At 71.9% G+C, this 57,089-nt stretch carries 48 protein-coding genes, 3 tRNA genes, 1 other RNA gene and 1 pseudogene (1 of these 53 running past the window's edge); 29 read left to right on the forward strand and 24 right to left on the reverse strand.

Annotated elements, in window-relative coordinates; genetic code table 11:
* The coding region (locus tag GSY69_RS03030) for a hypothetical protein (RefSeq protein WP_202410769.1) at positions 1-795 on the reverse strand (795 nt) is incomplete at its 3' end.
* Positions 796-1,056: 261 nt separating this feature from the next.
* Here GSY69_RS03030 and lipB point away from each other — a divergent pair.
* From lipB to GSY69_RS03045, 3 genes are read left to right on the forward strand one after another with little or no spacing between them, the layout of a single operon-like run.
* Positions 1,057-1,695 carry a lipoyl(octanoyl) transferase LipB gene (gene lipB / locus GSY69_RS03035; protein WP_160952422.1) on the forward strand — a complete coding sequence of 213 codons (639 nt, stop codon included), beginning with the start codon at positions 1,057-1,059 and terminating at the stop codon, positions 1,693-1,695.
* 16 nt (positions 1,696-1,711) lie between these two features.
* Positions 1,712-2,752 carry a lipoyl synthase gene (gene lipA / locus GSY69_RS03040; RefSeq protein ID WP_160952423.1) on the forward strand — a complete coding sequence of 347 codons (1,041 nt, stop codon included), beginning with the start codon at positions 1,712-1,714 and terminating at the stop codon, positions 2,750-2,752.
* Positions 2,753-2,754: 2 nt separating this feature from the next.
* A complete protein-coding gene (locus GSY69_RS03045) occupies positions 2,755-3,489 on the forward strand; it encodes a DUF4191 domain-containing protein (RefSeq protein WP_160952424.1) in 735 nt (244 codons plus the stop codon).
* A 274-nt stretch (positions 3,490-3,763) separates the two neighbouring features.
* On the opposite strand, the gene GSY69_RS03050 is transcribed toward GSY69_RS03045, so the two are convergent.
* Positions 3,764-4,207, reverse strand: a complete 444-nt coding sequence (locus tag GSY69_RS03050; protein ID WP_160952425.1) for an RDD family protein — start codon at positions 4,205-4,207, stop codon at positions 3,764-3,766.
* A 194-nt stretch (positions 4,208-4,401) separates the two neighbouring features.
* Between GSY69_RS03050 and glnA (GSY69_RS03055) the strand changes: the two genes are divergently transcribed.
* Positions 4,402-5,826: a type I glutamate--ammonia ligase gene (gene glnA / locus GSY69_RS03055; RefSeq protein ID WP_160952426.1), complete on the forward strand. Its 1,425-nt coding sequence runs from the start codon at positions 4,402-4,404 to the stop codon at positions 5,824-5,826.
* Positions 5,827-5,946: 120 nt separating this feature from the next.
* The gene (locus GSY69_RS03060) at positions 5,947-7,413 is read left to right on the forward strand and encodes a mycothione reductase (protein ID WP_160952427.1); all 1,467 of its coding nucleotides are present in this window, start codon (positions 5,947-5,949) and stop codon (positions 7,411-7,413) included.
* A 64-nt stretch (positions 7,414-7,477) separates the two neighbouring features.
* On the opposite strand, the gene glgA is transcribed toward GSY69_RS03060, so the two are convergent.
* Positions 7,478-8,662, reverse strand: coding sequence for a glycogen synthase (glgA, locus tag GSY69_RS03065; protein ID WP_160952428.1), 1,185 nt, complete (start codon positions 8,660-8,662; stop codon positions 7,478-7,480).
* 93 nt (positions 8,663-8,755) lie between these two features.
* Here glgA and glgC point away from each other — a divergent pair, with 93 nt between their 5' ends.
* Positions 8,756-10,024, forward strand: coding sequence for a glucose-1-phosphate adenylyltransferase (gene glgC / locus GSY69_RS03070; RefSeq protein WP_160952429.1), 1,269 nt, complete (start codon positions 8,756-8,758; stop codon positions 10,022-10,024).
* On the opposite strand, the gene GSY69_RS03075 is transcribed toward glgC, so the two are convergent.
* Genes GSY69_RS03075 through GSY69_RS03085 form a run of 3 tightly spaced genes read right to left on the reverse strand, consistent with a single transcriptional unit; the run spans position 9,987 to position 14,767 of the window.
* Positions 9,987-13,211 (reverse strand): bifunctional [glutamine synthetase] adenylyltransferase/[glutamine synthetase]-adenylyl-L-tyrosine phosphorylase, encoded by a 3,225-nt coding sequence (locus GSY69_RS03075; protein WP_160952430.1) that lies wholly within the window; start codon positions 13,209-13,211, stop codon positions 9,987-9,989. The two genes, glgC and GSY69_RS03075, sit on opposite strands and share 38 nt — an antisense overlap.
* Before the next feature lie 9 nt (positions 13,212-13,220).
* Positions 13,221-14,558: a type I glutamate--ammonia ligase gene (gene glnA / locus GSY69_RS03080; protein ID WP_160952431.1), complete on the reverse strand. Its 1,338-nt coding sequence runs from the start codon at positions 14,556-14,558 to the stop codon at positions 13,221-13,223.
* A gap of 8 nt (positions 14,559-14,566) precedes the next feature.
* The gene (locus GSY69_RS03085; RefSeq protein ID WP_160952432.1) at positions 14,567-14,767 is read right to left on the reverse strand and encodes a hypothetical protein; all 201 of its coding nucleotides are present in this window, start codon (positions 14,765-14,767) and stop codon (positions 14,567-14,569) included.
* A gap of 300 nt (positions 14,768-15,067) precedes the next feature.
* Between GSY69_RS03085 and ald the strand changes: the two genes are divergently transcribed.
* The gene (gene ald / locus GSY69_RS03090; RefSeq protein WP_160952433.1) at positions 15,068-16,183 is read left to right on the forward strand and encodes an alanine dehydrogenase; all 1,116 of its coding nucleotides are present in this window, start codon (positions 15,068-15,070) and stop codon (positions 16,181-16,183) included.
* A 95-nt stretch (positions 16,184-16,278) separates the two neighbouring features.
* On the opposite strand, the gene GSY69_RS03095 is transcribed toward ald, so the two are convergent.
* On the reverse strand, positions 16,279-17,004 hold the full coding sequence (locus GSY69_RS03095) for a FadR/GntR family transcriptional regulator (protein WP_328698743.1): 726 nt from the start codon (positions 17,002-17,004) through the stop codon (positions 16,279-16,281).
* Between the two features lie 85 nt (positions 17,005-17,089).
* Between GSY69_RS03095 and map the strand changes: the two genes are divergently transcribed.
* Positions 17,090-17,989 carry a type I methionyl aminopeptidase gene (gene map, locus GSY69_RS03100; protein ID WP_160952435.1) on the forward strand — a complete coding sequence of 300 codons (900 nt, stop codon included), beginning with the start codon at positions 17,090-17,092 and terminating at the stop codon, positions 17,987-17,989.
* Between the two features lie 167 nt (positions 17,990-18,156).
* Positions 18,157-18,984 (forward strand): polyphosphate--glucose phosphotransferase, encoded by an 828-nt coding sequence (ppgK, locus tag GSY69_RS03105; protein ID WP_160952436.1) that lies wholly within the window; start codon positions 18,157-18,159, stop codon positions 18,982-18,984.
* On the opposite strand, the gene rnpB is transcribed toward ppgK, so the two are convergent.
* An RNA gene (gene rnpB, locus GSY69_RS03110) (RNase P RNA component class A) lies at positions 18,985-19,363 on the reverse strand. It abuts the gene before it with no gap.
* 82 nt (positions 19,364-19,445) lie between these two features.
* Between rnpB and GSY69_RS03115 the strand changes: the two genes are divergently transcribed.
* Positions 19,446-20,207 (forward strand): YaaA family protein, encoded by a 762-nt coding sequence (locus GSY69_RS03115; protein ID WP_160952437.1) that lies wholly within the window; start codon positions 19,446-19,448, stop codon positions 20,205-20,207.
* A gap of 12 nt (positions 20,208-20,219) precedes the next feature.
* On the opposite strand, the gene GSY69_RS03120 is transcribed toward GSY69_RS03115, so the two are convergent.
* Together GSY69_RS03120 and GSY69_RS03125 are read right to left on the reverse strand one after the other, a co-directional pair.
* On the reverse strand, positions 20,220-20,945 hold the full coding sequence (locus GSY69_RS03120) for a zinc ribbon domain-containing protein (protein WP_160952438.1): 726 nt from the start codon (positions 20,943-20,945) through the stop codon (positions 20,220-20,222).
* Between the two features lie 218 nt (positions 20,946-21,163).
* Complete coding sequence (locus GSY69_RS03125; RefSeq protein WP_160952439.1) at positions 21,164-22,018, reverse strand: Nif3-like dinuclear metal center hexameric protein; 855 nt, start codon at positions 22,016-22,018, stop codon at positions 21,164-21,166.
* A 48-nt stretch (positions 22,019-22,066) separates the two neighbouring features.
* On the opposite strand from GSY69_RS03125, the gene GSY69_RS03130 reads away from it, so the two are divergent.
* The gene (locus GSY69_RS03130; RefSeq protein ID WP_202410771.1) at positions 22,067-23,578 is read left to right on the forward strand and encodes a fatty acyl-CoA synthetase; all 1,512 of its coding nucleotides are present in this window, start codon (positions 22,067-22,069) and stop codon (positions 23,576-23,578) included.
* A 232-nt stretch (positions 23,579-23,810) separates the two neighbouring features.
* Here GSY69_RS03130 and GSY69_RS03135 read toward each other — a convergent pair whose 3' ends face one another.
* Both GSY69_RS03135 and GSY69_RS03140 read right to left on the reverse strand, forming a co-directional pair.
* Positions 23,811-24,230 (reverse strand): OsmC family protein, encoded by a 420-nt coding sequence (locus GSY69_RS03135; RefSeq protein WP_160952440.1) that lies wholly within the window; start codon positions 24,228-24,230, stop codon positions 23,811-23,813.
* Between the two features lie 19 nt (positions 24,231-24,249).
* On the reverse strand, positions 24,250-25,524 hold the full coding sequence (locus tag GSY69_RS03140) for an alpha-hydroxy acid oxidase (protein WP_160952441.1): 1,275 nt from the start codon (positions 25,522-25,524) through the stop codon (positions 24,250-24,252).
* Between the two features lie 345 nt (positions 25,525-25,869).
* Here GSY69_RS03140 and GSY69_RS03145 point away from each other — a divergent pair, with 345 nt between their 5' ends.
* From GSY69_RS03145 to GSY69_RS03155, 3 genes are all read left to right on the forward strand, one after another.
* Complete coding sequence (locus tag GSY69_RS03145) at positions 25,870-26,223, forward strand: hypothetical protein (protein ID WP_160952442.1); 354 nt, start codon at positions 25,870-25,872, stop codon at positions 26,221-26,223.
* Positions 26,224-26,359: 136 nt separating this feature from the next.
* Positions 26,360-26,433, forward strand: a tRNA-Val gene (locus GSY69_RS03150).
* A 95-nt stretch (positions 26,434-26,528) separates the two neighbouring features.
* The gene (locus tag GSY69_RS03155; protein WP_160952443.1) at positions 26,529-29,279 is read left to right on the forward strand and encodes an excinuclease ABC subunit UvrA; all 2,751 of its coding nucleotides are present in this window, start codon (positions 26,529-26,531) and stop codon (positions 29,277-29,279) included.
* 72 nt (positions 29,280-29,351) lie between these two features.
* Here the strand turns inward: GSY69_RS03155 and GSY69_RS03160 are convergent, their stop codons facing one another.
* The 4 genes from GSY69_RS03160 to GSY69_RS03175 form a co-directional block, all read right to left on the reverse strand.
* Positions 29,352-29,756 (reverse strand): DUF4186 domain-containing protein, encoded by a 405-nt coding sequence (locus tag GSY69_RS03160; RefSeq protein ID WP_160952444.1) that lies wholly within the window; start codon positions 29,754-29,756, stop codon positions 29,352-29,354.
* 117 nt (positions 29,757-29,873) lie between these two features.
* A complete protein-coding gene (locus tag GSY69_RS03165) occupies positions 29,874-30,311 on the reverse strand; it encodes a VOC family protein (protein WP_160952445.1) in 438 nt (145 codons plus the stop codon).
* 137 nt (positions 30,312-30,448) lie between these two features.
* On the reverse strand, positions 30,449-30,946 hold the full coding sequence (locus GSY69_RS03170; protein WP_160952446.1) for a TetR family transcriptional regulator: 498 nt from the start codon (positions 30,944-30,946) through the stop codon (positions 30,449-30,451).
* A gap of 193 nt (positions 30,947-31,139) precedes the next feature.
* The gene (locus GSY69_RS03175; RefSeq protein WP_160952447.1) at positions 31,140-32,657 is read right to left on the reverse strand and encodes an APC family permease; all 1,518 of its coding nucleotides are present in this window, start codon (positions 32,655-32,657) and stop codon (positions 31,140-31,142) included.
* 234 nt (positions 32,658-32,891) lie between these two features.
* Here GSY69_RS03175 and GSY69_RS03180 point away from each other — a divergent pair.
* A tRNA-Pro gene (locus tag GSY69_RS03180) sits at positions 32,892-32,968 on the forward strand.
* Between the two features lie 106 nt (positions 32,969-33,074).
* Here GSY69_RS03180 and GSY69_RS03185 read toward each other — a convergent pair.
* The 4 genes from GSY69_RS03185 to GSY69_RS03200 form a co-directional block, all read right to left on the reverse strand.
* A complete protein-coding gene (locus tag GSY69_RS03185; protein ID WP_328698744.1) occupies positions 33,075-34,202 on the reverse strand; it encodes an Fpg/Nei family DNA glycosylase in 1,128 nt (375 codons plus the stop codon).
* A 3-nt stretch (positions 34,203-34,205) separates the two neighbouring features.
* Positions 34,206-34,649: an HIT family protein gene (locus GSY69_RS03190; RefSeq protein ID WP_160952448.1), complete on the reverse strand. Its 444-nt coding sequence runs from the start codon at positions 34,647-34,649 to the stop codon at positions 34,206-34,208.
* 281 nt (positions 34,650-34,930) lie between these two features.
* Positions 34,931-35,476 (reverse strand): redoxin domain-containing protein, encoded by a 546-nt coding sequence (locus GSY69_RS14875; RefSeq protein ID WP_328698745.1) that lies wholly within the window; start codon positions 35,474-35,476, stop codon positions 34,931-34,933.
* 106 nt (positions 35,477-35,582) lie between these two features.
* The gene (locus GSY69_RS03200) at positions 35,583-36,023 is read right to left on the reverse strand and encodes a DUF3052 domain-containing protein (protein WP_160952449.1); all 441 of its coding nucleotides are present in this window, start codon (positions 36,021-36,023) and stop codon (positions 35,583-35,585) included.
* Positions 36,024-36,339: 316 nt separating this feature from the next.
* On the opposite strand from GSY69_RS03200, the gene aceE reads away from it, so the two are divergent.
* The 8 genes from aceE (at position 36,340) to GSY69_RS03240 (ending at position 47,522) form a co-directional block, all read left to right on the forward strand.
* Positions 36,340-39,102: a pyruvate dehydrogenase (acetyl-transferring), homodimeric type gene (aceE, locus tag GSY69_RS03205; protein WP_160952450.1), complete on the forward strand. Its 2,763-nt coding sequence runs from the start codon at positions 36,340-36,342 to the stop codon at positions 39,100-39,102.
* 111 nt (positions 39,103-39,213) lie between these two features.
* Positions 39,214-40,428, forward strand: coding sequence for a PucR family transcriptional regulator (locus tag GSY69_RS03210; protein ID WP_160952451.1), 1,215 nt, complete (start codon positions 39,214-39,216; stop codon positions 40,426-40,428).
* Between the two features lie 63 nt (positions 40,429-40,491).
* Positions 40,492-41,403 carry an ACP S-malonyltransferase gene (locus tag GSY69_RS03215; protein WP_160952452.1) on the forward strand — a complete coding sequence of 304 codons (912 nt, stop codon included), beginning with the start codon at positions 40,492-40,494 and terminating at the stop codon, positions 41,401-41,403.
* A 23-nt stretch (positions 41,404-41,426) separates the two neighbouring features.
* Positions 41,427-42,431, forward strand: a complete 1,005-nt coding sequence (locus tag GSY69_RS03220; protein WP_160952453.1) for a beta-ketoacyl-ACP synthase III — start codon at positions 41,427-41,429, stop codon at positions 42,429-42,431.
* Between the two features lie 104 nt (positions 42,432-42,535).
* Complete coding sequence (locus GSY69_RS03225; RefSeq protein ID WP_160952454.1) at positions 42,536-42,787, forward strand: acyl carrier protein; 252 nt, start codon at positions 42,536-42,538, stop codon at positions 42,785-42,787.
* 78 nt (positions 42,788-42,865) lie between these two features.
* Positions 42,866-44,107, forward strand: a complete 1,242-nt coding sequence (locus tag GSY69_RS03230) for a beta-ketoacyl-[acyl-carrier-protein] synthase family protein (protein ID WP_160952455.1) — start codon at positions 42,866-42,868, stop codon at positions 44,105-44,107.
* Between the two features lie 224 nt (positions 44,108-44,331).
* Positions 44,332-46,347: a hypothetical protein gene (locus GSY69_RS03235; protein WP_160952456.1), complete on the forward strand. Its 2,016-nt coding sequence runs from the start codon at positions 44,332-44,334 to the stop codon at positions 46,345-46,347.
* The gene (locus GSY69_RS03240) at positions 46,344-47,522 is read left to right on the forward strand and encodes a hypothetical protein (RefSeq protein ID WP_160952457.1); all 1,179 of its coding nucleotides are present in this window, start codon (positions 46,344-46,346) and stop codon (positions 47,520-47,522) included. Before GSY69_RS03235 ends, GSY69_RS03240 begins: the two co-directional genes overlap by 4 nt.
* A gap of 17 nt (positions 47,523-47,539) precedes the next feature.
* Here the strand turns inward: GSY69_RS03240 and GSY69_RS03245 are convergent, their stop codons facing one another.
* Positions 47,540-48,346, reverse strand: coding sequence for an acyl-CoA thioesterase (locus GSY69_RS03245; protein WP_160952458.1), 807 nt, complete (start codon positions 48,344-48,346; stop codon positions 47,540-47,542).
* 204 nt (positions 48,347-48,550) lie between these two features.
* A complete protein-coding gene (locus tag GSY69_RS03250) occupies positions 48,551-49,294 on the reverse strand; it encodes a VIT1/CCC1 transporter family protein (protein WP_160952459.1) in 744 nt (247 codons plus the stop codon).
* 230 nt (positions 49,295-49,524) lie between these two features.
* On the opposite strand from GSY69_RS03250, the gene GSY69_RS03255 reads away from it, so the two are divergent.
* The 4 genes and pseudogenes from GSY69_RS03255 (at position 49,525) to GSY69_RS03270 (ending at position 53,978) form a co-directional block, all read left to right on the forward strand.
* Positions 49,525-49,683, forward strand: coding sequence for a hypothetical protein (locus GSY69_RS03255; protein ID WP_160952460.1), 159 nt, complete (start codon positions 49,525-49,527; stop codon positions 49,681-49,683).
* Positions 49,684-49,758: 75 nt separating this feature from the next.
* On the forward strand, positions 49,759-51,435 hold the full coding sequence (locus tag GSY69_RS03260) for an NAD-dependent epimerase/dehydratase family protein (protein WP_160952461.1): 1,677 nt from the start codon (positions 49,759-49,761) through the stop codon (positions 51,433-51,435).
* A gap of 54 nt (positions 51,436-51,489) precedes the next feature.
* Positions 51,490-51,563, forward strand: a tRNA-Ile gene (locus GSY69_RS03265).
* Between the two features lie 206 nt (positions 51,564-51,769).
* A pseudogene (locus GSY69_RS03270) lies at positions 51,770-53,978 on the forward strand (catalase).
* A gap of 98 nt (positions 53,979-54,076) precedes the next feature.
* On the opposite strand, the gene GSY69_RS03275 reads toward GSY69_RS03270, so the two are convergent.
* Entirely contained in the window at positions 54,077-54,511 is a 435-nt protein-coding gene (locus GSY69_RS03275) for a hypothetical protein (RefSeq protein ID WP_160952462.1), read from the reverse strand.
* A gap of 68 nt (positions 54,512-54,579) precedes the next feature.
* Complete coding sequence (locus GSY69_RS03280; protein ID WP_160952463.1) at positions 54,580-55,443, reverse strand: oxidoreductase; 864 nt, start codon at positions 55,441-55,443, stop codon at positions 54,580-54,582.
* 250 nt (positions 55,444-55,693) lie between these two features.
* Between GSY69_RS03280 and GSY69_RS03285 the strand changes: the two genes are divergently transcribed.
* Together GSY69_RS03285 and GSY69_RS03290 are read left to right on the forward strand one after the other, a co-directional pair.
* Positions 55,694-56,542, forward strand: coding sequence for a tryptophan 2,3-dioxygenase (locus GSY69_RS03285; RefSeq protein WP_160952464.1), 849 nt, complete (start codon positions 55,694-55,696; stop codon positions 56,540-56,542).
* Positions 56,543-56,606: 64 nt separating this feature from the next.
* Positions 56,607-57,089: the start of a kynureninase gene (locus GSY69_RS03290; protein WP_160952465.1), read on the forward strand. It continues 777 nt past the right edge of the window; the window shows 483 of its 1,260 coding nt (coding positions 1-483); it begins with the start codon at positions 56,607-56,609; its stop codon lies off the right edge, out of view.

A 57,089-nucleotide genomic window follows, 5' to 3' on the forward strand; every position in this document is an offset into this window, starting at 1 on the left:
AGCGCTGGCGTCCCCGGCCGCGTGCGCCGCGCGCAGCGCGCCCACCGCGCCACCGGCCGGCGCATCGGCCTCCGGGGCCAACCGGTCCACGAGCCCGGGGGCGAGGCGCAGTCCGGCCGTCACGGCGGCCCCGACGTCGATGCCGGGTTCCGCGGCGATGAAGGGCAGGGGGCCGGGCTCGGGGCACGCGAGCAGGGCCGCGGAGACCTCGGCGAGGTCGAGTCGGCCCGCCGCATCGCTGCAGCCGCCCACGAGCAGCTCGTCGATGAGCGCGGCCAGCGCGGCGGGCAGGCCACCCGGCAGGCCCGCGGCGGACACCCCGGCCTCCGCCCACGACATGCCCGCAGCGGCCCGGAAGGCCAGCTCGCCCACCGCCTGCGCCTCGGCACCGGCTTCCGCGTCCGCGAGCAGCCCGGGGACCAGCCGAACCCGCGCGGCCGAGTCGAGGGCGAACGCGCCCAGCCGGCCCCGCTCCTTGCCGACCGGGGGTTCGGGCGCGGCCTCGAGGGCGGCCGCGCAGCCGGCGACCACCGCGGCTGTCTGAGCGGCGCTGAGCGCCCCGAGGGCCGTGAGCGCGGCCTCGAGCAGGCCGCCCTCGCAGCGGGGCACGACGAGGCCCTCGACCTGCACGCCTTCGGCGCCCACCGCGCGCGCCTCGCGCACGGCCCCGCCCACCCACGCACGAGCCTCGGCGGGCGGACCCGCGCAGACGAACCAGCGGGTCGACTCCCCCGCGAACACCCGCCAGAGCCCCGGGGCAAGCTCGGCCTCCATATTCCACACATCGACCGCCATGGCCATCCCCCTCGTCCGTTCCTGCCCGAGCCCGTTCCCGCCCGAGGCCGTTCCTGCCGGGCCCGTTCCTGCCCGAGCCCGTTCCTGCCCGAGCCCGTTCCTGTGCCGGCCCGTCTCGGAGGGCCCGTTCGTCTCCGTACCCGTGACTACATGCGGTTTGCAGCAGTTTGGCACCTTCTGCGTCGCGGCGTCGGGGGTTATCCACAGCGACACGGCGCACCCGCGGTGGCAGCGGGGTGACCGGGGTTCTAGGCTTGCGCCATGACGTTTGCCGTTCGCACGCTGGGGCTCGCCCCGGACTTCGTCGACTACCGCGCCGCGTGGGACCTCCAACGACAGCTGCACGAGCAGGTGCGCTCCGGCAGCGCCCCGTCGACCCTGCTGCTGTTGGAGCACAGCCCCGTCTACACGGCCGGCAAGCGCACCGAAGACTTCGAACGGCCAGCGGACGGCACGGAGGTCATCGACATCGACCGCGGCGGGCGCATCACCTGGCACGGACCCGGGCAGCTCGTCGCCTACTTCATCTACCGCCTGCGCGATCCCAAGGACGTGCGGCTCTTCGTCGACCAGGTCGAGGAGGCCGTCCTCGGGCTGCTGCCCGAGTACGGAATCGAGGGGCAGCGGGTGGAGGGCCGCTCCGGCGTCTGGCTGCCGGCCGGCGCGGGCCGCCCCGAGCGCAAGATCGCCGCCGTGGGCATCCGCATCCACGAGGGCGTCACCATGCACGGGCTGTCGCTGAACTGCTCGAACGACAGCGCGGGCTTCGATGCCATCGTGCCCTGCGGCATCCCGGACGCCGGGGTCACCACGATGTCCGAGGAGGCCGGCCGCACCATCGCCCCTGCCGACGTCGCCGACGAGCTCGCGAGCGCACTCAACCGCACCATCACCGCCTGAGAGCGAGAGGATCCCCATGACGATCGCCCCCGAGGGCCGCCGCCTGCTGCGCGTCGAGGCGCGCAACTCCGAGACCCCCATCGAGGCCAAGCCCGCCTGGCTCAAGGCCAAGGCCAACATCGGCCCCGAATACGCCGAGCTCAAGTCGCTCGTGCGGGGGGCCGGCCTGCACACCGTGTGCGAGGAGGCCGGCTGCCCGAACATCTTCGAGTGCTGGGAGGACCGCGAGGCCACCTTCCTCATCGGCGGCGAGCAGTGCACGCGCCGGTGCGACTTCTGCCAGATCGACACGGGCCGCCCGGCGGAGTTCGACCGCGACGAGCCGCGCCGCGTGGCCGAGTCGGTGGCGCAGATGGGCCTGCGCTACTCGACGGTGACCGGCGTGGCCCGCGACGACCTGCCCGACGGGGGCGCGTGGCTCTATGCGGAGACCGTCCGCCAGATCCACGACCTGCCCCACGCCGATGGCCAGGGCACGGGCGTCGAGCTGCTCATCCCGGACTTCAACTCCGATGACGAGCAGCTGGCCGAGGTCTTCTCCTCCCGCCCGGAGGTGCTGGCGCACAACGTCGAGACGGTGCCGCGGATCTTCAAGCGGATCCGGCCGGGCTTCCGCTACGAGCGGTCGCTGTCGGTCATCACGAAGGCCCGCGCGGCCGGCCTCGTCACGAAGTCCAACCTGATCCTGGGCATGGGCGAGACGAACGAGGAGGTCATCGCGGCGATGCGCGACCTGCACGCCGCCGGCACGGACCTGCTCACGATCACGCAGTACCTGCGCCCCTCCCCCCGCCACCATCCGATCGACCGCTGGGTCCGCCCGCAGGACTTCGTCGAGCTGCGCGATGCGGGCGAGGAGATCGGCTTCGCGGGCGTCATGTCCGGGCCCCTCGTCCGCTCGTCCTACCGCGCTGGGCGCCTGTGGGCGCAGGCGATGCGCCACCGCGGCACCCCCATCCCCCCGCACCTGGCGCACCTCGACCGCGAGACCCCGGCCAAGCAGGAGGCGCAGTCCGTCGTGGACGCGTTCGGCGCCGGCGAAGAGGTAAGCTTCTGAGAATGGCTGATACCGACACTCCCAAGCGCGGATTCTTCCGCCGCAGGCCGAAGGACCCCTCGAAGCCGGGCCGCATCGCCCAGATGGTCCAGGTCTACAAGATGGCCCGCAAGCACTATCCTGCGGTGCCGTGGCTGCTGGCCGCCGCGATCCTTGGCGGAGCAGCGATCGGCGTCGTCGTGGGACTGCTGCTGCCGCCCATCTGGCTGTGGATCGTCTTCGGCGTCATGGTGGGCCTGCTGGGCGCGGTCTTCATGCTGGGGCGCTTCGCGGAGAGCGCCGCCTTCGAGGAGATGCGCGGCCAGCCCGGTGCGTTCGGCGCGGTGCTCAATACCGTGCGCCGCAGCTGGCTGGCCGAGGAGCAGCCGGTCGCGATCGATCCGCGCACGAAGGACCTCGTCTACCGGGCCACGGGCCTGGGCGGTGTCGTGCTGCTCAGCGAGGGCCCCAAGGGCCGCACCGCGAAGATGCTCGAGAAGGAGCGCAAGCGCCACGAGCGGGTCCTGCCCAACGTGCCGATCACCTGCATCCAGGGCGGCGAGGAGGACGGCCAGGTGCCGATGAGCCGCGTCTCGTCCACCGTGCGCAAGATCCCCAAGAAGCTCAACAAGGCCGAGGTCCTCGTCATCCGCAAGCGCCTGGCGGCGCTCGGCACGATGTCGACGAGGCCGCCGGTGCCCAAGGGCATCGACCCCAACAAGGTGCGCCCCGACCGGCGCGCGATGCGCGGCCGCTGAGCCGCCCGCCGGCCAGAAACCAGCACAGCTGAGCCCGACACAGCCGGGCCCAACACGGCACAGTCGAGACCAGCGCACTGCGGCCCCCATCCCACGGGAGGGGGCCGCTGTGCGCTGCCGCGCCGGGCCCGAGGTGCGCTCCGCGCCCGCGCCGCCGCGCGCCTCGGGAGCGGATCAGGCGCAGCGCGCCTCGGGCCGGGCTCGGCTCGAAACCGCCTGGGCAGGGCCGAGCACGCCCAGCCCGCGGGCTCCCGGGCTGCCGGCGCTCCTCCTCCTACCGCGTGCGCACGACGGCCGTGTTGGCGGCGAGGTCGTGGAGTCCTCGGTGATCGCGGTTGAAGATGACGGCGGGGACCACGAGGCACAGGAGCACGGCGCGCACGAGCAGCGGCAGGACGCGCGCCCGCCCGCCCCGGGAGTCGATCGTGGTGATCCCCATGAGCCGCTGGCCCACCGTGGCGCCCAGACTGGCCTGGAGCAGCCAGTTCTCGAGCGCGAAGATCGCAATGGTCCACAGTCCGCTGTCGTGGAAGAAGGCGAGGCTGATGAGCCGGCACAGCGTGTAGTCGATGCACAGCGACACGAGCCGGCGCCAGATGGCCGCGGTGGATCCGCGCCCCGTCTGCGGCAGGCCCAGCCGCTCCCCGGGCCACGAGCCCTCCGGCAGGGGCGAGCGGGGGCCTTCGAGCCAGGAGCCGATGTCTTCGCGATTCACCACGTCCCCAGGCTAGCGCGCCAGCCTGAGCGGGCGCCGGAGTGCACACGGGGGCCATTGGACGGGAAACATGTCCGAAACACGGGCGTGACGCGCACTTCACAGCCCCTGGCTACACTGAGACCGACACTGGGATCGACCGAGCGGGCCGGCGCAAGCGGCCCGGGTCCCAGGCATCGAAGACACCAGGAGTGAGCTTGTTCTCGACACCCTCTGAACTCGTCGCCTATATCAAGGACAACGATGTCGACTTCGTCGACGTCCGGTTCTGCGATCTGCCCGGCGTGGTCCAGCACTTCAACCTGCCCGCCGCATCCTACGGCGAGGAGGAGATCAGCGAGGGCCTGCTGTTCGACGGCTCGTCCATCCGCGGGTTCCAGGGCATCCACGAGTCCGACATGAAGCTCCTGGCCGACGTGGAGACGGCGTTCATCGACCCGTTCCGCGAGGCGAAGACGCTCGTCGTCACCCACTCGATCGTCGACCCGTTCACCGACGAGCCCTACGCCCGCGACCCCCGCCAGGTGGCGGAGAAGGCCGAGGCGTACCTCAAGTCCACCGGGATCGCCGACACCGCGCTGTTCGGCGCGGAGGCTGAGTTCTACCTGTTCGACAGCGTGCAGTTCCAGAACAGCCCCTCCAACAGCTTCTACAAGATCGACGCCGAAGAGGCCGAGTGGAACAGCGGCCGCGAGGAGGAGGGCGGCAACCTGGGCTACAAGACCCCCACGAAGGGCGGCTACTTCCCGGTTCCCCCGCAGGACCACTCCGCCGATGTGCGCGACGCGATCTCGCTCACCCTCGCGGAGATCGGCTTCGAGGTCGAGCGCGCCCACCACGAGGTGGGCAACGCCGGCCAGCAGGAGATCAACTACAAGTTCAACGAGCTCAAGCACGCCGCGGACGAGCTGCTGAAGTTCAAGTACGTCGTGAAGAACGTCGCGCTCGACTACGGCAAGTCCGCGACGTTCATGCCCAAGCCCCTCTACGGCGACAACGGCTCCGGCATGCACTGCCACCAGTCGCTGTGGAAGGACGGCAAGCCGCTGTTCTTCGACGAGAACGGCTATGCGGGCCTGTCCGACGTGGCGCGCTGGTACATCGGCGGGCTCATCGAGCACGCCGGCGCCGTGCTCGCGTTCACGAACCCGACGATCAACTCCTACCGCCGTCTGGTCAAGGGCTACGAGGCGCCGGTCAACCTCGTGTACTCGGCGCGCAACCGCTCGGCGGCCATCCGCATCCCGATCACGGGCTCCTCCCCCAAGGCCAAGCGCCTGGAGTTCCGCGTCCCGGACCCGTCGTCGAACCCCTACCTGGCGTTCTCCGCCCAGCTCATGGCGGGCCTCGACGGCATCAAGAACCGCATCGAGCCGCCGGAGCCGGTGGACAAGGACCTCTACGAGCTGCCGCCCGAGGAGCTCAAGGACATCAAGCTCGTCCCGCAGTCGCTCGAGGAGGCGCTCGCCGACCTCGAGGCCGATCACGACTTCCTCACCGCGGGCGACGTGTTCACCGAGGACATGATCAGCACGTGGGTCGCCTACAAGCGCGAGGAGGAGATCGAGGTCGCGAAGCTGCGCCCGACCCCCACCGAGTTCGAGCTCTACTACAGCATCTGAGCACAGCAGCTGAGCACGGCCAGGGCGGCTAAGCGCCGCCCTGCCCGCCCGTCCGCGGCGCCGCATCCCTTCGGGGGTGCGGCGCCGCGGCCGTCCCGGGCGCCCTCGTAGGATGGGGCCATGGCAGACTTCGACGTCCTCATCATCGGCACCGGCTCCGGCAACTCGATCGTCAACCACCGCTTCGACGGGCTGCGCGTCGCGATCGCCGAGGAGTGGCACTTCGGGGGCACGTGCCTCAACGTCGGGTGCATCCCCACGAAGATGTTCGTCCGGGCCGCCGACGTCGCCGAGGACGCGAAGACCGCGCAGGCCGTCGACGTGGAGGCCCGCTACGAGGGCGTCGAGTGGGATCGCCTGCGCGAGCGGATCTTCGGCCGCATCGATGCGATCGAGGCCGACGGCCGCGACTACCGCACCCACCGGCAGGACAACGTCACGGTATTCGCAGAGCACGTCGCCTTCACGGGCCCGGGCAGCTTCGCCACCGCCTCGGGCGAGCGGTTCACGGCCGAGCGGGTCGTCATCGCGGCGGGCTCCACGCCGCGGGATCCGCAGATCGCCGGCATCGACGGCGCACGGATCGACTCCGATGGCTACCCCGTGCACACCTCGGATTCGATCATGCGGCTGCCGAGCCCCCCGCGCTCCCTCATCATCCTGGGCTCCGGCTACATCGCCATGGAGTTCGCCCACATCTTCGCCGGGCTCGGCACCGAGGTGACCGTCGTCGTCCGCGGTCCGCGCCTGCTGGGCGATCTCGACGAGGACGTCTCGGCCGCCTTCACGAAGATCTTCGCCGACTCCCACAGCGTGCGCTTCGGCCTCGAGGCCGAGCGGGTCGAGGTGGGCGGGCCGGGCGGCGTGAGCGTGGCGCTCTCCCCCACCGGCCGGGTCGCCGACGCCACGGCGCAGTCGCTGCAGGCCGACGCGCTCCTCATCGCCACCGGCCGCGTGCCCAACACCGCGGCCCTGGACGCGCAGGCGGCCGGGATCGATGTCCGGGAGGACGGGCGGATCGCGGTCGACGCCTACCAGCGGGTGCTCGCCGGGGGCGAGCCGCTGCCCGGCGCCTTCGCGCTCGGCGACGTGAGCTCGCCGTTCCAGCTCAAGCACGTGGCCAACCACGAGGCGCGGGTCGTCAAGCACAACCTGCTCGCCGATATCGCCGCCGGCGCCCCGGGCAGCGCGCCCGTGGGCGACCTCGAGGAGGTCAACCACCACGCCGTGCCCGCGGCGGTCTTCACCCGGCCCCAGGTGGCGTCCGTGGGCGAGACGGAGGCGGCGCTGCGCGAGCGCGGGGCGCGGTGCGTCGCCCACACCCAGCCGTACTCCTCCACCGCCTACGGCTGGGCGCTCAACGACGAGACGAGCTTCGTCAAGGTGCTGGCCGATCCCGCCACGCGCCTCATCCTGGGCGCGCAGATCGTGGGCCCGGAGGCCTCGATCATCATCCAGCCGCTCATCCAGGCGATGGCGTTCGGCCAGCGCGCGGACGACGTGGCCCAGCACCAGTACTGGATCCACCCGGCGCTCACCGAGGTCATCGAGAACGCCCTGCTGGGCCTCGACTTCGACGCCGACTGAGCCGAGCCGCGCGGCCGCGGCTGAGCCGAGTCCGGAGCGAACCGCGCCGCGGCCGGGCTCGGGCTCAGGCGAGCAGGTCCTCGTACACCGCCACGGTGTCGCGGCCGATGCGGTCCCAGGAGAACTCCTCGCGGGCCCGCCGGCGGCCGGCCTCGCCCATCGCGGCCGCCCGCTGGGGGTCGGAGACCATCTCGGTGAGCGCGGCGGCCAGGTCGCGCACGAAGCCCTCGGGATCGAGTGGCGTGCCGGTGCCGTCCTCGGCCTGCGCGAGCGGCACGATGATCCCCGTCCGGCCGTCGGCGACGACCTCGGGGATGCCGCCCGTCCCGGTGCCGACGACGGGCGCCCCGCAGGCCATGGCCTCGAGGTTGACGATGCCCAGGGGCTCGTAGATGCTCGGGCACACGAACGTCGTGGCGTGGGTGAGGATCTGCGTGAGCTCGTTGCGCGGCAGGACGCGGTCGATGAGGACGACGCCGCTGCGCGTCTCCTGCAGCCCGGCGACCAGGCCCGCGACCTCGTCGGCGATCTCCTGGGTGTCCGGGGCGCCCGCGCACAGGATGAGCTGGACCTCCGGGGGCAGCAGCGCGGCGGCCCGCAGCAGGTACGGCAGTCCCTTCTGGCGGGTCACGCGCCCCACGAAGACGACCGAGGGGCGGTCGGGGTCGATGCCGTTGGCGTCGAGCGCGGCGGTGTCCTCGTTCGGCGCCCACTGCGCGGTGTCGATGCCGTTGTAGACCACGCGCACCTTCGCCGGATCGATCGTCGGGTAGGCGCGCAGGATGTCCCGGCGCATGCCCTCGGACACGGCGATGATGCCCGCGGCAGACTCGTAGGCGGTGCGCTCGGCCCAGGACGAGATCGCGTAGCCGCCGCCCAGCTGCTCGGCCTTCCACGGGCGCAGCGGCTCCAGCGAGTGGGCGGAGAGCACGTGCGGGATGTCGTACATGAGCGAGGCGAGGTGGCCGGCGGTGTTCGCGTACCAGGTGTGGGAGTGGACGAGGTCCGCGCCCTCGATGTCGGCGAGCATCGACAGGTCGACGCCCAGCGTGCGGATCGCGGCGTTCTGGCCGGTCAGCGCCTCGAGCTCGGGGTAGCCGCGCGCATAGGGGATGTCACGCGGGGCGCCGAACGCGCGCACGCGCACGTCGATGAGCTCGGAGAGGACGCGGCTGAGCTCGGCGACGTGGACGCCGGCCCCCCCGTAGACCTCGGGCGGGAATTCCTTCGTGATGATGTCGGTGCGCACGCCCCCATCCAACCACAGGAGCGCTGGGCACAGGGCGCCTTCCATGCAATAGGCTGAAGGCCCACAGCCGATCACAGCGTTAGGCGGTCTCCGATGGCGGATCCCAAGGTCCTGGCAATCGTCCTTGCCGGCGGCGAGGGCAAGCGGCTGCAGCCGCTCACCGCCGACCGCGCCAAGCCCGCCGTGCCCTTCGGCGGGTCGTACCGCCTCATCGACTTCGTGCTGTCGAACCTCGTGAATTCGGGTCAGCGCGAGATCGTCGTGCTCACCCAGTACAAGTCCCACTCGCTGGACCGCCACATCTCCGAGACGTGGCGGTTCTCCAATCTGCTCGGCAGCTACGTCGCCTCCGTGCCCGCCCAGCAGCGCGTGGGCAAGCGGTGGTTCCAGGGCAGCGCCGACGCGATCTACCAGAGCCTCAACCTCATCTTCGATGCGAAGCCCGACATCGTCGCGGTGCTCGGCGCCGACCACGTCTACCGGATGGACTTCCGGCAGATGATCGACGCCCACATCGAATCGGGCCTGCAGGCCACGGTGGCAGGCGTCCGGCAGCCGCTCGACCAGTCCGACCAGTTCGGCGTCATCGAGACCGATCCGGACAATCCCGCGAAGATCCGCGAGTTCGTCGAGAAGCCGGCGACGACTCCGGGCCTGGCCGACAGCCCCGGCGAGTTCCTCGCCTCGATGGGCAACTACGTCTTCGACGCCAAGGCGCTCGTCGAGGCCGTGGTGGCCGACTCGAAGGACGATGCGAGCCGCCATGACATGGGCGGGGACATCATCCCGGCCTTCACCTCGGCGGGCGAGGCGGGCGTGTACGACTTCGCGTACAACGTCATCCCCGGTGCCAATGACGAGGACCGCGCCTACTGGCGCGATGTGGGCACGCTCGACGCGTTCTACGACGCCCACCAGGACCTCATCGCCCCGGTCCCCGCGTTCGACCTCTACAACCAGCGCTGGCCCATCTACACGCGCCAGACGGTGCTGCCCCCGGCGAAGTTCGTCCACGACGTCGACCACCACCCGGGCCGGGCGGTCGACTCGATCGTCTCCCCCGGTGTCGTCGTCTCCGGCGGCTACGTGGAGGGCTCCGTCGTCTCGCACGGCACGCAGGTGGACTCGCTGGCCGCCGTGTCCTCCTCCGTGCTCATGGACGGGGTGCGCATCCAGCGCGGTGCGCGGGTCCACCGGGCGATCCTCGACAAGAACGTCGTCGTGCCCGCCGGTGAGACCGTGGGCATCTTCCCCGAACTCGATGCGCGCCGCGGCTTCACCGTCACGGAATCCGGCCTGACCGTCGTGCCGAAGAACGTCGTCGTCAACGACGACCCGCGCGACGATCTTCCGCGCTGGTGAACCCCTCCTCCTCGTCGAAGTCGAAGAACAGCCGCTCGACCACGCGGCGCGCGCGCCGCGTGGCCGCCAGATAGGCCTCGGACAGCGCCTGCGCGCCGCCCGTGCCGTAGCCCATGAGGCGGGCGGTGGCCTCGAGCTCGGAGCGGTCGGCCGGCAGGCTGTCCGCGGTCCGGCCGCGGAAGAGCATGACGGCCGAGCGGACCTCCGCGGCCATCGTCCACGCCGCCTCGAGGACGCGCGCGTCGGCCGGGTCCACGAGCTCGGCCTCGACGGCGGCGTGCAGGGCGCCCAGCGTCGACGTCGTCCGCAGGGCGGGGTGGTCGTGGGCGTGGCGAAGCTGGAGCAGCTGCACCGTCCACTCGACGTCGCTGAGCCCGCCCACGCCCAGCTTGAGGTGCAGGCGGGGATCCGCTCCGCGCGGCAGCCGCTCGCCCTCCATGCGCGCCTTGAGCCGGCGCATCTGCATGAGCGAGGACTCCGGTACCCGCTGGGGATAGCGCAGCCCGTCGATGAGGTCCACGTAGTCCTCGCACAGCGCGGCGTCGCCGCCCACGGGCCGGGCCCGCAGCAGCGCCTGGGCCTCCCACGGCTCGGACCACTTCGCGTAGTACGCGCGATAGGACTCGAGGCTGCGCACGAGCGGGCCCGAGCGGCCCTCCGGGCGCAGGTCCGCGTCGAGCTCGATGATGGGCGCCGACAGCGTCCTGCCCAGCCGGGAGGTCAGCGCGAGAGCCACCTTCTTCACGTGGGCGGCAAGGCCCTCCGGCGCGCCGTCGCCCGCCCGGTAGGCGAACATGACGTCGGCATCGGAGAAGTAGCCGATCTCCGCCCCGCCCAGGCGGCCCATGGCGATGACCGCGAACTCGTAGTCGCCGATCCCCGCCTGCGGGTCGAGCTCCGCGCGCACGGCCTGGACCGCGGCGTGGATGCAGGCGTCCATCGCCGCGGACAGGCGGGCGGCGACCTCGGCGGGGCCATCGGCATCGAGGATGTCGGCCAGCGCGGTGCGCAGCAGCTCGCGGCCCCACACCCCGCGGATGCCCGCGATCGCATCGCCCCGTCCCCGCCCGGCGAGCTCGGCGAGTTCGCCGGCCAGTTCCTCACCGGAGCGCGCGGCCAGCTGCGCGGGGTCGTCGAGCCAGGCCGCGGCGGCGGGATTGACGAGCAGCAGCTCGGTGGCGAAGCGCGAGAGCGAGAGCACATGGGCCAGGGACTTCGCGGCGCTGCCGGAGTCGCGCAGCAGGCGCAGGAACCAGGCGCTGCCGGCCAGGTCCTCGCTCAGCCGCCGGAAGGCCAGCAGCGCGGCGTCCGGGTCCACCCCGGAGGAGAACCAGTCGAGCAGGGCCGGCAGCGCCTGCCGGATGACGTTCGAGGGCCGGGAGACGCCCGAGGTCAGCGCACGGATGTGCTTCATCGCCGATTTCGTGTCCCGGTAGCCGAACGCCGAGAGGCGCTCGCGGGCCGCGGCGTCGCTGAGACCCGCGAGGTGGGGCTCGCCCGCGGCCGCTTCGAGGATGGGGCGGTAGAAGATCTGCTCGTGGAGGGCCCGCACCCGGTGCGCCAGGCGCTCGCGCTCGGCCAGCAGGCGCTCGGCCGAGCGGTCACCGGAGCCGTAGACGGTGCGCGCGAGGAGGCGCAGCTTCGCCTCGTCGGAGGGCAGCAGCGCGGTGCGCTGCATGCGCGGCATCTGCAGCCGGTGCTCGACGACGCGCATGAACCGGTAGGCATCGCCCAGCAGCCCCGCGTCCTCGCGGGACATGTAGCCCCGCTCCCCCAGCACCGCGACGGCGGAGAGCGTGGCCGGCACGCGGATCTCCTCGTCATCGGCGCCGTGGACCAACTGGAGGAGCTGGGCGGAGAACTCGACATCGCGCAGGCCGCCGGCGCCCAGTTTGAGCTGCCGGTCGGCCTCCGCGGACGGCAGCAGGTCGACGACGCGCCGGCGCATCGCGCGGACGCCGTCGATGAACCCCTCGCGGCCGGAGGCGGTCCAGACCAGGGGCGAGAGCTCGGCCGCCCAGCGGCGCCCCAGCTCGGCCGCGCCGGCGATGGGGCGGGCCTTGAGCAGGGCCTGGAACTCCCAGTTGTGGGCGACCTCCCGGTAGTAGTGGGAGAACTCGCCCAGGGTGCGCACGAGCGGGCCGGCCTTGCCCTCCGGGCGCAGAGCCGCGTCGAGCTCCCACAGGGCGGGCTCCGCGGCGTGGCCGGAGACGGCCTCGGCGGTGCGCACGGCCAGGCGCGCGGCGATCTGGGCACGGTCCTCGGAGCTCTCAGCCTCGTGCGACCCGCCGTCCCCCGCCACGTCGTCCGCGCCGTCGGCCTCGCCCGCCGCTGCGTCCTGCGCGCGGTCGCCTTCCTGGTCGCCTGAGTCACCCGGGGAGGACGCACCGTCCGCGCTGTCCGGCTCGGGCGCATCGGGGTCCTGAGCGTCGTCCGCGACGGGCTCCCAGCAGTAGACGACGTCGACGTCGCTCACGTAGTTCAGCTCCCGCGCCCCGCACTTGCCCATCCCGATGATGGCGAGGTCGACGCCCGCGGCGCCGGGCACCTCGGCGCGCGCGACGGCGAGTCCCGCCTCCACGGCGGCGGCGGCCAGGTCGGAGAGGATGCGGGAGACCTCGGCGACGCAGGCCTGGGGGTCCGGCGCAGTGAGGTCGTCGGCGGCGAGCATGATGAGGCGATCGCGGTAGGCCGCGCGCAGGGCGGCCACGCCCTCCTCGCCCGCCAGCTGCGCCACCGGGCGGGGGGAATCGGGGTCGGCGCCCACAGCCTCGAGCAGCGCCGCCCGCAGCACCGGCGCCGCGGAGCGCTCATGGCCGAGCATGAGGTCGCCGGCCGGCTCCGCGAGCAGGCCGGCGGCGCGGGGGTGGCGCGCCAGGTGATCGGTGCACGCCTCCGAGGCGCCCGCGAGCGCCGCGAAGCGCGCCAGCGGGGCCGCGGAGGTGAAGGCGGGCGCGGCCTCGGCCACGGCGTCGGCGGCCTGGGCGGCCTCGGCCACGCGCAGCGCGCCCAGCGCCACGGCCCCGGGATCCGGTGCCGCGCTCACGAGGGCCCGGAAGTCATCGCCCTCGAGCGCGGGGGCGTCCAGCAGCTGCGCGGCCTCGCCCAGGAACCGGTCGATGCGCTCGCTCTGCCCGCCGGCGCGCTGGGAGCGGGCGGGGTCGCCGCCGCGCCGTGTCACCGCCATCGCCGGCCCCTACAGCGAGTTGAAGTGGCGGGCGAGCTCGAAGGGAGTCACCTGCGAGCGGTACTCGGTCCACTCCTCGAGCTTGTTGCGCAGGAAGAAGTCAAAGACCTCCTCGCCCAGCGTCTCGGCGACGAGCTCGCTGGCCTCCATCGCGTCGATCGCCTCGGCGAGGCTGGCGGGCAGCGCCTTGATTCCCATGGCGCGCCGTTCGTGGTCGGACAGCTGCCAGACGTCGTCCTCGGCCTCGAGCGGCAGGTCGTACTCCTCCTCGATGCCCTTGAGCCCGGCGGCGAGGATGAGCGAGTAGGCGAGGTACGGGTTCGCACTCGAGTCCATGCCGCGGTACTCGATGCGCGCGGAGGATGACTTGCCGGACTTGTACTGCGGGACGCGCACGAGCGCCGAGCGGTTGCGGTGGCCCCAGCAGATGTAGCTGGGTGCCTCGTGACCGGTCCACAGCCGCTTGTAGGAGTTCACGTACTGGTTGGTGACCGCGCAGATCTCCGGCGCGTGCTTGAGCAGGCCGGCGACGAAGCGGCGGCCCGTCGTGGAGAGCTGGTACTCCGCCCCGGGCTCGTAGAACGCGTTCTGATCGCCTTCGAACAGGGAGACGTGCGTGTGCATCCCGTTGCCCGGCTGGTCGGCCAGCGGCTTGGGCATGAAGGAGGCGTAGACGCCCTGGGCGTGGGCGACCTCCCGGACCACCGCGCGGAACGTCAGGACGTTGTCCGCCATGGACAGGGCGTCCGCGTAGCGCAGGTCGATCTCGTTCTGTCCGGGTCCGCCCTCGTGGTGGGAGAACTCGACGGAGATGCCCATCGCCTCGAGCGTCTGGACCGCCGTGCGGCGGAAGTCGTTGGCGGTGCCCCCGTTGACGTGGTCGAAGTAGCCGGCGGTGTCGACGGGGACCGGGAGCTCCCCGTTCAGCTGCCCGGACTTGAAGAGGTAGAACTCGATCTCCGGGTGCACGTAGTAGGTGAAGCCGGCCTTCGAGGCCTTCTCCATGGTGCGCTTGAGCACGTTGCGGGGGTCCGCGGCGGCGGGGCCGCCGTCGGGCGAGTCGATGTCGCAGATCATCCGGCCGGTGGGCTCCACCTCACCGCGCCAGGGCAGCAGGGAGAAGGTCGAGGGGTCCGGCTTGAGCACCATGTCCGCCTCGAAGATGCGCGAGAAGCCCTCGACGGCCGAGCCGTCGAACCCGATGCCCTCGCCGAACGCGCCCTCGAGCTCCGCGGGAACGATCGCCACCGACTTGAGTCGGCCGAGCACATCGGAGAACCACAGCCGGATGAACCGGACATCGCGATCCTCGACGGTGCGCAGCACGAACTCCTGCTGCCGACTCATGGGCGCCATCAGCCGTTCCAGTCCTTGTCCTCGGCGTCCCATGCCTGGTTGCGCTGCTTGGCCTCGGCCAGCGCGTTCTGGGCCTGCTCCCGGGTGTCGTACGGGCCCATGCGGTCCTCGAAGCTCGACTGGGCGCCCTGCTCCACCTCGTGGGTGCGGGCGTTGTACCAGTACTTCTCGTCGCCGGGGACGCTCTGATCGGTGCTCACGGTGGCTCTCCTTCGCAGGTGGCTGGGCTGGGCGCGGCGCCCGTGCCGCGCGCCTCCCAGCTTAGCGGGTGGCCCCGCCCGCCGTGCCCGCCGCCGAGGCGCGGGCCGCCTCGGGTGCGGGAGTGCGGCCCAGGCCGGTGCGGGTCGGAACCGGAGCCGATTGCCCCGCGGGGCGAAGTGGCGCAGAAGGTCTGCCTGGCATACCTTTGGGGTGGACACGCACAACCACTCCGCGCGCCGACGGCGGCGCGCCCGCACCGCGCAGCGCCGCGCGGCCCGCTTCGTCGAAGGGCTCATCCCATGAAGGTCGCAGTTCCCACTGAGGTCAAGAACAACGAGAACCGGGTGGCGATCACGCCGGCCGGCGTGCACGAGCTCACCGCCCACGGCCACGAGGTCCTCGTCCAGGCCGGCGCGGGGATCGGCTCCACCTTCACCGATGCCGAGTACGAGGCGGCCGGCGCGACCATCGTGCCGGACGCCGCGGCCGCCTGGGAGCCCGCGGACATGGTCCTCAAGGTCAAGGAGCCCGTGGAATCCGAGTACGGGTTCCTTCGCGAGGACCTCATCCTCTTCACCTACCTCCACCTCGCCGCCGACGAGCCGCTCACCCAGGCGCTGCGGGAGGCCAAGACCACCGCGATCGCCTACGAGACCGTCCAGCTGCCCGACGGCTCGCTGCCGCTGCTCGCCCCGATGTCGGAGGTCGCCGGCCGCCTGTCCGCCCAGGTGGGGGCCAACAGCCTGCTCAAGGCCGAGGGCGGGCGCGGGGTGCTGCTGTCCGGTCTGACCGGTGTCCAGCGCTCGAAGGTCACCGTCATCGGCGCTGGGGTGGCCGGGACGAACGCCGCGCGCATCGCCATGGGCCTGGGCGCGATCGTCGAGCTCATCGACATCAACATCCCGCGCCTGCGCCACCTCGACGAGGTCTTCGGCAACAGCCTGCAGACCACGGTGTCGAACGCCTTCGAGATCGCGCGTGCACTGCGCGAGTCCGACCTCGTCATCGGCTCCGTGCTCATCCCGGGCCACCGCGCTCCCAAGCTCGTCACGGACGCCATGGTGGCGGACATGCCCAAGGGCTCCGTGCTCGTCGACATCGCGATCGACCAGGGCGGCTGCTTCGAGGGCTCCCGGCCCACCACCCACGACGACCCGACGTTCCGCGTGCACGACTCGCTGTACTACTGCGTGGCGAACATGCCCGGCGCGGTGCCGACCACCTCGACGAAGGCACTGACGAACGCCACCCTGCGCTACGCGGTGTCGATCGCGGACAAGGGGTGGCGCGAGGCGCTGCGCGCCGATCCCGCCCTCGCCAAGGGGCTCAACACCTACGGCGGCGAGGTGACCAACGCCTCGGTGGCCGAGGCCTTCGACCTGCCGACGACCGCGGTGTCCGAGGCCCTCGCCTGAGCGAGTAGCCCCTCTCCCCTCACGGTGTGCGCTGCCGTCGGGCCCAGGCCCGGCGGCAGCGGTCTGTCTGGTGCGACCCCGGCGGCAGCGCTGCGTCAGCCTGCGGCGCCGGAACCGCCCGGCGCGGTGAGCATCGTGGTCGTGCGGAAGTGCTCCTCGCACAGGCTGCCCGCGCGCTCGGCATCGCCGGCGGCGACCGCCTCCACGATGCCCGCGTGGTCGAGGGCCGCGCGGCGGGCCAGCTCCGCGGAGAACGGATCGTGCCGGAAGCCCGTGTTGATCCGCAGATCGAGGTCGCCGGCGATGGCCGCGAGCTCCTCGTTGTGCGCCGCGCGCGCCAGCGCCGCGTGGAAGCGCGCGTCGGCAGCCCTGGCCGGTCCGGCCTCGTGCTGGGCGGCGTAGTCGGCGGCCAGGCGGCGGACCAAGGCGAGCTCCTCGTCCGTGCGCCGCTGGGCCGCGAGACGGGCGATGCCGTTCTGCACGAGGGCGCGGGCCTCGAGCGCACCCCGCTGGCCGTGGCGGAAGCTCTCGAGGCGGTCGGCCACGCCGCGCAGCCCCGCCGGGGAGACCGGGGCGATGAACGTCCCTCCCCCGCGCCCGCGCCGGCGGTCGACGAAGCCGCCGCGCTGGAGGCGGTCGAGCGCCGCGCGCACACTCGAGCGCGAGACGCCCAGGGCCGCGGCCAGCTCCCGCTCGGGCGGCAGCGCGGTGCCCTCGGGCAGCGCGCCCACCGCGATGGCGGAGAGGATGTGGTCGGCGATCTGCTGGGGGGTCGACTGGGTCGCGACGATCTCGCCCAGCCCGTTCAGCCCGTCATCCACGTCCTCACCTCCCCCAATGCCCATCCTACGGTGGGCGGGGGCACCACCCGCCGGCGCCGCGGTCCCATCAGTAGACTTGCCCATCATGACCGCACACGCGCCGCTCGGCACCCTGCGCAAGGGCACCCTGTCCCCCGTCCGCCCCGTCCCCGCCAGCATCGCCCGCCCCGAATACGTGGGCCGGGCCGAGCCGAACGAGGGCGGCGGCAACGACCTCTACACGCCCGAGGAGATCGAGCGGATCCGTGCGGCGGGAACCCTGGCGGCGAATGCGCTGGCAGTGGCCGGCGCGCTCATCGCCCCGGGAGCAACGACCGATGCGCTCGATGCGGCTGCGCACGAATACCTGTGCGACATGGGCGCCTACCCGTCCTGCCTCGACTACCGCGGCTTCCCCAAGTCGATCTGCACCTCGGTCAACGAGGTCATCTGCCATGGGATCCCGGATTCCACCGTGCTGGCCGAGGGCGACATCGTCAATCTCGACATCACCGCCTACAAGGACGGGATGCACGGGGACACGAACTTCACGTTCGAGGTGGGCGAGGTCGACGGCGAATCGCACGACCTCATCGTGCGCACCTACGAGGCGATGATGCGCGGCATCAAGGCTGTGCGCCCCGGCAGGGAGGTCAACGTCATCGGCCGCGTCATCGAGAAGTACGCCAAGCGCTTCGGCTACGGCGTCGTGCGCGACTTCACGGGCCACGGGGTGGGCCGGGAGTTCCACTCCGGCCTCGTCATCCCCCACTACGACGCCGCACCCCAGCACGCCGAGGTCATCGAGCCGGGCATGGTGTTCACGATCGAGCCCATGCTCGACCTGGGCACCGAGGACTGGGAGCAGTGGGACGACGGCTGGACCGTGGTGACCGCGGACCGGAAGCGCTCCGCGCAGTTCGAGCACACGCTGGTCGCCACCGAGGACGGGGCGGAGATCCTCACCCTGCCCGATGCCGAGCACGCGGCGGCCCTCACCCTCTGAGCCGCATCTGAGCCGCGCACCGGGGAGCACCCGCCGGTGCGCGGTATCCCGTGCCGGTTCGCAGTATCTTTGGAGACAGACCGCCGCGGCACGGCATGCGTCGCGGCGCACACAGCCCCCGACGGCCTCTGCGCCTCCGTCCCGGAGCCAGACACGGAAAGGCAGCCATGAGTTCGAAGACGCACACCAGCTGGGCAATCGGCATCGACATCGGCGGCACCGGCATCAAGGTCGGCCTCGTCGACACCGCCACCGGAAGCCTGCCATTCAAGCGGGTGCGCGTGCTCACGCCCAAGCCCGCGACGCCGGAGGCCGTCATCTCCGAGGTGGCCGGCGCCGTCGACCAACTGCTGGAGAAGGCCGTGCGCAAGGCCGCCATCGGCCACGCGGACGAGGTCGCCGACGTGCCGCTGGGCGTCGCGTTCCCGGGCGTCATCAAGGACGACACTGTCTCGTTCTGCCCGAATCTCGACCAGAGCTGGCTGGGCGAGAGCCTGGGCGCCGCGATCCAGGAGCGCACCGGGCGGGTCTGCTACAGCCTCAACGATGCCGATGCCGCGGGCTTCGCGGAGATGGCGTTCGGCGCCGGCCGCGATTGGCGCCACGGCGTCGTCCTCGTCACGACGCTCGGCACGGGGATCGGCACCGCGCTGTTCACCAGCGGCCACCTCGTGCCCTATACCGAACTGGGCCACCTCGAGATCGACGGGCACGATGCGGAGACGCGGGCCGCGGAGTCGGTGAAGGTGCGCGAGGGCCTGGACTACCCGACGTGGGCCGCGCGCCTGCAGCGCTACTACGAGGAGCTCGAGAAGCTCTTCACCCCGGACGTGTTCATCGTGGGCGGCGGCGTGTCGAAGAGCCATGAGGAGTTCCTGCCGCTGCTGCGCCTGCACACCCCCATCGTGCCCGCGCACCTGCTCAACGATGCGGGCGTCGTGGGCGCCGCGGCGCTCGCGGCCAACGCCGGCAAGGCGAAGGTGAAGAAGAAGTAGGGGGACAGGCCGCCGATACGCCGGGTTCTGTGGCGCCTGCGCCCTTGCGGGTGCGGACGCGACGGTCATCTATCTAGGAGCGCCGTTGCCGGCGCCCTCGAGCGATCCACCCGACGGCTTGGGCGAGCAGCCCTCAAGCACCGTCTGTCTGATCTTGCTCCCGGTGGGGTTTGCCGAGCGATTCCGGTCACCCGGAACCCTGGTGGTCTCTTACACCGCCGTTTCACCCTTACCCGCCCGGTTGCCCGGGCGGGCGGTCTGTTCTCTGTGGCACTGTCCCGCGGGTTGCCCCGGGTGGGTGTTGCCCACCACCGTGCTCTGCGGAGCCCGGACGTTCCTCGGCGGCTCATGGAGCCGACGCGACCGTCTGGCGACCTGTCCCCCTCCATCGTAGCCGCCCGCCGGGAGCGAACTCCCCCGCCCTCACTGCAGACTTCCCCGGCCTCACTACAGTGGGTGCCGTGATCATCCTGCTCCCGCCCTCCGAGGGCAAGACACCCGCGCGCTCCGGGCGCCCCCTGGACCTCGAGGCGCTGAGCTTCGCGCAGCTGGCGCCCGAGCGCGCCCAGGTGCTCACCGCCCTCGCCGAGGCCTCGGCGGCCCCCGATGCGCTCCTCACCCTGGGCGTGGGCCCCAGTCTGGCCGCCGACGTCGAGCGCAACACCCACCTGCGCACCGAGCACGCCGCCCCCGCGATCCAGACCTATACGGGCGTGCTCTACGGCGCGCTGGGCGCCGCCGACCTCGATGCGCGGGCCCGGCGCCGGCTGAGCGGGGTCTACGTGTCCTCCGCGCTGTTCGGCATCGTGGGCGCCCGTGACCGGATCCCGGCCTACCGGCTGGCGATGAAGACCTCGCTGCCGCCGCTCGGCGGGCTCGCCGCCTGGTGGCGGCCGCGCCTGGCACCGGTCCTCGACGACGCATTCGCCGGCCAGCTCATCCTCGACTGCCGCTCCGCGGAGTACCGCCGGGCCTGGCCGGGGCCACCGGAGGCCGTCGTCACGGTCGAGGCCGTCACGGAGACCGGCGGCAAGCGCAAGGTGATCTCGCACAACGCGAAGCACGCCCGCGGCGCGCTCGCGGGCCACCTGCTGCGCCGGGCCGGCCGGATGCCGGCCACGCTCGAGGCCCTCGAGTCCGCCGCCGCTGAGGCGTTCCGCGTGGAGCTGCGCCCGCCCGTCGGCGCGCAGCCGGCGGTCCTCACGCTCGTCGTCGAGGGCTGAGGGCCGCGCCGCTCACGGCTTGACGAGCGGGACCTCGCACTCCTCGCACACGAACGTCTGGCCGCCGGGCGCCTCGGCGACGGCCGCCGCGGTGCGCCCGCTGAACGCCGTGCCGCAGGCGCCGCACGCGCCGGCGGAGATGAGCGCCGCGCCCACCCCGCCCTGCGCGGCATTCCCCTCGATCTGGGCACGAAACTCCACCGGGATGAGCGACGCCTGCGCCTCGAGCTGGGCGCTGAGGTCCGCGCGCTCGGCGTCCAGTCGCTCGGCGGTCTCCTTGCGCTCGGCCTGCAGCCTGCCGCCCTGCGCGGCCAGCTCCTGGGCCCTGGCGCGCAGCGTGGCGAGGCGCTCCTGCGTCTTCTCCAGCGCCTCGATCGCAGCCAGCTCGCCCTCCTCGGACTCCCCGAGCAGCCCCTGGGAGGTCGCGATGTCGCCCTGGAGCGCCACGAGGTCCTTCGACGTCAGTCCCTCGCCGGCCTGCAGCTTCGCCTCCATGGCCTCGATCTGGGCGCGCCGCTTGGCGACCTCGGCTTCGCGCTCGGCCAGCTCCTGCTGCCGTTCGGCTTCGCGGGCCTCCCCCGCGGCGATCGTCTGAGCGGTCTCCTTGTGCTCGGCCGCGACGGTGCGCAGGCGCTCGAGCAGGTCCGCCTGCTGTGCCTCGTGCCGGTTGCGCCGCAACCGGCCGGCGATGTCGATCCACGCAGCGACCGCTCCGGCGGCTTGAGAATCGAGCTTCATGGGCGACCTCCGTCGATCGTGGGTACAGAGTGGGACGCGGGTCCGGTGTAGGACACGGGCATTGGGCTCAACACGGGTCCGGGACTGAACGCGGGTGCGGGACTGGGCAAGGGGCGGGTCTGCGGCGCAACCGGGCCGCGCGCAGGCGCCGGGGAAAACGCGGGCGCCCGGACGGGGGCGGTCCGGTGCCGCGGCGCGGCGGCAACGCGGGCGGCCACCTAGGCGAACCCCGGCTGCCCGATGCACAGGTCCCAGGGATCCGAGCGCACGGCGGAGAGCTCGATGCGCACGGCGAAGCCGTCCCCGGCCAGCGCGTCGGCCAGCTGCGCGGCCGCCCGGGGCAGCCACAGCGCCTCGGCGGCCCAGTGGGAGATGTCGATGAGGTGCGGGGTGCCGGCGCCCCGGTGGGCGGTGTCGCGGGCCTCGGAGGCCGGGTGATGGCGCAGGTCGGAGGTGATGTAGACGTCGCTGCCGGCCGCGCGCACCTCGTCGAAGAGCGAATCGCCGGACCCGCCGAGCACGGCGGCCGTCTCGATGCGGGCCTCCGGATCGCCGGCGACGCGCACGCCGGTGGCCGTGGGCGCCAGTGCTTCGGCCAGCGCCTCGGCAAGCTGCCTGACGGTCAGGGGCTCCGGGAGCGCGCCTGCCCTTCCGATGCCCACGCCGACCGGGGCGCCGGCGGTGGGCGCGAGGGGCCGCCGCTCGCGCAGCCCGATGGCATCTGCGAGGACATCGGAGACCCCGCCCACCGCGGAGTCCGCGTTCGTGTGGGCGTTGAAGGCGGCGATGCCCGCCTCGATGAGCTCGGTGACCTGGCCGCCCTTGAGCGTGTCCGCCGCCACCGAGGTCACGCCGCGCAGCAGCAGCGGATGGTGGGTGAAGAGGAAGTCCGCGCCGGCCTCCCGGGCCTCGGCGATGACGGCATCGACCGGATCGAGAGCGCACAGGATGGACTCCACCCGCACCTCGGGCTGCCCGACGGCAAGGCCGACGGAATCCCACGACTCCGCCCAGGCGGCCGGCCAGAGGCGCTGGCAGGCGGCGACGACATCGCGAACGCGGGGCGAATCCATATGTCAAACCTAATACACGCCCGGGTGCGCGGGGGCTAGATTTGCGCCATGACGATCACCCCCATGCGCTCCTCGACCATCTCCGACGTGATCCGCCGCTCCGCGCGCCGCTTCCGCACGGACACCGCCCTGCGCTTCGCCGACCGCACGTGGTCCTACGAGCAGCTCGATGCGGCCGTCACCGCGCTCGCCCGCGAACTGCTGGCCCGCGGACTGGAACCGGGCGACCGGGTGGCCGCCTATGGCAAGAACTCGGACCTCTACGCGCTCGCGTTCCTGGCCACGGTGCGCGCCGGGCTCATCCACGTGCCGGTGAACTACCAGCTCACGGGCGACGAGCTCGACTACATCCTCGACAACTCCGGAGCGCAGACCGTCATCGCGGATGCGGACTTCCTGGGCGCCGTGCGCGCCACGCAGCGCGGCCGCGAGGCGCAGCTGCTGAGCTTCGAGGACCTGCTGCCGATCGTCTCCGCCCAGGACATCGAGCCCGCGGGCGACGACGAGTTCCCGGTGGCTGACACGGACGTTGCGCAGCTGCTCTACACCTCGGGCACCACCTCGGCCCCCAAGGGCGCGATCATGACCCACCGCGCACTCGTCCACGAGTACCTCAGCGCGCTCGCGATCCTCGACTTCACCTCCGAGGACCGCCAGATCCACGCGCTGCCGCTCTACCACTCCGCCCAGATGCACGTCTTCCTGCTGCCCGGGCTCATGGTGGGCTCGGAGAACATCATCGTGCCCGCGCCCGTCCCCGGTGAGCTGCTGGCCGCGTTCGCCGCCGAGCGCATCAACACGTTCTTCGCCGCGCCCACCGTGTGGGTGGCACTGGCCAACCACCCGGACTTCGACTCGTTCGACCTCTCCAGCCTGCGCAAGGCCTACTACGGGGCCTCGATCATGCCGGGGCCGGTGCTCGCCAGGCTGCAGGAGAAGCTGCCGGGCCTGGGCTTCTACAACTGCTTCGGGCAGTCGGAGCTGGGCCCGCTGTGCACCGTGCTGCGACCCGAGGAGCACGCCGATCACCCCGGTTCTGCCGGCCGGGCGGCGCTGTTCGTGGAGACGAAGGTCGTCGACGCCGAGGGGCAGACGGTCGAGACCGGGGAGCAGGGCGAGATCCTCTACCGCTCCCCGCAGCTGTGCGAGGGGTACTGGAACAAGCCGGAGGCCACGGCCGAGGCATTCACCGGCGGCTGGTTCCACTCCGGCGACCTGGTCCGCCAGGATGCCGACGGCTTCGTCGAGGTCGTCGACCGCGTCAAGGACGTCATCAACACCGGCGGTGTGCTCGTGGCCGGGCGGCAGGTCGAGGACGCCATCTTCGAACTCGACGAGGTCGCAGAGGTCGCCGTCGTCGGCCGGCCCGATGAGAAGTGGATCGAGGCCGTCACCGCCTACGTGGTGCGCAAGGGCGAGCTCACCGAGGAGCGCGTCATCGCGCACGTGAAGTCCCGGCTGGCCGGCTTCAAGGTGCCCAAGTCCGTGCGCTTCGTCGACGCGCTGCCCAAGAACTCCTCGGGCAAGATCCTCAAGCGCACGCTGCGCGACGAAGACTGACCGACGCACAACGGCCGGGGCACGTCGTCGGTCGGTGCACGTCGTCGGCCGGCCGCAGGCGGCCGGGAGCCGCCGCATGACGGCGACTCCCGGCCCCGTGCTCACGCCGGCGCCGGGGTACAGCACACCGCGCCCGAGGTGCGGGCCGGGCGGTGCTCGGCCCGCACCTCGGGCGCGGTGACGGTGGTGGCAATGGCGAACGCGGCCGGGCGGAATGCGCCGCCCGTGGCGCTCAGATCGCCTGGCCGGCCGCCTCGACCACCGGTGTCCCCTGGCCGCGCAGCAGCTTGGAGACCGGGCAGCGGGCGTGGCCGGCCCGGGCCGCCTCGAGCGTTCGCTGCGCGTCCAGGCCCGGGATGTCCACCCGCGCGCGCGGCTCGAACGCGTACTCCCCGTCCCGGCTCAGCAGCGCGACCTCCACGCTGACCTGCGGCGGGTGCGCGGCCGCGTCGATGCCCAGGCGCCCCAGAGCCGCCTCGACGGAGGCGGACAGGCAGGTGGCCCAGGACATCGCGAGGAACTGCTCCGGGTTCGTCCCGGCCTCCGGGTGCTGGGGCGGGCCCGTCGTCACGCTGGGCCCGTCGCTCAGGCTCACGGTGCCGTGGGTGCCGCCCGTGTTGTGCGCCGTCGTCGCGTAGATCCGCTCGCCCATGGGCCGCCCCTCCCCCGGCTCAGCGCTTGGCGGCGGCGCGGTTGCGGGCGGCGTCGACCTCGTCGGCGATGCGCGGGCGCAGGTCGTCGAGCTGCGTGACGTGCTTGGGCTCGAGCTCCTCGAGCGAGGAGACGCCCAGCAGCTTCATGACGCGCGTGACCTCGCTCGTGAGGATCGCGAGCATCCGGTTGACGCCCATCTCACCACCGGCCATGAGGCCGTAGAGGTAGGCGCGGCCCACCTGCGTATATCGGGCGCCGTGGGCGATCGCCGCGACGACGTCGGCTCCGGACATGATGCCCGTGTCGACGTGGACCTCGAGGTCCTTGCCGACTTCGCGTACGACCTCGGGCAGCAGGCGGAACGGGACGGGGGCGCGGTCGAGCTGGCGGCCGCCGTGGTTGGACAGCTGGATGCCGTCCACCCCGAAGTCCGCGAGCTTCTTGGCGTCCTCGACGTTCTGCACGCCCTTGACGACGACGGTGCCGCCCCACAGGTCGCGGATCTCGGCGAGGTCGTCGTAGGTGATGGACGGGTCGAACATCGTGTCGAGCAGCTCGCCCACCGTGCCGTTCCAGTTGCGGATCGCGGCGAACTCGAGCGGCTCGGTGGTGAGGAAGTTGATCCACCACTCGGGGCGCGGGGCTGCGTCGATCATCGTCTTGAGCGTCAGCTGGGGCGGGAAGGACATCCCGTTGCGCTTGTCGCGGTGGCGGGCGCCGGCCACCGGCGTGTCGACCGTGACGAGGAGGGTGTCGAAGCCCTGGGCCTTGGCCCGCTCGACGAGCTCATAGGAGCGGTGGCGCTCCTTCATCATGTAGAGCTGGAACCACAGCCGCGCATCGGGGGCGGCCTTGCGCACCTCCTCGGGGCTCGTGGTGCCCAGGGTGGACAGCGCGAAGGGCACGCCGTAGTTCTGCGCGGCGCGGGCACCGGCGCGCTCGCCTGCGGCGTGCATGAGGCGGGTGAAGCCGGTGGGCGCGATGCCCACCGGGAACTCGACGCGCTTGCCCAGCACGTCCCAGCCCGTGTCCACGTTCGTGACGTCGTGGAGGATGCTCGGGTGGAACTCGACGTCGCGGAAGGCGCTGATGGCCCGCTGCAGGCCCACCTCGTTCTCCGCCGCGCCGAACGTGTACTCGAAGGGGCCCTTGGGGGTGCGGCGCTTGGCGATCTTGCGCAGGTCCCAGACCGTCTGCGCCTTCTCCAGGCGGGCGATCTTGGGGTTCTTGAACGGGTTCTCGAACTTCATGACCGACTTGAGGTATTCGAGGTCCGGGATCTGGTGCTCCATGGCGGCTCCTTCTGTGCGGCGTCCTGCGGACTGGGTGGCGCTGCCGGCGGCGCGTCCCGCATGGGGCCGCAACCGCACAGCCTCGCTCTTAGGCAAGCCTATCTGGTTGGACCGCGGGTGCGAGGTGCGGGGGCGGTCACTCTGGCGCAGGGCGGCGGGCCACCATGGACCATGGATGGCGGGGGTGTGCGCGCTCATGCGCGGCGATGACCCGCGCGGCGGGGTGCGCCCGCGCGGCGCGGCCGCACCCCGCCGGGGCCCGTGCACCGGTTGACGGGCCCCCGGTCGCCCAGTAGTCTGCCAGCAGCGCGCCGCGATGGGCCGCGCCCAAGGGAAGGCGGCCGCATGAGTGCCTCACTGCTCCACCTCATCATCCTGGTGATCGTCGTTGTCGTGTTCCTCGTCATCGCCGGTGGGATCACCCTCATCATCGTGCTGGTCACTCGCAGCAACAAGAAGCAGACGGCGCAGCGGCCGCAGGGGCCACAGCCCGGCCAGCCCGGCCAATACGGGCAGCCCGGCATGAACCAGGGGCCGGCACATCCCGGCCAGCCGGCCTACGGCCCGCCCGGCCAGCAGAGCCAGGCGCCCCAGTACGGTCAGCCGCAGCAGGGCGGTGCCGTGCCGCCGCAGGGCTCGCAGGGGCAGCGGCCACCGCAGGGCGGGCAGCCGCCGCAGGGCGGGCAGCCGCCAAGCTGAGGCCAGCTCGAATCAGAGCCGACCCACGGTCAGCGGTTCCCAGCGACCGCGCCGAACACGGCTCGCCTGGGCCGCTGCGCACCGCGCCTGTGGCATACTCGGAACTCGTCGCCGGCCTGGCCGGATGACGCAAGTGGGGCCTATAGCTCAGTTGGCTAGAGCATCTCGTTTACACCGAGAGGGTCGGGGGTTCGAGTCCCTCTGGGCCCACCCCACCTGCCCTTCGGCGATGTTTTCCCGATCGCCGCCGTAACGGCAGTGCGACCAAGGCCCGATGCCCTCCCCCACTGGGTAGCCTGGGCCACATGTCAGCTGACTCCGGTCCCGCCTCCGCGTCCATCGCCCCGCCCGCCATCCAGCCCGACGTCCGCGTGCGCGGCGCCCGCGAGCACAACCTGCGCGATATCGACCTCACGATTCCCCGCGACGCCATGGTCGTCTTCACCGGCGTCTCCGGTTCCGGCAAGTCCTCGCTGGCCTTCGGGACGCTGTTCGCGGAGTCGCAAAGGCGCTACCTCGAGTCGGTGGCGCCCTATGCGCGACGCCTCATCGACCAGGCCGGTGTGCCGGACGTCGACTCCCTCACCGGCATGCCGCCTGCGGTCGCGCTCCAACAGCAGCGCGGCGGCCGCAGTGCCCGCTCCTCGGTGGGCAGCATCACGACCCTGTCGAGCCTCGTGCGCATGCTCTACTCCCGCGCCGGGGACTACCCGCCGGAGCAGCCCATGCTCTACGCGGAGGACTTCTCCCCCAACACCGTCGAGGGGGCGTGCCCGGAGTGCCACGGCACCGGCCGGGTCTACGAGGTCACCGAGGAGCGCATGGTGCCCGACCCCTCCCTGACGATCCGCGAGCGCGCGATCGCCGCCTGGCCCACGGCGTGGCACGGCCACCAGCTGCGCGACGTGCTCGTGGCCCTGGGCTACGACGTGGATGTGCCCTGGCGCGACCTGCCGCAGAAGCAGCGGGACTGGATCCTCTACACGGAGGAGACGCCGAACGTGGGCGTCTATTCGCGCCTGTCGCTGCCGGAGGCGCAGGCCGCCGCCGAGGCGGGGGACGAGTACAGCTATCACGGCACGTTCGTGGGTGCGCGCAAGTACGTGCTCGACACGTTCGCAAACTCCAAGAGCGCCGGCATGAAGCGCAGGGCCGCCGAGTTCCTCAGCTCCGCGCCGTGCCCGGCCTGCCACGGCAAGCGGCTCAAGCCCGAGGCCCTCTCCGTCACCGTCGACGGCCTCGACATCGCCGATTTCTCCGCCCTGCCGCTGTGGGAGCTCACCGAGCGCCTGACCGCACTCGCCCAGGCCCCCGAATCTGCGGACCTCGACGGCGCGGTGTCCGAAGACGCGGGCCAGGGGACGACGGCCAGTGGCGAATCGGCGAGCACTGGCGCGGACGCCGGGCTCGATGCCGAGGCGCGGCGGGCCGCCGTCGAGCGGCGCGTTGCCGCCGGTGGATCGGCTCACGCGGTCGCCCCAGACGTGCGCCGCACGGGCAACCAGTCGGCGGAGAAGCGGGCCGCGGCCGCGCGATTGGGCGCGGAGCTGGTCAACCGACTGCGCCCCATCATCGACCTGGGGCTGGGCTACCTCTCGCTGGGCCGCACGACCCCCACGCTCTCCGGTGGCGAACTCCAGCGCCTGCGCCTGGCCACCCAGCTGACCTCCGACCTGTTCGGGGTGGCGTACGTCCTCGACGAGCCGTCCGCGGGGCTGCATCCCAAGGACGTCGCGGCGCTGCTGGGCATCCTCAGCGGCCTCAAGAGCGGGGGGAACAGCCTCTTCGTCGTCGAGCACTCCGTGGAGGTCATGCGCGAGGCCGACTGGCTCGTCGACATCGGCCCCGGTGCCGGTGAGCACGGCGGACGGGTCGTCTACAGCGGTCCCACCGCGGGGCTCGCGAACGCAGCGGACTCGCAGACCCGCGGCTATCTGTTCGGCGGGAGCGGGCTGGCCCCGCACACGCCGCGCACGCCCTCCGACTGGCTGCGCCTGTCGCACGTCGCCCGCAACAACCTGCGCGACGTCTCCGTCGACTTCCCCCTGGGTGCGCTCACGGCGGTCACGGGCGTATCCGGCTCCGGCAAGTCGAGCCTCGTGAGCCAGGTGCTGCCCGCCGTCGTGGGCGAGCGGCTAGGCCGCCCGACCGGCGCCGAGGACGAACAGCCGGAAGGCGATGAGCTGCTGCTGTCGGAGGGGCCCGGACAGCTCGACGGCACGATCTCGGGTGCGCTCAGCGGCGTGCACCGGGTGGTGAGCATCGATCAGCGGCCCATCGGCCGCACCCCGCGCTCGAACGTGGCGACGTACACGGGTCTGTTCGACCACGTGCGCCGGCGCTTCGCCCAGACACCCGAGGCGCGCTCCCGCGGCTACAAGCCCGGTCGCTTCTCGTTCAATGTGTCCGGCGGCCGCTGCCCCACCTGCGAGGGCGAGGGCCAGGTCATGGTCGAGCTGCTGTTCCTGCCCTCCGTCTTCACCCCGTGCCCGGACTGCCACGGCACGCGCTACCGGGCCAGCACGCTGGAGATCACGTGGCGCGGCGCGACGATCGCGCAGGTGCTCGACATGAGCGTTGAGGCGGGCCTCGAGTTCTTCGAGGGCGAGTACGACATCATGCGCTCGCTCACCGCACTCCACGATGTGGGCCTGGGCTACCTGCGCCTGGGCCAGCCGGCCACGGAGCTCTCCGGCGGTGAGGCGCAGCGCGTGAAGCTCGCCAGCGAGCTCCAGCGCGCGCAGCGCGGCGACACGCTATACCTGCTCGACGAGCCCACCTCCGGCCTGCACTGCGCGGACGCGGACCGGCTCGTCAACCACCTGCAGACGCTCGTCGATGCGGGCAACACCGTCATCATGGTGGAGCTCGACATGCGCGTCATTACCGCCGCCGACTACGTCATCGACCTGGGGCCCGGTGCCGGTGACGAAGGCGGCAGGATCGTGGCGGCGGGCACCCCCGCACAGGTCGCCGAGGCGCCGGACAGCACCTCGGCGCCCTACCTCGCCACCGCCCTGCGCGAGGCGGATGCCCACGGGGCCGAGCGCGAATAGCCGCGCAGGCAGCGCGGGCGAGGCCGGCCGGCACCGGGGCGTGCGCACCCCTCCCGGCGCGGCGCCCCGGGCTCAGAACAGCGCCGACTGGTGATCCGCACCGGGAGCGCCCCCTGCGACCGCGGCCTGACGCTCGATCCAGCGGCAGAGCAGGTCGAGGATGTACGCCTGCTGGTCCTGCGTGAGCGGCTGGCCGCGCGCGAAACCGTGATTGCGCTCCAGGCACGTCCGGCAGCACGTCGCCGTGGCGTGCTGGCCGCGGAAGACGGGGTGACCGCCCCACGGGGTCTGCTGGCCGTCCTTCGCCGGCCGGGCCGGGGCCAGCCGGGAGCCGATGAAGTCCTGAGCGTGGCACCGGACCGTGGCCATGCCGCGCGAGCGCACGTACTCCTGCTCGCCGCCGCGCAGGTGGAAGCGCGCGCGAAACGAGCTGCGCGCCAGGCGCAGCAGAACAGCATCGAGTGCGAGGGTGTCCATGGTGCGGCCACCGTAACCCGGGCCACTGACATGGGCGGCTTCGTCGAACGGGGCCAGGGGCGCCGCGCCCCAGGAGACTCTGACTTGAGCGCTATCAGTCAAGGTCCCCGATCCCGCTCACCCAATCGACTCGGCCAGTCCCAGCAGGATGCCCTCGGGACCGCGGATGTAGCACAGGCGGTAGACGCCCCTGTAGTCGACGACCTCGGTGCTGACGAGCTCGGCGCCGAGCGCCCGCGCCCGGTCGAGTACCGTATCGAGGTCGTCGACGTTGAACATGACGCGCAGGTAGCCCAGCGCGTTGACCGGCGCGCGGCGGTGGTCGGCCGCGGGGGCGGGCTCGCGGAAGCGCGAGAGCTCGAGCCTGCCGTGCCCGTCGGGGGTGCGCATGGTGGCGATGTCGACGCGCTGCCCGGGCAGCCCCGTCACGCGGCCGGCCCAATCACCATCAACGGATGCTCGGCCCTCGCACTCGAGACCCAGCACCACGAAGAACTCAATCGCCGCATCGAGGTCCTCGACCACGATGCCCACATTGTCCAGCCGCACGCCCATGCCGACAGGCTAACGCCCGCCGGTGCCGTCGCCGCGGCCTCGCTCGGCCCTGTGCCGATCCGCCGGGGTGGCGCCCCGGCCAGGGGCGGCCGCACCGCGCGCGAGGTGTTCGCTGGGCCCGTCGGCGCGGTCGGTGCTCAGGGCAGCAGGGCCCGTGCGACGGAGGACAGCGCGGCGGCAAACCGTTCCCCCGCGCCCGCATCGGCGACGCCCAGCAGCTGCCGGTTCTGCTCGATCTGCACGTGGCCCAGTACGAACGACAGCAGGGCCTCCTGCGCGGCCGGGTCCGGCACCGCCTCCTCGAGGCGCTCCGGCACGGTCGATTCGGCGTCGAGGGAGTAGGCGAGGAGGAAGATCTCCGCCCCGTCGCGGTGGCGTAGCAGCACATCGCGCAGCGCGGTGGCGACCACGACCGCGCTCGCCGCGGTGCCGCGGGGCAGGCGCGCATCGACCTCGGCGGACAACCTCCGGCTGACGAGGACGAAGACCTCCTGTTTGTTCTTCACGTGCCAGTACAGCGCGGAGGGTTGGACATCGAGGTCGCGGGCGAGCCTGCGCATCGACAGATCCCCCATGCCGAAGTCCGCGAGGATCGCGAGCGCGGCGTCGGCGATCGAGTCGGTGGTCAGCGGCATGGGCGGGGCCTTTGATCGTGGTGGACGGGCGAGAAGAGCCTACCGGGGCGCGGCCGCGACCGGGCGCACCGGCCCGCGCACATCCGCACCGGGCAACGCACATGCCCACCGCGCGGTGTGTATCCGCACCGGCCCGCGCGCGGCCACACCGGGCAACGCACCGCCGGGCCGGCACGCGGCGGGCAGCACCGCCTCAGCCCTGCGTGCGGCGGCGCCGCTCCTCGACGCTGACCACCAGTTCCTCCTCCGCACCGGGCCCGGCCTTGATGCCGGTGGGCAGGCGGAGCATGAAGAACACGCCCACTGCCAGCCACAGGCCGAACATCGTCCACGAGGGCCACTCGAGCTGGGCGGAGAACGGCGTGATGGGCAGGTAGAGGATGAAGAGGATGAGCGTGAGCACGGCGGCGATCGCGCCGATGACCATGCCGCCGCCGCCCTTGCCGCCGATCCGCAGGGGCCGGCCCATGTCCGGCTCGCGGCGGCGCAGCACGAGGAATGCGACGCTGACGAGGAAGTACGCGATGACGATCGCGGGCGAGCCCGCATCGACGATCCAGCCGAGCGCGGCGGTGCCGAGGAACGGGGCCAGCGCGGAGAGCGCACCGATGAAGAGGATCGCGTTCGACGGCGTGCGGTAGCGCGGGTGGAGCTTGCCGAACCAGCGCGGGATCATGCCGGCGGCGGCCATGGCCCACATGAGCCGCGAGGAGCCCATGAGGAAGGCGTTCCACGAGGTGATGATGCCCGCCAGGCCGCCGGCGATGACGATCTTGCCCCAGATGGGCGAGCCGAGCATGGCGGACAGCGCGTCGGCGGTGACGAGGTCGTGGGTGCCCAGCTGATCCGACGGGATGCCCACGGAGGTCATCGCGATGATGACGATGTAGAACGCGATCGCCATGACGACGGAGACGACGACGAGCTTGCCGATCTTCTGCGGCGGGAGCTTGACCTCCTCGGCCGCCTGCGGGATGACGTCGAAGCCGACGAACAGGAACGGCACGACCGCCATGACGCCGATGAAGCCGGTCGCCCCGCCTGCGAACAGCGGCTGCGCATCCGCGACGTCCCCGCCGACGAGTCCGCCGGTGAGCAGGAGGAGGGCCACGATGATGAGGAACCACACGACGAACGTCTGGACGAGTGAGGCGACCTTGACGCCGCGGATGTTGATCCACGTGATGATGAGCGCCGTGACGGTGCCCACCAGCGCCCAGGTGAGGTGGACGTCGAAGCCTGCGATCGTCCACAGCTTGATGTGCTCGAGGCCCGGGAACAGGAAGACCGCCGTCTTGGGCACGGAAACGGCCTCGAACATGACGACGCTGATGTAGCCGCCGGTGATCGCCCACGAGCCGAACAGGGAGGCGCGCGGGCCCATCGCGCGGATGAGGTAGTTGTGCTCACCGCCGGCGTGCGGCATGGCCGCGACGAGCTCCGAGTACACGGTGCCGACGAAGCACATGATGATGCCGCCCGCGGCGAAGGCGATGACCGCCCCGAGCGTGCCGGCCCCGTTGATCCAGTCGCCGGTGAGCACCACCCAGCCGAAGCCGATCATCGCGCCGAAGCCGATGAAGAGTGCGTCGATGCTGCCGAGCGCGCGGACGAACCCGTGACCGCGGTCGCGGTGCTCGAGCGGGTTGCCACCGGACGAACCGCCCGATGGCTGGTTCGCGGCAGAGTTGGGTGCGTATTCGCTGCTCATGTCCGTCGTCCTTCGTGTCCGTGCCTCATTGCTGCGGGCCAGTGGGCGGATGTTCAGAAGGCTAGCAGGCTTCGCTCAGGATCGGCGTCCCGTCGCGCCCGTCGCCGCGGCCGCCCCGAGGCGCTCCCCACCGCTCGAACGCACGCCGCGCGGGCGCCCCCGATTATGCGAACGGCCCGCCGGCGGGTTAGAGTGTCTCCTGTTGTTCGGCCACCGCGGGTGGCGGCACAGCCTCGGGATATAGCGCAGCTTGGTAGCGCGCCTCGTTCGGGACGAGGAGGTCGTGGGTTCGAATCCCGCTATCCCGACCAGCTCAACGGGCCCGGAATCTCATGATTCCGGGCCCGTTCGCTCTTCGCCCTCGCCGCCGTCGCTCGGTCTTGGCCCTCGTCGTTCACAGGAGTGCACGGCTGCGCCTCAGCGCTGCTGGCAGACCGGGCACCAGAACAGCTTGCGGTTCTGCATGAGCTCCATGGCAATCGGCGTGCCGCACACGCGGCAGGGCTGACCGGCGCGCCCGTAGACCCAGTGGCGCTCCTCGCGGTGCTCGAGCGCGGCCTCCTTCGCGCGGCCGCGCAGACCGGTGCGGGTGACGATGACGCCGGTGTCCACCCCGATCGGCAGCAGCTTCGCCCAGTCATCCCACAGCGCGTCGACCTGCACCGCGCTCAGCGCGCTGCCCGGGGCGAACGGGCTGATGCCCGCGCGGAACAGCATCTCCGCGCGGTAGATGTTGCCGATGCCCGCGATGACCGCCTGGTCCATGAGCAGCGTCCCAATGGGAGTGCGCCGCTTGGCAACCGCCGCGGCGAACCGGCGGCGGCCCCGCGCGCGCCCGTCGACGAGCGGATCGGGGCCGAGCTTCGCCAGCACGGCATCCACCTGTGCCGCGTCGAGCACCTCGCAGGCGGTGGGGCCGCGCAGGTCCGCGCACGCCCCGGCTCCCAGCAGGCGCACCCGCACCGCTCCGATCGGCTCGGGCGGCCACTCCTGTTCGAGCTCCCCCCGGCCCGCGCCCGAGGCGCCCGGCAGCTCGGTCTCGGACTCGCCGGCGCGCAGGCGGCGCGGGGCGCCCATGGACGCCGGCCGCTCGACCCGCGCCCGCCGGGCATCGAGGGCGCGTGCGGGAAGCGAGTACTCGCCCGTTTGGCCGATGCGCTCGGTGCTCCCCCGCTCACCGGGGTCTGCGGCCCCTCCGTGCGGCGCGCCGACTGCGTCGCCACCACGAGCGTCTGCGCCAGCGGTGTCCGCAGCACGAGCTGCCGCGCCACGGGCATCCGCGCCGACCTCATCCGGCCCCGCGCCCGCCCGCAGCGCGAAGTCCCATGCGCCGTAGATGCCCAGGTGGACGCGCAGCCAGAGGTCGCCGTCGAACTCCATGAACATCTGCTTGCCCACCGCGATCGTGCGCAGCACCGTGCGGCCGTCGAGCCGCTGCGCCCCCGCGGCGAAGCGGCCCTGCGGAGAGGTCACGCGCACGGGCTTTCCGGCGAAGAGCTCGTCGAAGCGGCGGGCGATGCGGTGGACGGAGTGGCCCTCGGGCACCGCTCAGCCCTCGGCGCCGCCGACCGCGCCGGAGTCACCGGCCGCGCCGGAGTCGCCGAGCTCCGCGGTGAGTTTGGCCGCCGCCACCTGCAGCGCCTCGGGCTGGGCCTGCGGGCCCTTGTTGCGCGGGTCGAAGTCGGCCGTCGAGGTGGTGGGCCAGACGTGGATGTGGACGTGGGGCACCTCGTAGCCCTGGATCATGAGGCCGATCCGCTGGGCGCCGAAGGCCGCGAGCTGCGCGCGGCCGATGCGCTGGGCGACCGCCATGAGGTGGTCGGTGAGCTCCTGGGGCATGTCGACCCAGTGGTCGTACTCCGTGCGCGGGACGACGAGCACGTGGCCCTCCGTCAGCGGCTCCACATCGAGGAACGCCGCGCACTGCTCGTCCTCGTAGACGAACGCGCCGGGAATCTCGCCGTCCATGATCTTCGTGAAGATCGTCGCCATCTCAGTCCTCCTCCTCGCGGGGCCGGGCCGCCAGGGCGCCGGCGCGGGCCCCGCCCGTTGCCGGCGGCGGCCCTGTGCCCAGCCTACCGAGCCCGATGCGGGGCGCACCACGGACCGCGAAGCGGGGATGATGGGCGGCCGGCCCGCCGACAGGAGATGGGCGGCCGGACGCACCGCGCAGCGGTGCCCGGCCCGGTGCGCGGCGCGCTCGGAAGAGACCGGCGCGCTCGGAAGAGGTCCGGGCCGGGGGGAACCCGGACGGGGTAGGGGCTGCCGGGGGATCAGGGCCGAACGGCGCGGGCGCTCTCGAGCCACGGCGCGAAGTCGCGCCGAGCGCCGGCCGGCAGCACCTGGGAGGCCACGATGCGGCCGGCTGCCACGAGGAATGTGGCGCGCACGGCCATCCCGCGCGCATCGTCGAACGCGCCGTAGGAGCGCGCAACCGCACCGTGCGGCCAGAAGTCCGACAGCAGCGGGAAGGGAGCCCCGAGCTCCCGGGCCCACGCGGCCAGCGCGAACTTCGGATCGCAGGAGATGCCCGCCAGCCCACAGCCGGCGGCCGCGAAGTCGGCGTGGCGCGCGGTCAGCTCGCCGAGCTCCTCACCGCAGACCGGGGAGAACGCGAACGGGTAGAACACAATGAGCGCCGAGCGGGCCGGCCGCGCCCCGCCCCCCGCAGCATCCGAGCCCGCACTCCCCGGGCCAGTGCCAGCCGGTGCGTCGCCGACATCGTCCCCGGGTGCGGGGGCAGGCGCGGGCGCCGGTGCGGCATACCCAGGTGCCGACGCCGGAGCGTCGGCTCGGACGATTGGATCGGCTCCGGCCACGAGATCGGCCGGGCCCAGCTCCTCGCCCCAGTGGGCGGGCAGGGCGAAGTCCGGGGCGGCGTCACCGGGCGCGGGCGCCTGGGGCGCCGGCTCGCCGGCGGCTGGGTCAGCCGTAGTTCTTCTTCCCCACGAGCCGCGTGGCCGACCAGTCGGACCCCACCGTCACGGTGTTCGTCACGTGCATGCCCGCGGTGGGGGCGGCATCGGCGATGTCGACCGGGGTGATGTGGCCCGCGCGCCCGGCCTTGGGCGTGAGCAGCCACACGATGCCGCCATCGGCCAGGGTGGTCTGGGCGTCGACGATGCCATCGGTGAGGTCGTCGTCATCGGAGCGCCACCACATGACGATGACGTCGAACACGTCGTCGACGTCCTCGTCGGCCATCTCCTCGCCGGTCGCGGCCGCAATGCCGTCCCGCAGCGCGGCGTCGACGTCCTCGTCGTACCCGATCTCCTGCACGTACTGGCCCGAACGCAGTCCGAGGGGATTGCCCTCGCTCTGCTCGCCGTCCGCTGCGCTCGTCCTCTCCGAAGGGGAAACACTCATGTGATCATCTTCCCGCCTCGGGCGGCCTGCCGCAAATGGCCGCACCGCGCGTCGCGGCGGCGCCCTCCCCCCGCCCGCACCCGAGGCGCCGGCCGCGGCCCGTCCGCCCGCACCTCGGGCGCGGCGCACCCCCGGGGCCCGAGCACGAGCGAGCGCGCGGTGCGAGGAGGGAGCGGTGTGAGCAAGGACCTGCCCGCGCGGCGCGCGAGCACGTGCGCGGTGTTCTAGGCTGGGGGCAACCCGGCTGCCGGACGGGGTGGTCCTTGGCACCTCCGCCGTCTTTCGATGCCGTCGTCTCGCAAGAAGAGGAAGCGCAGTGGACAAGAACTTCAGGGGACCCATCCTCAACGGCCTGCCCAGCCAGGTCCCGGACACGGATCCGGAGGAGACGCAGGAGTGGATCGAGTCCCTCGACGCCCTCGTCGAGGACGGCGGCCGCACACGCGCCCGCTACGTCATGCTCAGCCTCATCCAGCGCGCCCGCGAGAACAACCTGGGCGTGCCCAGCCTCACGGCGACGGACTACATCAACACGATCGGCCCGGAGGCCGAGCCCTGGTTCCCGGGCGATGAGGAGATCGAGCGCCGCTACCGCCGGTGGAACCGCTGGAACGCCGCCATCATGGTCCACCGTGCCCAGCGTCCCGGTGTGGAGGTGGGCGGGCACATCTCGACCTATGCCTCCGCCGCCACGCTGTACGAGGTGGGCCTCAACCACTTCTTCCGCGGCAAGGACCACCCGGGCGGCGGCGACCACATCTTCTACCAGGGTCATGCCTCCCCCGGCATGTACGCCCGCGCCCTGCTCGAGGGCCGGATGACCGAGGACCAGCTCGACGGCTTCCGCCAGCAGGTCTCCCACCACATCGACGGCAAGCCCTCCGGCCTGCCGTCCTACCCCCACCCGCGCCAGCTGCCGGACTTCTGGGAGCACCCCACCGTCTCCATGGGCCTGGGGCCCATGAACGCGATTGCGCAGGCGCAGTTCGACAAGTACCTGCTCAACCGCGGGATCAAGGACACCTCCCAGCAGCACACCTGGGCGTTCCTGGGCGACGGCGAGATGGACGAGCCGGAGAGCCGGGGCATGCTCCAGACGGCGGCGTACGAGGAGCTGGACAACCTCACGTTCGTCATCAACGCGAACCTCCAGCGCCTCGACGGCCCGGTGCGCGGCAACGGCAAGATCATCCAGGAGCTCGAGGCGTACTTCCGCGGCGCCGGCTGGAACGTCATCAAGGTCGTCTGGGGCCGCGAGTGGGACGCCCTGCTCTCCCGCGACCGCGACGGCGCGCTCGTCAACCTCATGAACGTCACGAACGACGGCGACTACCAGACGTACAAGGGCGAGTCCGGCGGCTTCGTGCGCGACAACTTCTTCGGCCGCGACCCGCGCACCAAGGCGCTCGTCGAGGACTACAGCGACGACCAGATCTGGAACCTCAAGCGCGGCGGCCACGACTACCGCAAGGTCTACGCGGCCTATAAGGCGGCCGTCGAGCACACGGGCCAGCCCACCGTCATCCTCGTGAAGACGGTCAAGGGCTACTCGCTGGGGCCCCACTTCGAGGCCCGCAACGCCACCCACCAGATGAAGAAGATGACGGTGGACGACCTCAAGCTCGCCCGCGACCACTTCTCCATCCCCATCTCGGACAAGGCACTCGAGGAGAACCCCAAGCTGCCCCCGTACTACTTCCCCGGCGAGGACGCCCCGGAGATCCGCTACCTGCGCGAGCGCCGCGCGGAGCTGGGCGGCTTCACCCCCGAGCGCCGCTCGAAGTACGTCGACATCAAGCTGCCCGACGACAAGGACTTCCAGATCGGGCTCAAGGGCTCGGGCAACCAGAAGATCGCCACGACCATGGCGTTCGTGCGCATCCTCAAGGACCTCATGCGCGACAAGGAGTTCGGCAAGCGCATCGTGCCGATCATCCCGGACGAGGCGCGCACGTTCGGCATGGACTCGTTCTTCCCCACCGCGAAGATCTACAACCCGCACGGGCAGAACTACGTCTCCGTCGACCGCGACCTCTTCCTCGCCTACAAGGAGGCCTCCGACGGCCAGCTCCTGCACATGGGCATCAACGAGGAGGGCTCGACGGCCGCGCTGACCGCCGTGGGCACGAGCTATGCCACCCACGGCGAGCCGATGATCCCGTTCTACATCTTCTACTCGATGTTCGGCTTCCAGCGCTCCGGCGACGCGTTCTGGGCCGCCGGCGACCAGATGGCCCGCGGCTTCGTGCTGGGCGCCACCGCCGGGCGCACAACCCTGGTGGCCGAGGGCCTCCAGCACGGCGACGGCCACTCGCACGTGCTGTCGTCGACGTACCCCTCGATCGTGTCCTACGACCCGGCGTACGCCTACGAGATCGCCCACATCGTGCGCGACGGCATCCACCGGATGTACGACCCGGCCGATGAGCGCAAGGACCCGGACGTCCTGTACTACATCACGATGTACAACGAGCCGATGGTCCAGCCGCCCCAGCCCGAGGGCATCGACCCGCAGCACATCATCAAGGGCCTGTACAGGCTGCGCTCCGGCGCCGAATCCGATGGCCCGAAGGCCCAGCTGCTGTCCTCCGGCGTGGGCGTGCAGTGGATCCTCGAGGCCCAGGAGCTGCTCGAGCGCGATTGGGGCGTGAGCGCCGATGTGTGGTCCGTGACTTCGTGGCAGGAACTGCGCCGCGACGGCCTGGCCTGCGACGACGAGCGCCTCGTCAATCCGGAGCGCGAGCCCCGGGTGCCGTTCGTCACGCAGCAGCTGGCAGACGCGAAGGGCCCGGTCATCGCCACGAGCGACTACGAGCGCGGGCTGCCGGACATGATCCGCCAGTACGTGCCCGGCCACTTCACCTCGCTGGGCGCGGACGGCTACGCGATCTCCGACACGCGACCGGCCGCACGCCGCCACTTCCTCATCGACGGCCCCTCCGTCGTCGTCCAGACGCTCATCAGCCTGGGTGACCTGGGCGAGGTCGACCCGTCCCTTGCCGCGCAGGCCGCGAAGAAGTATCAGCTCGACGACCCGCGCGCCGGCGCCACGGGCTCCACGGAGGGCGCGGGCGCCTGAGCCCAGCCCTCCCCACGGCCGCCGAGGTGCGGCGCAGGTCCTGCGCCGCACCTCGGCGGCTTTGTGCTTGCCTCACAACGTTTTTGTCTGCCAGGCGGTACAGTTCCCGTCATGGCCCAGACGAAGGATGCAGCGCCCACCAGCACCGCCGGCCGCGCGGAGACGATCCGCCGGCTCAAGGCGGGCCAGGCGCTGCTGTCGAAGATCACCCTGCACCACATGGAGTCCCAGCTGCCGTGGTACCGCTCGATGAACACGGCGGACCGCGGCTGGGTCGTCGTGCTCGCGAACTCCGGCATCTCCTCGTTCATCGAGTGGTACCGCAATCCCTCGGCGCCCCTGCGGGTGGTCAGCGAGATCTTCAAGTCCGCGCCGCGCGAGCTCGTCCGCTCGGTCAACCTCCAGCAGACGCTGCAGCTGCTGCGCGTCGTCGTCGAGGTGGTCGAGGAGCGGGTGGGCGACCTCGCCCGGCCCGATGAGCAGCGCGAGCTGCGCGACGCCGTCCTCGTCTACTCCCGCGAGATCGCCTTCGCCGCCGCCGACGTCTACGCCCGGGCCGCCGAGGCGCGCGGCAGCTGGGACGCCCGGCTCGAGGCGATGGTCGTCGACGCCCTGGTCCGCGGCGATTCCGTCGACGAGCTGGCCAGCCGGACCGCCGCGTTCGGCTGGCGCTCCCAGGCCCCGGTCCGCGTGCTCATGGGCCGCGCGCCCCAGCGCAAGGCCCACCGGGGGACGAACGAGATCCGGCGCGCCGCCCAGAAGTGGGCCGAGGACGCGCTCGTGGGCATCCACGACGACCGGCTGCTCATCGTCCTGGGCGGGGTGGAGAGCGCGGACGAGGCGGCCGCCTCGCTCTCACAGTTCTTCGGCCCCTCCGACGTCGTCATCGGCCCGGAGGTCGCCTCGCTCGCCGAGGCCGGCACCTCGGCGGCCGCCGCGGTCTGGGGCCTGCGCACCGCCGCCGCCCGGCCCGCCACGCCCAGGCCCGTCTACGCCGACGACCTGCTGCCCGAGCGCGCGGTCGCCGGCGATGAGCGCGCCGTGCGCGCGCTGACCTCCCGCTACTACGAGCCGCTGGCCGCCGGCAGCGGGCAGCTCCTCGACACGGTGGCCAGCTACCTGGAGTTCGGCGGCTCGCTCGAGACGACGGCCAAGGCCCTGCAGGTCCACCCGAACACCGTGCGCTACCGGCTGCGCAAGATCACCGACCTCGTCGGAGCCGATCCCACCGATGCCCGCACGGGCTTCGTCGTGCGCATCGCTTTGGTCTACGGCCGACTGTCCGAGGCAGGCCAGTTGTCCCGCACCGACAAAATCCGGGGCTGAACCGCCTCCGTGCACTAGGTTCGGATGGCGCGCCCGCACGCCTGAAGATTTGGGAGTTCCTCTTTGCTCGTCATCGCCTGCCCCGGCCAAGGGGCCCAGAAGCCCGGTTTCCTCTCCTCGTTCCTCGAGCTCGAGGCCTTCGCCCAGGCGATCGGCGAGATGTCGGAGGCCTGCGGGCTCGACCTCGCCGCCCTGGGCACCACCGCCGATGCCGAGGAGATCAAGGACACCGCGGTGGCCCAGCCGCTGCTCGTGGCGGCGGCCATCGCCGCGGGCCAACAGCTGCTGCCCCAGGCGGCGCCCCAGCTGCTCGCCGGGCACTCCGTGGGCGAGATCGCCGCGGCCCAGCTCGCCGGCATCCTCTCGCCCGCCGATGCCATGCGCTTCGTGACCGTGCGCGCCCAGGGCATGGCCCGCGCCTCGGCGGCCGAGCCCACCGGCATGGCCGCCGTCGTGGGCGGCCAGGCCGACGACGTCCTGGCGGCCATCGGCGCCGCCGGGCTCTCCCCGGCCAACGTCAACGGCGGGGGCCAGACGGTGGCCGCCGGCAGCCTCGCCGGCATCGAGCGACTGGCCGAGGCGCCGCCCGAGCGGGCCCGCGTCCTCCCGCTCAAGGTGGCCGGCGCGTTCCACACCGCCTACATGGAGCCCGCGCTGCCGGAGCTGCGCGAGACCGCGGGCCAACTGCGCGCCGCGGACCCCACCACGCCGATCCTCACGAACGCCGACGGCTCGGCCGTCGCCTCCGGAGCGCGCTACGTCGAGCTCCTCGTCCACCAGGTGACGAACCCCGTCCGCTGGGACCTGTGCCAGTCGACCATGCTCGAGTCCGGTGCCACCGGCCTGCTCGAGCTGGTGCCCGGCGGCACGCTGACCGGCATCGCCAAGCGCGCTCTCAAGGGCGTGGAGACCTTTGCCATCAAGAGCGCAGACGACCTCGACGCCGCCCGCGAATTCGCCGCAGCCCACGCCTGAGCTGCGAGAACAAGGAGGAACCCGTGCCCAAGCTGAGCACTCCCACGCCGCAGCGCTACTCCCGCATCTCCGGGATCGGCGGCTACCGATCCGAGCACGCCGTCTCCAACGACGAGATCGTCGGGCCCATCAACTCCTCCGATGAGTGGATCCGCCAGCGCACCGGCATCATCACCCGCCACCGGGCGGGCCCGGACGTCCAGCTCATCGACATGGCCGAGGAGGCCGGGAGCGAGGCCATCGCCAACGCCGGCCTCAAGCCCTCGGACATCGGCGGCATCCTCATCGCCACCGTCACGTTCCCCTACCCCACCCCATCGGCGGCCTCGCTGCTGACCGAGCGCCTGGGCACGGGGCCCATCCCCGCCTGGGACATCTCCGCCGCCTGCGCTGGCTACTGCTACGGCATCGCCCAGGCCGACGGGCTCGTGCGCGCCGGCACCATGGACAACGTGCTGGTTATCGGCGCGGAGAAGCTCTCGGACATCATCGACCCCACCGATCGCTCCATCTCGTTCATCCTGGGCGACGGCGCGGGCGCCGTGGTCGTCAGCCACTCCGACGAGCCGGGCATCGCCCAGTCCGTCTGGGGCTCCAAGGGCGAGAACTGGGAGACCATCCGGATGACGAACTCGCTGCTCGACCTGCGCGACGACCGGGAGAACGCGCCCTGGCCCACGCTGCGCCAGGACGGGCCGAGCGTCTTCCGCTGGGCCGTGTGGGACATGGCCGAGGTGGCGCAGGAGGCGCTCGATGCCGCCGGGGTCCAGGCCTCGGACCTCGCGGCCTTCGTGCCCCACCAGGCGAACATGCGCATTATCGACGAGCTCGCCAAGCAGCTCAAGCTGCCGGATACCGTGAAGATCGGCCGCGACATCGCGGACAACGGCAACACGTCCTCGGCCTCCATCCCCCTGGCCACGGAGCGCCTCCTGCGGGAGAACCCCGAGCTCCACGGCGGACTGGCCCTGCAGATCGGGTTCGGCGCGGGCCTGGTGTACGGCGCGCAGGTTGTCGTCCTGCCCTGAGCGCCGCGGCCCGTGTCGTAGGATTCTTCCCGGGACACTCGTCGATTACACGTTCCACAATCTGGCGGCGAACCGGCCGCCCAATCAGTAGAAAGCAGGATCACATGGCACACAGCGAAGCCGAAGTCCTCTCCGGGCTGGCAGAGATCGTCAACGAGGAGACCGGCCTGGCGACCGAGGCCGTCGAGCCCAGCAAGTCGTTCACCGACGACCTCGACATCGACTCCATCTCGATGATGACGATCGTCGTCAACGCCGAGAAGAAGTTCGGCGTGAAGATCCCCGATGACGACGTCAAGGACCTCGTCACCGTCCAGGACGCCGTGGACTACATCGTCAAGGCCCAGGACGCCTGAGACCGACCCCGCCGCGGGGCGGGCGCGCGATCCGCGCCCGCCCCGCGGTCACCACCCCCTAATCGACGAGGTTTTTCAATGACATCGACAGTTGTCGTCACCGGAGTCGGTGCCGTCACGCCCATCGGCGGAACGGCGGATGCCACCTGGCAGGCCGCATTCGCCGGGACGCCCGGCGCCCGCACCCTCGACAACGACTGGGCCGAGAAGTACGGCATCCCCGTCACGTTCGCCGCCCAGGCCGACCGCTCCGCCGTCGACGAGACCCTCACCCGGGTCGAGACGAAGCGGCTCGATCCCTCCAGCCAACTCGCACTGGCCTCCGCCCGCGAGGCCTGGGCCGACGCGGGACTCGACGAGGTCGACAACGACCGCCTGGCCGTCTCGTGGGCCACCGGCATCGGCGGGGTCTGGACCCTGCTCGACGCGTGGGACACGCTGAAGGAGGACGGCTCGCGGCGCGTCATGCCGCTGACCGTCCCCATGCTCATGCCCAACGCGCCCGCCGCCGCCATCGGCATGCACTTCAAGGCGCACGCCGCCGTGCAGACGCTCGTCTCCGCCTGTGCCTCGTCCACCGAGAGCATCGGCAACGCGCTCGAGGCCATCCGCGGAGGCCGCGCCGATGTCGTCATCGCCGGCGGTTCCGAGGCCGCCGTCCACCCGATCACGCTGTCCGCCTTCTCGTCGATGCGCGCGCTCTCGCGGCGCAACGATTCGCCGGAGACGGCTTCGCGGCCCTACGACGTCGATCGCGACGGGTTCGTCATGGGCGAGGGCGCCGGCGCGCTCATCCTCGAGACGAAGGAGCACGCCGAGGCGCGCGGAGCGACGATCTACGCGGAGATCGCGGGCTGGGGCATCTCGAACGACGCCCACCACATCACCGCCAACGAGCCCGATGGCACGTTCGCGCGCCAGGCGATGGAGCGGGCCATGGAGATGGCCGGTGTGAGCGCGTCGGATGTCAAGCACATCAACGCCCACGCCACCTCCACCCCCGTGGGCGACGTGCCGGAGTCGCTGGCCATCAACGCGGCCATGGGCGACCACGTCGACGACGTGCTCGTCTCCGCGACGAAGTCGCAGATGGGCCACCTGCTCGGCGGCGCCGGAGCGGCCGAGGCGATCCTCACGGCCCTGGCGCTGAAGAACCGCACCGCCCCTCCGACGATCAACATCGAGAATCTGGATCCCGCCATCCACCTCAACATCGTGCGCGATGAGCCCGCGGCGCTGCCCTCCGGCGACATCGCCGCGCTGTCGAACTCGTTCGGCTTCGGCGGTCACAACGCCGTCGTCGTGTTCAAGAGCGTCTGAGCCCCAGCGCTCCCCTGGCGCCCCCGAGCCGCGGCTCGGGGGCGCTCGTGCGTCCGGATCGGGTCCGCGGCGGGCGCCGAGTCGCTGGCACGGGGTGCTCGGAGGGCCGATCCGCGCGCTTCCGGCCCGCGTGGTGTGGCCGGGCTGCCACAGCCAGTGCCGAATGGGATGCACCCGGCGGCTTTCGCACTAACCGTCAGGGTGCGCTGACTAGACTCACCAGCGTGTCTGCTTCCGATGATGGCTTCGATGCCTTCCAGAAGGCCCAGAGCGCCTCGGAGCCCGAGCGCTCCTCCCGCCTGGTGAGCGCGCTTGCCGCGGCCGTGGCCCCGCAGCTGCGGCGCGGACGCCTGGCGATCCTGCCCTCCGTGGCCCCGGGGCTCGACCCCGGGTTCGCCGACCGGGGCCGCGCCGCCATCGCAGCCTCCGGCGCGCCGCTCATCGTCATCGTCGGCCCGCAGCTCGAGGTCCGCACGGGCGACAACATCCTCCAGACCTATATCGACCTCCTCCTGCGCGTGGGGCCCAAGGACGGCACCGGCATCCTCGCCTACTTCGAGGTCTCCTCCGGCGGCGGGGTGCTGCCGCACATCCTCGCCTCAGGGGCCCGGGGAACGAGCGACCGGTTGGACGCCACCCCGGAAAGCAACGACCTGCTCGAGGACCAGCTCGGCGGCGTCTTCCCCTTCGACCCGAGCCCGTATATCGCGTTCGCCGCCGCCGCCGGGCAGGCGTGGCTGCAGAACCGGCCGGCGCCCAACCCGAAGGACTTCGCCGGCTCCCATTCGAACGCATCGATGTCGCGTTACCTCGAGCTCGCGAAGCCCGGCGGCACGAGCGCGCTTGCTGCTACCACCACCGCGGTGACGGTGGGTGCCGCCACGGTCTGGGTGCTCGAGCGGCGCCGGCGGGCCGCGACGGTGGCCACGGTCCTCCCCACCGAGGTCGTCGAGCGGGTCCGCTCCACAGCCGGAAAGGCCTACGAGTTGCCGCCGCTCAAGCCCAATCCGAAGCCCAAGCAGCTCGAGCGCCGCTCGGAGCGCTCCGAGATGCTCGGCGCCCTGGAGGACGTCCGGGCGCGCGTCGGCCTCGAGGGCCCGCGTCTGGGCGGGGCGGCCACGGACATCGCCGCGCTGTGGATCATGGACCAGCTCGCCGCCGAGCCCGTCACCCAGCCCATCACCGGCAGCGGCCGCACGACCTGGTGCTACTTCAATCCCTTCCACGGGAAGCGGACCCGGGAGATCGCCTGGCACAGCGGGCGCGGTCAGCTCTCCGTGCCCGCCTGTGAGAACTGCCGCACCGCGGTCAAGGACGGGCACGAGCCGCGCGCGCTGCTGGTGCGGGCGGGCACGCGCGTGCGCCCCTACTACCAGCTCGACGACGGCTACGCCCGCACCGGGCTGGGAGCCTTCGCCCCCATTCACACGGATATCCCGAACCGCCCGGCGTCCGGACCCCCGCCCGATCCCCGTCGCCATCGGCGGCGCGCCGGCGGGCGCATCGCGCTGGGCGTGGGAGCGGTTCTCGTCGCGACGGTCGTGGGCGCGGGGATCGGCGCGATCGTCGCCGACCGCGTGGTCGACACGTCGAATTCCTCGTTCGACCCGGAGCGCTACGCCGATACCGAGGACTACCCCACCGAGCGCATCGACGCGCTGGCCGGCCAGCTGAAGAAGTCGCACCTCGCCGTCGAACCGGGCGCCGAGGGGCTCTTCACGAAGGCTGAGCGCGCCCGCGCCGCGAAGGCGGCCGCCTCCGCCCACACGCCCATCTGGCTGGTGTTCGCCCCGTCCGCGGGGACGGACGAATCCGGTGGCGAGGAGGAGCTGCTCGCCAACCGCATTGCGGCACAGACCGGCAAGGGAATTGTGGTGCTCGCCTCCCCCACGCATACGGCGTTCGGGGCCAACGGCTACGACCTCACACGCCCCGACAACGTGACGAGCGGCCTCAAGCTGGGCTGGAAGGACGGCTACAATCCGGACGGGGGCGCGGGCGCAGAGCGCCTCGTGCGCGCCATCGACGAGAGCCATCCCCAACCGGATCCGGACGTGAAGCCGAAGACGGCGCGCACACAGGGGCTGAGGACCGCCCCCGATGAGCGATCGGCCATCGTGCCGAACGCGCTGCGCGGGGCGGGTGCCGGCGCCGCCGTGGGCCTCGTCCTGGGCGTCATCGCCGAGGCGTTCCTCGCGTGGACGGCCGCGCGACTGCGAGCACGGAGGAGTCAGCGATGACGGACACCATCGAATACGCGAAGAATGCGGCGCAGCACCTGCGCAAGGACCCGCTCTTCATCGATCCGGCGGTGGCGGGCCGGGTGCCGCAGGCGACGAAGTCCTCGATCGAGCAGAAGCTCAAGGCGGACTTCCCCCGGCCGGTCAAGGTCCTCATCACGCCGAAGGACGTCGCCAGCGGAGACCTCGCGACGGTGGTGAACGCGGCGGAGGGCAAGCCCGACGCCGCCTACCTCATCCTCACCCCGGGCACGGGGATGGTCTACGCGCGATCGGAGGGGCCGAATGCCTACCGCGGGGACACCAGCGCCCGCCTCTCGAGCGGGCAGGACAAGGCCGGGGCCCAACCCACCCTGACCGCGGTCCAGACCTACCTCGATGTGCTCGGCGACCCGAACTTCACCGCGCCGCGCCACGACGCGGACCAGGGCCAACGGCCCGCCGTCCAGCACCAGCCCCCGCCGGCAACGCACCGGTCGGCGGACGGAGGGCTGCTCCTGGGTGTGGCCACGCCGCTGCTCGGCATCGCCGCGGTGGCCGCCGTGCTCGTCTACGTGTTCCGCCGGCGCGCCGACCGCCGGCGCTACGCCCTGCCCAAGCCGCTGTTCGACAGCGCGCGTCGTCTCCAGTCGCAGTCGATGCAGCGCCAGCTCAGCGAGCAGAGCCTCGACATCGCCGGCAGGCTCACCGAGCTGCGCACCGATGCGCTGCCGGCCGCGCAGGCGGACAGAGTGGAGCACGGCCTCGATGCCTATGCGCTTGCCGGCCGCCTCATCGACGATTCCGCGGCCACCGAGGCGGACCTCGCCGGTGCGCTCGTGCTGCTCAATACCGCAGCGGCGGACCTCAACGCGGTCGACCAGGCACAGGCCAGCGGCGCGCGGGGGGCGCGCCGCGCCAAGCGCTCCGCCCGCGGGGCCGGACGGATTCCCCGGCTGTGCGCGATCAATCCCACCCATGGCGAATCCGAGTCCACGATCGACGCGCCCACGGGCGGTGGCCGCATCCCGGCGTGCCGACAGTGCGCCGCAGACCTCAGCGCCGGGCGCGAGCCGGACTGGATGCTCGCCGGCGGCAAGCCGTACGTGGAAGGCGACAGCGTGTGGGCGAGCACGCTCTACGGCGCGGTGGGCGACGACCTCGTGGCCGAGCTGCACCGCACACACGGGGCATAGGGCCGGCACCGTGCCGGTTATTCCTGGGGCGCGGCCTTGTAGTAGCAGAGCTGCGTGGTCGTCGCGACGAGCGAGCCGTCTTCGCCCCACAGCTGGGCGTGCTGATCGGCCAGGCCGTCGGCGAACTGGAGTCCGCGCACGGTGCCCAGCAGGAACTCGCCCTGCGCGGCCAGGGCCTGGGCATCGGCGTGGAAGTAGGCGGTGAGCGTGACCGTGCCCGCCGGGACCGGTCCAAGGCGCTGGAAGATGCGCGGGCCGAACACATCGGCGGCCGCGGCAAGGCCGGGGTAGTCCCAGCCGCGCGCGGGCAGCTGCCGGAACCACTTCGTCGTCGTCGAGTCTGGCCCCGCCTCCTCGGCGCTGGCGACGAACGGCCCCTCCACGAAGCGCATCTCGTAGTTCTCGATCCACCGCAGCGGGAAGTGCCCCGAGACCACCGGGTATTCGTGCGGCCCCTTCACCTGCGGCATCTGCGCCTCGAGCGATGCCCATGAGGGGCGGTCGCGGACGAAGAGCGCGGTGCCTGTCATACGGTTCTCCCCGGCCTGGTCCACGCTGATCGTCCAGTGCTGGTTCGAGTTGTTCGTGCGGGCCGGCTGGACGTCGATTTCGTAGTCCCCGTCGGCCAGCGGGCCGGTGAAGTTGAGCGTGAGGGCGGCCGGGCGCCCGATCGAGCGCTCATCGGCCTGGATGGCGTGGACGATCGTCGCGGCGGTGATGCCGCCGAACGGGCCCACGAAGTTGCCGAACGCCGGGTGCGTGCGGGCGGAGAAGGTGTCGGGGCCGGCGGGGGAAACGGCGATGGCGTCATCGAATGCGGTCACGGGGGCTCCTCGGTCAGGTCGGGCGCAGTGTCAGGACGGGGTACGGAGCGCCGCAATCACGATCGGACGCCGCGCCAGCAGTCTACCAAGCGTTTGAACAAGCGTTCGATCGGAGGGGTGAAAGACCGACGGTGCGGCCAGCCTGGGTTCGGAAGCTGTCACCCGTTGCGCCAGCAGCGCGGTGTCGGGAACCGGGCGGGGCGATCAGCCCATCGCCGATGCGCCCAGGAGGGTGCCGACCGCGTAGGTCACCGTGAGCGCGAGCGCGCCGCCGATCACCACCCGCAGCGCGGCCCTCCACTTCGAGGACCCGCCGATGTGCGCGGCGATCGCGCCGGTGAGGGCGAGGGCCGCGATCGTGACGACGAAGGTCACGGGGACCCGCGCCTCGGGCGGGGGCAGGAGGATGGCGATCATGGGCAGCAGCGCACCCACGAGGAACGAGAGGAACGAGGCGAAGGCGGCATGCCAGGGTGAGACGAGGTCCTCGCGGTCGATGCCGAGTTCGATCGCCAGGTGGGCGCCGAGCGCGTCGCGGGCCGTGAGCTCGCGGGCGACGCGGGCGGCCGTGTCGGGGCTGAGCCCCTTGGCCTCGTAGAGTTCGGCCAGCTCTTCGAGTTCGCCGTCCGGGTTGTCGCGCAGCTCTCGGGTCTCCTGGGCGATGAGCTCGCGCTCGGAGTCGCTCTGGGAGCTCACGGAAACGTACTCCCCCAGCGCCATGGACACCGCCCCGCCCACCACGGCCGCCGCGCCGGCGGTGAGGATGGGAGCCGTGCTCGTCGTGGCGCCCGCGACGCCCACCACCACCGCGGCGACGGAGACGATGCCGTCATTGGCCCCGAGCACGCCGGCCCGCAGCCAGTTGAGCCGCTGGGAGAGGTTGGACTGGCCGCCCGGCACTGGGTCATGGGCCGCATGGAGCGAGGCATTCCTGCGCGTTGAGCTCATTGCCCCATACAAGTGATTCGGGTGGCCCGGGGCAAGTCAGGGCATCCCACGTCGACGGTGAGATGCTCGGCCGATGTGGCGCGAAGGGCCAGCGGCCGCATCGGCCGCGATCCGGTTGACGGCCCACCGGCACCCGGTCATAGCATGGCAGTAGCGCGGCTGCGGGTCGCCGCACACCGTCGGGACCTCCCCGGCGTTCAGGCATGGGCCCGGCCCCGCCGGAGTGATCGATGATCACACTCTCACATGAGCAGAAGCAGCTCATCTGCCTCGCTCTCGAGGACTATGCGAGCGGCCTTCCTCCACGGCTGTCGCCGTCCGATGCGGCCGAGGCCCGGCACATCGCGCGACTCATCATGCAGGCGGACCGCGTCCTCGTCGAGCGCTGACACCGCCCTTCGCAACACAGGCACATCGCCCCCGCCGCCCCGCCTGTCGAAGGCGGCCCATTGAGAGGTTCTGCCATGAGAATCGCAGTCGTCGGAGCGACCGGCAACGCCGGCACCGCTGTCCTTCGCGCGCTGCACCGACGCGCCGAAATCGATTCGATCGTCGGCATCGCGCGCCGATTGCCGCCGTCCGACCGCGCTCCCTATCGGGGCATCGAATGGGAGAGCATCGACATCGGCGCGGCGGCCGCACCAGCCGCATCCGAGGCGGCCCTGACGCAGGCATTCACCGGTGCCGACGCCGTCATCCACTTGGCCTGGCTGATCCAGCCCAACGACCGCCGGGCCCTGCTGCGCCGGGTGAACGTCGAGGGGACGCGCCGTGTTCTGGCAGCGGTCGCAGCGGCAGGCGTGCCCGCGGTCATCGCGGCATCATCGGTGGGCGCGTACAGCCCGGATTCCACCGCAACACCGCGCACCGAGACGTGGCCCACTCGGGGGATCTCCACCTCGCACTACAGCGTGGACAAGGCGGCACAGGAAGACCTGCTCACTGAGTTCGTCGCCGAGCACCCGGAGATCGCCGTCACACGCCTGCGTCCGGCGCTGATCTTCTGCCGAGAGGCCGCATCGGAAATCCAGCGCTACTTCGTCGGCAGCGCGGGCGCCGCGGCTCTGCTGGGAGCACGGGGCGCGCCGGTTCTGCCCGTTCCGGCCGCACTGGCCGGAGTCCAAGCGGTGCACGCGGATGACCTCGGCGAGGCCTACGCCCTGGCGGCGGTGTCACCGGTTGCCGGGGCGTTCAATATCTGCGCCGACGACGTCCTCGATGCGCGTCAGCTGGCGTCCGCGGTCGCTGGAGGCCGGCGCATACCCGTGCCCGCCGCGCTGATGCGCGCGGCGATCGCCATCGGCCACTCCTCCGGACTCATCACGGCCGACCCTGGGTGGCTCGACATGGCAATCGGCACCCCCCTCATGGACAATTCCCGAGCCAAGCGGGAGCTCGGCTGGCACCCGCACCGGAGTGCGCGCGAAGCGCTGGACGAGCTCCTGTGCGGGTTCGCCAACCGAGAGGGAGGGCAATCGATTCCGCTGCGCGCGGCCCGGGCAGCCCCGCCTCCACCGGCACCGGGCACCGCTGTCACCGGGCAGATCCGCAGAACGCTGAGTCGGTACCTTGCCGATCATCAGGCAGGCGCGACGGCCGGCGCCCAGCACGCGCAGCGGGCAGCGGAGCTGTTTGCCGAATCGGAAGCGTTTCCCCTGCTGTCGCAGATCGCTGCGGAGATCCAGGCAGAGCGCGACTTCGTAGCGCAGCTCCGCACTCGCTGGAACCTGACCGGGCCGCCGTTGCGCCGGCGCGCCGCGGACGCGGCCGCGGGCCTGTACCGCACCGTGGGCGGGCACCGGACGCGGGCAACCGGGCCTGAGCACCCCCTCCTCGCCCTGGAGCTCCTGGCGAGCGCGATCAGCGGTAAGGCTGGCTTGTGGAGGGCTTTGGCCGAGGCTGCCGGCACAGCAAGGGCGGAGCGGGCGCCCTTCGACGAGCGGATTCGCGCAGCCCAGCGCCAACTGGCGGACATCGCTCGCGTGCACGCGCGCGAGAGTCGCCGCCTTTTCGCCCGGCGGGGCGCACAGTCGGAGCGGGCCGGTGCCGATCGAGCGCGGACTGCGCGCGAGGAGGATGCCCTCGCCGATGAGTGGGGCCGGGAATCGTTCCCCGCCAGCGATGCCCCGGCTTTTCCCTGACGACACGAGTGGGCGAACGGCTCCGGCGAACCGGCCCTGTTACTATCGTCGCGCGCCCCTGTAGCTCAGCTGGTTAGAGCAGAGGACTCATAATCCTTTGGCCGTCGGTTCAAGTCCGACCGGGGGCACCCCCGACCCTCCGCCACGGCCCCAGCGGGCTGCGTCCGGTGCGAAGCCCCAGCCCCGTTGGCCGCTCGACCGAACCCGGTTTCGGCGTGGCGCACCTTCGTTGACGCCAGTGATGCGCGGTCCTACGGTGGGCGACCACACAGGGCATCTTGCTTTGTGAGGGGCCGCGTGCGCAGTCCTTGCCATAGCCACCTTGGAGGTCACCATGGCACATCCGACCATTCCCGGTCAGCCCAGCGCCGAACATCCCACCGTGAACGAGCCGACGCAGGCTCGTCCGCCGCTTTCGCCCAAACCCGATCAGGAGGCGCCCGCCGAGGTGGGGCCCACCGGTGTCCCCTGGACCGAGGCGTCCGACGCGGGCGGCGCTCGCAACGGCCGCGCCCAGGCCGGCGAGCGGCTCACCACCGCCCAGGGAGGCCGGCTGCGCGACACCGACCATTCCCTCAAGGCCGGTTCGCGCGGGCCCACGCTGCTGCAGGATCACCACCTGCGGGAGAAGATCACCCACTTCGACCACGAGCGCATTCCCGAGCGGGTCGTGCACGCGCGCGGCGCTGCCGCGCACGGGACCTTCGAGTCGTACGGGGCGGCCGCGGAGCTCACGTGCGCCTCGTTCCTGGCGGAACCGGGCACCGTGGACGTCTTCACCCGGTTCTCGACCGTGCTGGGCTCGCGGGGTTCGGCCGACACGGTCCGCGACACGCGCGGCTTCGCCGTGAAGTTCTACACCTCCGAGGGCACATTCGACCTCGTCGGAAACAACATACCGGTGTTCTTTATTCAGGACGCGATCAAGTTCCCCGACGTCATCCACGCCGGAAAGCCGCACCCCGATCGCGAGATCCCGCAGGCCCAGAGCGCACGACACCTTCTGGGACTTCGTCTCGCTGCACACCGAAGCGCAGCACCACACCATGTGGAACATGTCCGATCGTGGCATTCCGCGCTCGCTGCGGATGATGGAGGGATTCGGAATCCACACGTTCCGCCTGGTCAACGGCCGCGGTGAGACGTCGCTGGTCAAGTTCCACTGGAAGCCGCGGCTGGGTGTCCACTCCCTGACGTGGGACGAGGCGCAGCTGGTCGCCGGGGCGGACCCGGATATGCACCGGCGCGACCTCGCCGATGCGATCGAGGCGGGGGCCTACCCCGAGTGGGAGCTGGGCGCGCAGGTCTTCCCGGACACGGATGACCAGATGTTCGAGGGCATCGACCTGCTCGATCCCACCAAGCTCGTGCGCGAGGAGCTCGCCCCGGTGCGCCCGCTGGGCAGGCTCACGCTCAACGGCAATCCGACGAACTACTTCGCGGAGACGGAGCAGGTGGCCTTCCACCCCGGCCATCTGGCTCCCGGCATCGAGGTGACGGACGATCCGCTCCTGCAGGGGCGCCTCTTCTCCTATCTGGACACCCAGATCAGCAGGCTGGGCGGCCCCAATTTCGGTCAGATCCCCATCAACCGTCCGCACGCACCCGTCAATGACATGCTGCGCGACGGAATGCACCAGAGCGCCGACTTCGATGGGGTTGCGCCCTACAGGCCCAACTCGCTCGACGGCGGCTGCCCGTTCACCTCCGGCGCGGGGGACAAAGCGCTCATCGACTTCCCCCAACCCGTGGGACCCGCGCGCCGCGTGCGCGAGAACCCGGCCAGCTTCGACGACCACTACTCGCAGGCGGCCCTGTTCTACCGCAGCCTCACCGAGGTGGAGCGCGAGCACCTGCACAGCGCGTACGCGTTCGAACTCGGGAAGTGCTACGAGACTGCGATCAAGGAGCGCCAGCTCGCCTGCCTCGCCCGCATCGACGGCCGGCTCGCGGCAGCGGTCGGAGCCGGCCTGGGACTCGAGGTCCCGACCGGCATCGCGGCCGTCGCAGATGACGGGGAGACCAGCCCAGCCCTGTCCCAGGTGGGCGGCGAATGGCCCCTGGACGGGCGCCAGGTGGCGGTCGTCGTGGATGACCACGCCGATCCCGAGCAGGTCAGCGCGATCTGCGCGCGAATCGCCGAGCGCTCGATGGTGCCCCTGATCGTCGCCCCCACCGGAGCCCCGCTGCCGAATGGTCAGCCGGTGCAGCGGACGTATCTGACGGCCCGTTCCGTCGAGTTCGACGCCTTCGTGTTCCTCGCGGCCGCGCCCCCGCCCGGTGACTCCGCCGTGGCCGACGCCCGGGCCGGCGAGTCCTCCAAGGCGGCGGACGTCGATCCCCGCGTGTCGCTGCTGGCCGCCGAGGCCTACCGGCACTGCAAGGCCCTGCTGTTCGCGCCCGAGTCCGCCATTGCGACGGCGGCGGGCATCGTCCCCGACGCGCCGGGGGTCATCACCGCCGACCCCGTGGAGGGCACGGAGGAACTGTTCTCCCTCATGGCGGCCCACCGGGCCTGGGAGCGCTTCCTCAGCGCCGGCTGATCGCGGGCGCCCGGCAATCCGCCGCGCGGGGGCTTCACGCGCAAGGGGCCGCGACGACGATGTCGTCGCGGCCCCTTGGCTGCGGTGGGCGCGGCGGCTCAGCGAGCCGGGTGGCTTCCCTCGCGGCCGGAGCCGTGGTCATCCTCATCGCGTCGGGTGCCGCGGCGCTCATTCGGGTCATCGGCGTTGACGGGGGCATCCTCACCCTCCGTGGCCTTCCGGCGCTCACCGATCCCGGAGCCGGCCAGCGTGTCCGTCTCCGCGTGCTCCGAGTGGCTCGCCCCCATTTCGTCGAGCTTGTCCGGCCGGGCGACCTCGACCTCCTCCTCCGAGACGACGAGATGCGAGCCGTCCGGTTGGCGGATGACGCGATCGCCATGGTGGGCCGCGAGTGCCTGCACGTCTTCCTCATCCGCGTTGAGGGAGTAGCCGGGGCGATCCCCGTCGTTGCGGTTGGCGGGGCCGCCCAGCTTGGACGCGGCCTCGTCGAGCGAGCCCGCCGCCTTGCGCGCCGCATTCCTGTCATCGGCCATGATGCCCTCCTCTGTGTGGCCGCGGGGCGTCCCCGCGGAGCTTCGTCCCATCATAGGGCGCGGACCCCTCAGCCGATCGAGTCGAGTGCCGCGATCTCCTCGGGCGGGAGGATGAGGCCGGCGGCGGCGACGTTGGCGCGCAGATGGTCCACCGAGGACGTGCCCGGGATGAGGAGGATGTTGCCCGAGCGCTGTAGCAGCCAGGTCAGGGCAACGGCCTGCGGGCTCTGGCCCAGCCGCGCCGCAACCTCGTCCAGGGTGGCCGACTGGAGCGGAGTGAACCCGCCCAGCGGGAAGAACGGAACATACGCAATCCCCTGCGCCGCAAGCTCGGCGATGAACGCGTCGTCGCCGCGGTTCGCGAGGTTGTAGAGGTTCTGGACCTCGACGACCGGGGCGATGCACTGCGCCGCGGCGAGGTGATCCGGCGTGGCGACGCTCAGGCCCAGCTCGCGCACGAGCCCTTCCTCGCGCAGCGCGGCCAGGGCTGCGAAGGACTCCTCGAAGGGGACCTCACCCGCCGGCTCGTGACCGGGATCGGCCAGCCGCAGGTTGACGACGTCGAGCGCCTCGACGTCCAGCACGCGCAGATTCGCCTCGACCTGCGTGCGGATTGCCTGCGGCGAGCGATCGAGCAGCCAATCTCCGGCAGCGTTGCGGGTTGCCCCCACCTTGGAAACCAGCGTGAGCCCGTCGAAGGGATGCAGCGCCTCGCGCAGCAGCTCGTTCGACACGTCCGGGCCGTAGTAGTCGGCCGTGTCGAAGTGGTCGATGCCGAGGTCCACCGCGGTGCGCAGCACGGCCAGCGCCTGGGCCCGATCGCGCGGCGGCCCCATGACTCCGGGCCCGGGCAGCTGCATGGTGCCGAACCCCATGCGCGCCACCTGGGATCCGGCCAGCTCGAAGGGTCCGCCGGGGATGTCCTGTGCCATGTGCGCTCCTGTCTCTCACCGCGCACTCCGCTGCGCGCCGGTTCATCCTAAGCCCGCGCTCACCGGTCCCCCGCGCACAGCTCCCCGGATTGCGCCTTCCGCGCTTCCCCGCCCCTGCCGTAGCCCCGTTGTCGCGCCTGCCGTCGTGTCCGGGGGCAACCGCCCGGGCTGGGCGCCCGCTTCGCAAACGCATCGGCGTGCCTTAGCCTGAACGCGTGCTCGCAGCGCCGCGCGCACACGAGAGGAGCCCATGTCCAACGCCCGCGACCTCGAAGACGGGATCGTCCGCGATTTCCGGCAGAGCATGTCCTACGCCTCGTACCTGGACCTGCCGACGCTGCTCAGCGCTCAGCACCCCGTCAGCCGGCCCGAGCACCACGACGAGATGCTCTTCATCGTCCAGCATCAGACGACCGAGCTGTGGCTCAAGCTGGTCCTCCACGAGCTGCTGGCCGCCCGCGCCGCCTTCGATGCCGATGAGCCGGGCCCCGCCCTGAAGGCCATTGCCCGCGTCAAGCACATCCAGCGCACGCTCACGGAGCAGTGGTCCGTGCTGGCGACGCTGACTCCCACGGAATACGCGCAGTTCAGAGACTTCCTAGGCGCGTCGTCCGGCTTCCAGTCCGCGCAGTACCGGGCCGTCGAGTTCATCCTGGGCAACACGAACGCGGGGATGCTCGCAGTCTTCGAGGACTCGGACCCGCAGGCGCACGAGCTGCTCAGCCGCCTGCTGCACGAGCCCAGCATCTACGACGCCTTCTGGGCGCACCTGGCGCGCAGCGGCTACGACGTGCCCGCCTCGGCCCTCGACCGGGACGTCTCGCAGCCCTATGCGGCCAACGACGAGCTGCTGCCGCTCATCCGCGGGATCTACGAGCGCGCCGAGGACAACTGGAGCGCCTACGAGACCTGCGAGGAGCTCGTGGACCTCGAGGAAAACTTCCAGCTCTGGCGCTTCCGCCACATGCGCACCGTCATGCGCACGATCGGCATGAAGACCGGCACCGGCGGCTCCTCCGGCGTGGGCTTCCTGCAGCGCGCGCTCGACCTCACGTTCTTCCCCGAGCTGTTCGCCGTCCGCACGCAGGTCGGTCGCTGAGACCCCCTGCCCGTACCGCCGCACCCGCGCCATCCCTGCCCGCACCGCACCGAAGGACTCCCCCATGGCATCCGCCTCCGCCCCCCGCCCCGATCGCACCGCAGATGCCGCGTTCGCGGCCCGCGCCGCGGACCTCGACGCGCGCGACCCGCTGGCCGCCTACCCCGCCCGGTTCATCGGCCATGACGATCCGGAGATCGTCGCCTACCTGGACGGCAACTCGCTGGGCCGCCCGCCCAAGGCCGCGGCCCGGCGCATGGCCGACCTCGTCGAGCAGCAGTGGGGCAGGCGCCTCATCCGCGGCTGGGACGAGGGCTGGTTCGACCTGCCCCTCACGATCGGCGACCGGCTCGCGCGCACCGTGCTGGGCGCCGCACCCGGTCAGGCGACCATCGGCGACTCCACCACCGTGCTGCTGTTCAAGCTCATCAGCGGCGGGCTCGACCTGCGCCCGGGCCGCACGGAGATCGTCCTCGACCGCGAGAACTTCCCCACCGACCGCTACCTGCTCGAGTCGATCGCCGCACAGCGCGGCCTCACCCTCCGC

Origin of the sequence: Brevibacterium rongguiense, from assembly GCF_009857845.1 — a bacterium.
Taxonomy (GTDB): domain Bacteria; phylum Actinomycetota; class Actinomycetes; order Actinomycetales; family Brevibacteriaceae; genus Brevibacterium; species Brevibacterium rongguiense.

Excerpts from the sequence above, each read along its gene's own strand:
- lipB (WP_160952422.1), top strand. The coding sequence starts at position 1,057 with ATGACGTTTGCCGTTCGCACGCTGGGGCTCGCCCCGGACTTCGTCGAC.
- lipA (WP_160952423.1), top strand. The coding sequence starts at position 1,712 with ATGACGATCGCCCCCGAGGGCCGCCGCCTGCTGCGCGTCGAGGCGCGC.
- GSY69_RS03045 (WP_160952424.1), top strand. The coding sequence starts at position 2,755 with ATGGCTGATACCGACACTCCCAAGCGCGGATTCTTCCGCCGCAGGCCG.
- GSY69_RS03060 (WP_160952427.1), top strand. The coding sequence starts at position 5,947 with ATGGCAGACTTCGACGTCCTCATCATCGGCACCGGCTCCGGCAACTCG.
- glgC (WP_160952429.1), top strand. The coding sequence starts at position 8,756 with ATGGCGGATCCCAAGGTCCTGGCAATCGTCCTTGCCGGCGGCGAGGGC.
- GSY69_RS03075 (WP_160952430.1), bottom strand. The coding sequence starts at position 13,211 with ATGGCGGTGACACGGCGCGGCGGCGACCCCGCCCGCTCCCAGCGCGCC.
- glnA (WP_160952431.1), bottom strand. The coding sequence starts at position 14,558 with ATGAGTCGGCAGCAGGAGTTCGTGCTGCGCACCGTCGAGGATCGCGAT.
- ald (WP_160952433.1), top strand. The coding sequence starts at position 15,068 with ATGAAGGTCGCAGTTCCCACTGAGGTCAAGAACAACGAGAACCGGGTG.
- map (WP_160952435.1), top strand. The coding sequence starts at position 17,090 with ATGACCGCACACGCGCCGCTCGGCACCCTGCGCAAGGGCACCCTGTCC.
- ppgK (WP_160952436.1), top strand. The coding sequence starts at position 18,157 with ATGAGTTCGAAGACGCACACCAGCTGGGCAATCGGCATCGACATCGGC.
- GSY69_RS03120 (WP_160952438.1), bottom strand. The coding sequence starts at position 20,945 with ATGAAGCTCGATTCTCAAGCCGCCGGAGCGGTCGCTGCGTGGATCGAC.
- GSY69_RS03125 (WP_160952439.1), bottom strand. The coding sequence starts at position 22,018 with ATGGATTCGCCCCGCGTTCGCGATGTCGTCGCCGCCTGCCAGCGCCTC.
- GSY69_RS03130 (WP_202410771.1), top strand. The coding sequence starts at position 22,067 with ATGACGATCACCCCCATGCGCTCCTCGACCATCTCCGACGTGATCCGC.
- GSY69_RS03135 (WP_160952440.1), bottom strand. The coding sequence starts at position 24,230 with ATGGGCGAGCGGATCTACGCGACGACGGCGCACAACACGGGCGGCACC.
- GSY69_RS03140 (WP_160952441.1), bottom strand. The coding sequence starts at position 25,524 with ATGGAGCACCAGATCCCGGACCTCGAATACCTCAAGTCGGTCATGAAG.
- GSY69_RS03145 (WP_160952442.1), top strand. The coding sequence starts at position 25,870 with ATGAGTGCCTCACTGCTCCACCTCATCATCCTGGTGATCGTCGTTGTC.
- GSY69_RS03155 (WP_160952443.1), top strand. The coding sequence starts at position 26,529 with ATGTCAGCTGACTCCGGTCCCGCCTCCGCGTCCATCGCCCCGCCCGCC.
- GSY69_RS03160 (WP_160952444.1), bottom strand. The coding sequence starts at position 29,756 with ATGGACACCCTCGCACTCGATGCTGTTCTGCTGCGCCTGGCGCGCAGC.
- GSY69_RS03165 (WP_160952445.1), bottom strand. The coding sequence starts at position 30,311 with ATGGGCGTGCGGCTGGACAATGTGGGCATCGTGGTCGAGGACCTCGAT.
- GSY69_RS03170 (WP_160952446.1), bottom strand. The coding sequence starts at position 30,946 with ATGCCGCTGACCACCGACTCGATCGCCGACGCCGCGCTCGCGATCCTC.
- GSY69_RS03175 (WP_160952447.1), bottom strand. The coding sequence starts at position 32,657 with ATGAGCAGCGAATACGCACCCAACTCTGCCGCGAACCAGCCATCGGGC.
- GSY69_RS03190 (WP_160952448.1), bottom strand. The coding sequence starts at position 34,649 with ATGGCGACGATCTTCACGAAGATCATGGACGGCGAGATTCCCGGCGCG.
- GSY69_RS03200 (WP_160952449.1), bottom strand. The coding sequence starts at position 36,023 with ATGAGTGTTTCCCCTTCGGAGAGGACGAGCGCAGCGGACGGCGAGCAG.
- GSY69_RS03210 (WP_160952451.1), top strand. The coding sequence starts at position 39,214 with ATGGCCCAGACGAAGGATGCAGCGCCCACCAGCACCGCCGGCCGCGCG.
- GSY69_RS03225 (WP_160952454.1), top strand. The coding sequence starts at position 42,536 with ATGGCACACAGCGAAGCCGAAGTCCTCTCCGGGCTGGCAGAGATCGTC.
- GSY69_RS03230 (WP_160952455.1), top strand. The coding sequence starts at position 42,866 with ATGACATCGACAGTTGTCGTCACCGGAGTCGGTGCCGTCACGCCCATC.
- GSY69_RS03240 (WP_160952457.1), top strand. The coding sequence starts at position 46,344 with ATGACGGACACCATCGAATACGCGAAGAATGCGGCGCAGCACCTGCGC.
- GSY69_RS03250 (WP_160952459.1), bottom strand. The coding sequence starts at position 49,294 with ATGAGCTCAACGCGCAGGAATGCCTCGCTCCATGCGGCCCATGACCCA.
- GSY69_RS03255 (WP_160952460.1), top strand. The coding sequence starts at position 49,525 with ATGATCACACTCTCACATGAGCAGAAGCAGCTCATCTGCCTCGCTCTC.
- GSY69_RS03260 (WP_160952461.1), top strand. The coding sequence starts at position 49,759 with ATGAGAATCGCAGTCGTCGGAGCGACCGGCAACGCCGGCACCGCTGTC.
- GSY69_RS03275 (WP_160952462.1), bottom strand. The coding sequence starts at position 54,511 with ATGGCCGATGACAGGAATGCGGCGCGCAAGGCGGCGGGCTCGCTCGAC.
- GSY69_RS03280 (WP_160952463.1), bottom strand. The coding sequence starts at position 55,443 with ATGGCACAGGACATCCCCGGCGGACCCTTCGAGCTGGCCGGATCCCAG.
- GSY69_RS03285 (WP_160952464.1), top strand. The coding sequence starts at position 55,694 with ATGTCCAACGCCCGCGACCTCGAAGACGGGATCGTCCGCGATTTCCGG.